This is a genomic window from Mammaliicoccus sp. Q-M61, from assembly GCF_022386055.1.
GTDB classification, from domain to species: Bacteria; Bacillota; Bacilli; order Staphylococcales; family Staphylococcaceae; genus Mammaliicoccus; species Mammaliicoccus sciuri_A.
Window position 1 is genome coordinate 1 of the sequence record NZ_JAJNJL010000010.1, and the last position, 57,671, is coordinate 57,671.

General features: G+C 31.7%; 48 protein-coding genes and 1 riboswitch (1 of these 49 running past the window's edge). Of the genes, 32 read left to right on the top strand and 16 right to left on the bottom strand.

Annotated features, from left to right (window positions below; genetic code table 11):
- Positions 1–285: 285 nt before the first annotated feature.
- Positions 286–1,692, bottom strand: coding sequence for a 6-phospho-beta-glucosidase (locus LQ677_RS11630; RefSeq protein ID WP_239748871.1), 1,407 nt, complete (start codon positions 1,690–1,692; stop codon positions 286–288).
- 157 nt (positions 1,693–1,849) lie between these two features.
- Here LQ677_RS11630 and LQ677_RS11635 point away from each other — a divergent pair, with 157 nt between their 5' ends.
- From LQ677_RS11635 to LQ677_RS11675, 9 genes are all read left to right on the top strand, one after another.
- Complete coding sequence (locus LQ677_RS11635; RefSeq protein WP_239748872.1) at positions 1,850–2,722, top strand: MurR/RpiR family transcriptional regulator; 873 nt, start codon at positions 1,850–1,852, stop codon at positions 2,720–2,722.
- 598 nt (positions 2,723–3,320) lie between these two features.
- Positions 3,321–6,077: a CDP-glycerol glycerophosphotransferase family protein gene (locus LQ677_RS11640; RefSeq protein ID WP_239748873.1), complete on the top strand. Its 2,757-nt coding sequence runs from the start codon at positions 3,321–3,323 to the stop codon at positions 6,075–6,077.
- An 11-nt stretch (positions 6,078–6,088) separates the two neighbouring features.
- Positions 6,089–6,955, top strand: a complete 867-nt coding sequence (gene galU, locus LQ677_RS11645; RefSeq protein WP_198051857.1) for a UTP--glucose-1-phosphate uridylyltransferase GalU — start codon at positions 6,089–6,091, stop codon at positions 6,953–6,955.
- Between the two features lie 17 nt (positions 6,956–6,972).
- Entirely contained in the window at positions 6,973–8,619 is a 1,647-nt protein-coding gene (locus LQ677_RS11650) for a phospho-sugar mutase (RefSeq protein ID WP_239748874.1), read from the top strand.
- 410 nt (positions 8,620–9,029) lie between these two features.
- Complete coding sequence (locus tag LQ677_RS11655) at positions 9,030–10,523, top strand: glycosyltransferase (protein ID WP_239748875.1); 1,494 nt, start codon at positions 9,030–9,032, stop codon at positions 10,521–10,523.
- A gap of 28 nt (positions 10,524–10,551) precedes the next feature.
- The gene (galU, locus tag LQ677_RS11660; protein ID WP_204170947.1) at positions 10,552–11,418 is read left to right on the top strand and encodes a UTP--glucose-1-phosphate uridylyltransferase GalU; all 867 of its coding nucleotides are present in this window, start codon (positions 10,552–10,554) and stop codon (positions 11,416–11,418) included.
- A 17-nt stretch (positions 11,419–11,435) separates the two neighbouring features.
- Positions 11,436–13,082 carry a phospho-sugar mutase gene (locus LQ677_RS11665; protein ID WP_239748876.1) on the top strand — a complete coding sequence of 549 codons (1,647 nt, stop codon included), beginning with the start codon at positions 11,436–11,438 and terminating at the stop codon, positions 13,080–13,082.
- A 281-nt stretch (positions 13,083–13,363) separates the two neighbouring features.
- On the top strand, positions 13,364–13,672 hold the full coding sequence (locus tag LQ677_RS11670; protein ID WP_239748877.1) for a hypothetical protein: 309 nt from the start codon (positions 13,364–13,366) through the stop codon (positions 13,670–13,672).
- Positions 13,673–13,745: 73 nt separating this feature from the next.
- Complete coding sequence (locus tag LQ677_RS11675) at positions 13,746–15,911, top strand: bifunctional glycosyltransferase/CDP-glycerol:glycerophosphate glycerophosphotransferase (RefSeq protein ID WP_126477281.1); 2,166 nt, start codon at positions 13,746–13,748, stop codon at positions 15,909–15,911.
- 236 nt (positions 15,912–16,147) lie between these two features.
- On the opposite strand, the gene LQ677_RS11680 is transcribed toward LQ677_RS11675, so the two are convergent.
- Complete coding sequence (locus LQ677_RS11680) at positions 16,148–16,945, bottom strand: glycerophosphodiester phosphodiesterase family protein (RefSeq protein WP_239748878.1); 798 nt, start codon at positions 16,943–16,945, stop codon at positions 16,148–16,150.
- A 227-nt stretch (positions 16,946–17,172) separates the two neighbouring features.
- On the opposite strand from LQ677_RS11680, the gene LQ677_RS11685 reads away from it, so the two are divergent.
- Positions 17,173–18,174, top strand: coding sequence for an accessory Sec system protein Asp2 (locus LQ677_RS11685; RefSeq protein ID WP_239748879.1), 1,002 nt, complete (start codon positions 17,173–17,175; stop codon positions 18,172–18,174).
- A 39-nt stretch (positions 18,175–18,213) separates the two neighbouring features.
- Here LQ677_RS11685 and LQ677_RS11690 read toward each other — a convergent pair whose 3' ends face one another.
- The gene (locus LQ677_RS11690) at positions 18,214–19,113 is read right to left on the bottom strand and encodes a macrolide 2'-phosphotransferase (RefSeq protein WP_239748880.1); all 900 of its coding nucleotides are present in this window, start codon (positions 19,111–19,113) and stop codon (positions 18,214–18,216) included.
- A 41-nt stretch (positions 19,114–19,154) separates the two neighbouring features.
- Complete coding sequence (locus LQ677_RS11695; protein WP_239748881.1) at positions 19,155–19,757, bottom strand: DJ-1/PfpI family protein; 603 nt, start codon at positions 19,755–19,757, stop codon at positions 19,155–19,157.
- A gap of 156 nt (positions 19,758–19,913) precedes the next feature.
- Here LQ677_RS11695 and LQ677_RS11700 point away from each other — a divergent pair, with 156 nt between their 5' ends.
- Together LQ677_RS11700 and LQ677_RS11705 are read left to right on the top strand one after the other, a co-directional pair.
- The gene (locus LQ677_RS11700; protein ID WP_239748882.1) at positions 19,914–20,615 is read left to right on the top strand and encodes an alpha/beta hydrolase; all 702 of its coding nucleotides are present in this window, start codon (positions 19,914–19,916) and stop codon (positions 20,613–20,615) included.
- A 139-nt stretch (positions 20,616–20,754) separates the two neighbouring features.
- Entirely contained in the window at positions 20,755–21,774 is a 1,020-nt protein-coding gene (locus LQ677_RS11705) for a DUF418 domain-containing protein (RefSeq protein ID WP_196307969.1), read from the top strand.
- A 43-nt stretch (positions 21,775–21,817) separates the two neighbouring features.
- On the opposite strand, the gene LQ677_RS11710 is transcribed toward LQ677_RS11705, so the two are convergent.
- Complete coding sequence (locus LQ677_RS11710; protein WP_239748883.1) at positions 21,818–22,633, bottom strand: MerR family transcriptional regulator; 816 nt, start codon at positions 22,631–22,633, stop codon at positions 21,818–21,820.
- 153 nt (positions 22,634–22,786) lie between these two features.
- Here LQ677_RS11710 and norA point away from each other — a divergent pair, with 153 nt between their 5' ends.
- From norA to LQ677_RS11730, 4 genes are all read left to right on the top strand, one after another.
- Entirely contained in the window at positions 22,787–23,932 is a 1,146-nt protein-coding gene (gene norA / locus LQ677_RS11715) for a multidrug efflux MFS transporter NorA (RefSeq protein ID WP_159316379.1), read from the top strand.
- Positions 23,933–25,018: 1,086 nt separating this feature from the next.
- Complete coding sequence (locus tag LQ677_RS11720) at positions 25,019–26,809, top strand: ABC transporter transmembrane domain-containing protein (RefSeq protein WP_191836373.1); 1,791 nt, start codon at positions 25,019–25,021, stop codon at positions 26,807–26,809.
- Positions 26,793–28,556 carry an ABC transporter ATP-binding protein gene (locus tag LQ677_RS11725; protein ID WP_239748884.1) on the top strand — a complete coding sequence of 588 codons (1,764 nt, stop codon included), beginning with the start codon at positions 26,793–26,795 and terminating at the stop codon, positions 28,554–28,556. The genes LQ677_RS11720 and LQ677_RS11725 overlap by 17 nt, the downstream gene beginning before the upstream one ends.
- 94 nt (positions 28,557–28,650) lie before the next feature.
- Positions 28,651–30,651, top strand: a complete 2,001-nt coding sequence (locus tag LQ677_RS11730) for a CocE/NonD family hydrolase (protein ID WP_239748885.1) — start codon at positions 28,651–28,653, stop codon at positions 30,649–30,651.
- A gap of 397 nt (positions 30,652–31,048) precedes the next feature.
- On the opposite strand, the gene LQ677_RS11735 is transcribed toward LQ677_RS11730, so the two are convergent.
- Entirely contained in the window at positions 31,049–33,004 is a 1,956-nt protein-coding gene (locus tag LQ677_RS11735) for a fructose-1,6-bisphosphatase (RefSeq protein WP_239748886.1), read from the bottom strand.
- Between the two features lie 149 nt (positions 33,005–33,153).
- On the opposite strand from LQ677_RS11735, the gene LQ677_RS11740 reads away from it, so the two are divergent.
- Complete coding sequence (locus LQ677_RS11740) at positions 33,154–33,507, top strand: DUF488 domain-containing protein (protein ID WP_239748887.1); 354 nt, start codon at positions 33,154–33,156, stop codon at positions 33,505–33,507.
- Between the two features lie 448 nt (positions 33,508–33,955).
- Here the strand turns inward: LQ677_RS11740 and LQ677_RS11745 are convergent, their stop codons facing one another.
- Genes LQ677_RS11745 through LQ677_RS11765 form a run of 5 tightly spaced genes read right to left on the bottom strand, consistent with a single transcriptional unit; the run spans position 33,956 to position 37,615 of the window.
- A complete protein-coding gene (locus LQ677_RS11745) occupies positions 33,956–34,954 on the bottom strand; it encodes a ThiF family adenylyltransferase (RefSeq protein ID WP_239748888.1) in 999 nt (332 codons plus the stop codon).
- Positions 34,954–35,721, bottom strand: coding sequence for a thiazole synthase (locus LQ677_RS11750; RefSeq protein ID WP_239748889.1), 768 nt, complete (start codon positions 35,719–35,721; stop codon positions 34,954–34,956). The genes LQ677_RS11745 and LQ677_RS11750 overlap by 1 nt, the downstream gene beginning before the upstream one ends.
- Position 35,722: 1 nt before the next feature.
- Positions 35,723–35,923, bottom strand: a complete 201-nt coding sequence (gene thiS / locus LQ677_RS11755; protein WP_025905802.1) for a sulfur carrier protein ThiS — start codon at positions 35,921–35,923, stop codon at positions 35,723–35,725.
- Entirely contained in the window at positions 35,920–37,029 is a 1,110-nt protein-coding gene (locus LQ677_RS11760; protein WP_239748890.1) for an NAD(P)/FAD-dependent oxidoreductase, read from the bottom strand. The genes thiS and LQ677_RS11760 overlap by 4 nt, the downstream gene beginning before the upstream one ends.
- A complete protein-coding gene (locus tag LQ677_RS11765) occupies positions 37,022–37,615 on the bottom strand; it encodes a thiamine phosphate synthase (protein ID WP_374199844.1) in 594 nt (197 codons plus the stop codon). Before LQ677_RS11765 ends, LQ677_RS11760 begins: the two co-directional genes overlap by 8 nt.
- A 67-nt stretch (positions 37,616–37,682) precedes the next feature.
- A riboswitch (TPP riboswitch) is annotated at positions 37,683–37,791 on the bottom strand.
- 230 nt (positions 37,792–38,021) lie between these two features.
- On the opposite strand from LQ677_RS11765, the gene isdC reads away from it, so the two are divergent.
- The 13 genes from isdC to LQ677_RS11830 all read left to right on the top strand — a co-directional run bounded on the left by isdC (position 38,022) and on the right by LQ677_RS11830 (position 52,793).
- The gene (gene isdC, locus LQ677_RS11770) at positions 38,022–38,711 is read left to right on the top strand and encodes a heme uptake protein IsdC (RefSeq protein WP_126477298.1); all 690 of its coding nucleotides are present in this window, start codon (positions 38,022–38,024) and stop codon (positions 38,709–38,711) included.
- Complete coding sequence (locus LQ677_RS11775; protein ID WP_239748891.1) at positions 38,711–40,315, top strand: NEAT domain-containing protein; 1,605 nt, start codon at positions 38,711–38,713, stop codon at positions 40,313–40,315. The genes isdC and LQ677_RS11775 overlap by 1 nt, the downstream gene beginning before the upstream one ends.
- Positions 40,312–41,196: a heme ABC transporter substrate-binding protein IsdE gene (gene isdE / locus LQ677_RS11780; protein WP_126477300.1), complete on the top strand. Its 885-nt coding sequence runs from the start codon at positions 40,312–40,314 to the stop codon at positions 41,194–41,196. The genes LQ677_RS11775 and isdE overlap by 4 nt, the downstream gene beginning before the upstream one ends.
- A 12-nt stretch (positions 41,197–41,208) precedes the next feature.
- Positions 41,209–42,183: a FecCD family ABC transporter permease gene (locus LQ677_RS11785; protein ID WP_239748892.1), complete on the top strand. Its 975-nt coding sequence runs from the start codon at positions 41,209–41,211 to the stop codon at positions 42,181–42,183.
- A complete protein-coding gene (locus LQ677_RS11790) occupies positions 42,164–42,949 on the top strand; it encodes an ABC transporter ATP-binding protein (protein WP_239748893.1) in 786 nt (261 codons plus the stop codon). Before LQ677_RS11785 ends, LQ677_RS11790 begins: the two co-directional genes overlap by 20 nt.
- A complete protein-coding gene (gene srtB, locus LQ677_RS11795; protein WP_126477303.1) occupies positions 42,933–43,652 on the top strand; it encodes a class B sortase in 720 nt (239 codons plus the stop codon). The genes LQ677_RS11790 and srtB overlap by 17 nt, the downstream gene beginning before the upstream one ends.
- Positions 43,653–43,672: 20 nt before the next feature.
- A complete protein-coding gene (locus LQ677_RS11800; RefSeq protein WP_126477304.1) occupies positions 43,673–44,023 on the top strand; it encodes an antibiotic biosynthesis monooxygenase in 351 nt (116 codons plus the stop codon).
- A gap of 243 nt (positions 44,024–44,266) precedes the next feature.
- Positions 44,267–47,344 (top strand): sigma factor-like helix-turn-helix DNA-binding protein, encoded by a 3,078-nt coding sequence (locus tag LQ677_RS11805; RefSeq protein WP_239748894.1) that lies wholly within the window; start codon positions 44,267–44,269, stop codon positions 47,342–47,344.
- A gap of 1 nt (position 47,345) precedes the next feature.
- Positions 47,346–49,409, top strand: a complete 2,064-nt coding sequence (locus LQ677_RS11810; RefSeq protein WP_204173428.1) for a DEAD/DEAH box helicase family protein — start codon at positions 47,346–47,348, stop codon at positions 49,407–49,409.
- On the top strand, positions 49,393–49,584 hold the full coding sequence (locus LQ677_RS11815; protein ID WP_107566179.1) for a hypothetical protein: 192 nt from the start codon (positions 49,393–49,395) through the stop codon (positions 49,582–49,584). The genes LQ677_RS11810 and LQ677_RS11815 overlap by 17 nt, the downstream gene beginning before the upstream one ends.
- A complete protein-coding gene (locus tag LQ677_RS11820) occupies positions 49,571–51,619 on the top strand; it encodes an AAA family ATPase (protein WP_204173427.1) in 2,049 nt (682 codons plus the stop codon). The genes LQ677_RS11815 and LQ677_RS11820 overlap by 14 nt, the downstream gene beginning before the upstream one ends.
- Positions 51,620–52,084, top strand: a complete 465-nt coding sequence (locus LQ677_RS11825; RefSeq protein ID WP_204173426.1) for a hypothetical protein — start codon at positions 51,620–51,622, stop codon at positions 52,082–52,084.
- 373 nt (positions 52,085–52,457) lie between these two features.
- Complete coding sequence (locus LQ677_RS11830; protein WP_037589869.1) at positions 52,458–52,793, top strand: hypothetical protein; 336 nt, start codon at positions 52,458–52,460, stop codon at positions 52,791–52,793.
- Positions 52,794–53,227: 434 nt separating this feature from the next.
- Here the strand turns inward: LQ677_RS11830 and LQ677_RS11835 are convergent, their stop codons facing one another.
- The 4 genes from LQ677_RS11835 to LQ677_RS11850 all read right to left on the bottom strand — a co-directional run bounded on the left by LQ677_RS11835 (position 53,228) and on the right by LQ677_RS11850 (position 55,207).
- The gene (locus LQ677_RS11835) at positions 53,228–53,611 is read right to left on the bottom strand and encodes a DUF3021 domain-containing protein (RefSeq protein WP_048539982.1); all 384 of its coding nucleotides are present in this window, start codon (positions 53,609–53,611) and stop codon (positions 53,228–53,230) included.
- Positions 53,612–53,624: 13 nt separating this feature from the next.
- Complete coding sequence (locus LQ677_RS11840) at positions 53,625–54,080, bottom strand: LytTR family DNA-binding domain-containing protein (protein ID WP_126476392.1); 456 nt, start codon at positions 54,078–54,080, stop codon at positions 53,625–53,627.
- A gap of 158 nt (positions 54,081–54,238) precedes the next feature.
- On the bottom strand, positions 54,239–54,793 hold the full coding sequence (locus LQ677_RS11845; RefSeq protein ID WP_239748895.1) for a DUF4256 domain-containing protein: 555 nt from the start codon (positions 54,791–54,793) through the stop codon (positions 54,239–54,241).
- A 60-nt stretch (positions 54,794–54,853) separates the two neighbouring features.
- Positions 54,854–55,207: a winged helix-turn-helix transcriptional regulator gene (locus LQ677_RS11850; protein ID WP_037589866.1), complete on the bottom strand. Its 354-nt coding sequence runs from the start codon at positions 55,205–55,207 to the stop codon at positions 54,854–54,856.
- Positions 55,208–55,319: 112 nt separating this feature from the next.
- Between LQ677_RS11850 and hxlA the strand changes: the two genes are divergently transcribed.
- Together hxlA and hxlB are read left to right on the top strand one after the other, a co-directional pair.
- The gene (gene hxlA / locus LQ677_RS11855) at positions 55,320–55,952 is read left to right on the top strand and encodes a 3-hexulose-6-phosphate synthase (protein WP_159316365.1); all 633 of its coding nucleotides are present in this window, start codon (positions 55,320–55,322) and stop codon (positions 55,950–55,952) included.
- Position 55,953: 1 nt separating this feature from the next.
- Entirely contained in the window at positions 55,954–56,493 is a 540-nt protein-coding gene (hxlB, locus tag LQ677_RS11860; protein ID WP_239748896.1) for a 6-phospho-3-hexuloisomerase, read from the top strand.
- A 509-nt stretch (positions 56,494–57,002) separates the two neighbouring features.
- On the opposite strand, the gene LQ677_RS11865 is transcribed toward hxlB, so the two are convergent.
- On the bottom strand, positions 57,003–57,671 hold the 3' portion of the coding sequence (locus LQ677_RS11865) for an LrgB family protein (RefSeq protein WP_058611381.1). The gene runs 15 nt beyond the window's last position; only the last 669 of its 684 coding nucleotides appear in the window; its start codon lies beyond the right edge, outside the window; its stop codon occupies positions 57,003–57,005.

The window sequence follows — 57,671 nt, forward strand, 5'->3', positions numbered from 1 at the left end:
AATGAGAGAAACCGAGGCGCTAACGATCAAGAGTGCAAAACAAGATCGTTAGAAATTCTAACGCTCAAGAAACAGAAACAAGATCGTTAGCCGGTAGAAAATTTCAAAAAATGAGAGAAACCGAGGCGCTAACGATCAAGAGTGCAAAACAAGATCGTTAGAAATTCTAACGCTCAAGAAACAGAAACAAGATCGTTAGCGCGCACTACATCCACATCCACACTCACACAAAAACGTGAGACATCATTCTGCCTCACGCTTCATCCAAGACTTCTATCTTCTTACTTATACTTCTTTCAATGATGCTTCGGCACTCAATGCTCTTGCTTTGTCATCTTTAATAGTGACACCTTGTGCTTCTAATTGAGCGATTGTTTCAGCGAATTGTGGTAAGTATGCTTTATGAGCAATGAGTAACTCATTCATCACTTGTTTCGCAGATTCTCCACTTTGAATTAATGGATTAATAATAAATGCTTGTAATAGTAATCCATAATCTCCTGTAACAGCTGCTTCTTCAACACATAATTCCATATTCTTCATTACTTGTAACCATCCGCGTTCTGCTGGATGTAAGGAACCGAATGCGATTGGTTGTGCGCCTGTCGCGTTGATATATGCTGACACTTCTACCACATCATCAGGTGCTAAATCTGGTACTGCTCCTTTATTAACAGTAGATACTACGACATGTGTATTCTTATTTGAAGCGATAGATGCAATTGTCTCACATGCGACATCTGAATAGTGTGTGCCGCCACGTTGGCTTAATTGCTCTGGTTTATGATCGAGATGTTCATCTTTATAGAGTTCAAATAATTCTTTTTCCGTTTGTCTAACTTGTTCAGCACGCGTACCGATTTCTGGATCATTATATTCTTTAAGTGCATGCTCAAGCATTTCTTCTGCACGGTAGTAATATCTATGGTAACCACATGGAATGAGCTGCATTTGTTGTAATTGCTCTTCGAAAAATGGCACATCAAAGATATTAGAAGGTAACGATGATGCATCTTCAACTAATTGTTTATTTAATTGATCAGTCACGTCATGACCATTTGCGTCTTTAACTCGATGCCAATGGAAATGGTTTAACCCTGCAAAATGATGCGTAAGTTCTCCTTCACCAACATTCAACATTTCCGGCTCATTAATCAAACTATTCACAGGTACATTGCATAGACCAAGTACTTTTTCCCATTTGCCGTATCGTACGATAGCATCTGTAACCATACCACTTGGATTTGTAAAATTAATTAACCATGCATTTGGACAAAGTTCTTTCATATCTTCGACAATATCTAATAAGACAGGAATTGTTCTTAACGCTTTGAAAATACCACCCGGACCATTCGTTTCTTGACCTAAGAAGCCATGCGATAAAGGAATGCGTTCATCTTTAATTCTAGCATCTAATAAACCCACTCTAAATTGTGTCGTAACGAAATCAGCATCTTTTAAAGCTTCACGTCTATCTAATGATAAATGTACTGTGACATCATATGGAGAAGAATCCCACATTCTTTGTGCCATTTTGCCGACAGTTTCTAATTTCTCTTTACCTTCAGGAATGTCCACCAACCAAATTTCACTTAAAGGTAACGATTCATAACGTTTAATAAAACCTTCCATCAATTCAGGCGTATAACTGCTGCCGCCACCGATAGTTACAATTTTTATCCCTTTTTCCATTATAATGACCTCCTAATATTTTCTTTCTTATACACGTTAAGTATAAAATAGAAGTAATCATTAAAAAGGCAAATCGGGCATTATCAAATGGCATTTACAAATTTCCTAAAAATAAACGGGATTTTTGTAATGACTTTTTACAAAAGGAGATATCAATATGCTTTTAACAGAAAGAATGAAAGAAGATATATTTTCACAAGCAGAACAAAGTATCATTCAATATTTGTTTGAAGAAAGAGAGAAGATTAAGTCTAAGACGTTAAATCAAATTTCTAAAGAAACATATACACATCCTTCTACTGGTATTCGCATAGCTAAAAAGTTAGGATACGACGGTTGGTTAGAGTTGAAAGATTATTATTTAGAAGAAGTAGAATACTTAAATCGACATTATGAATCAATAGATGCAAACTTTCCATTTGATGCATCAGATAATAACGTGTCCATTAGCCATAAATTAGCACGACTCAATCAAACAACGATTGACGACACTGTGCATTTAATCGATCATCAAGAATTGGATAAAGCAGTCACGTATTTAAAAGAAGCGGAAACAATTAAAATCTTTGGACTGTATCATAATTTGATGATATGCGAAGACTTTGAAATGAGAATGAACCAAATTGGCAAGACCGTTAAACTCTGTGCACTCGAACCCCATTTTGAAATAGAGAAGTCGTCGAAACATACATGTGCCATCTTTATTTCATATAGTGGTGAAAATCAAAGTATCTTGAAATTATTACCAATGTTAAAGAAAAAGCACATTCCAATTATCGGACTCACAAGTATTGGTGAAAATACAGTAACCAAATACGCAGACAGTACATTACGCATCTCAACAAGGGAAAAGTTGTATTCCAAAATAAGCAACTTCACAACTCGAGATTCCATCAGTTTCTTAATGGATATTTTGTATGCTTGCGTGTATGGAACAGATTATGACAAACATACAGATTATAAAATCAATATCGCTAAAAATTTCGATAACCGCGTGACGCATAATAAGATGATACAGGAGAATAAGTAGCTAAAAATATATGAGGATAATACTATTAAATCTTGGAGCACATACAATCAACTTATTATAAGTAGTTTGTATGAAATATATATTATTTTAGATTTGTTCGATATTTCTTGAATTATAACATTTTGGGAAAACAAATAAATAAATGTATATTATTTATGAATTGAACAGAGTAAGTTTTAATTTTGTAACTTTAAATAATTACCTTTTTCTTTTGAATTTTAATGATATAATCATAGTATGTAAAATGTATTATTTTTCCTATTTTTGAAAACGCTTTTAGTAATTTGTTGTTTTATAAATAGAAAAAGTAGTTAAGATTTCATAATATACACTTGATATTTTACATAATTATTAATAAAGAGATATGGGATAAGGGGATTGGGATATGAAGTTATTTTTCAAATTTATGAGTATGGCAACTGTATCAATATACATGTTAATTAAAATACAAAATATAGTTCAAGATTATTTGGAAATTAAAAATGGTGAATATAAAGAGGAATAGAATAATCGATAGACGATTCGATGTGTTGATCGAGTTTGACTGAATTTCCCGAAATTATAATAGATAACAATTTATTAGAAAGAAGAGGAAAAAATGAAAAATAGAGTTTTAAAGAAATATAATAATTATAAGAAAAATAAAGGTAAGTTAATATATGTAAATGCAAGACGTAATAAAAAAATTAAAAAAGGTAATATACTTTTTGAAGCGGTGCATGGTGATACATATAGTGGTCATATTTATTACATGATAAAAGAATTGTTAAATAATAGTAAACTAAATTTTAAAATTTATGTAGCTTTGAAAGAGACAGAAGATATTGAGTTATTTTTCGATAAGTCAGAACTAAAGAAAATTAATTTTGTAAAACATATGTCGAATCAATACTATGAATTAATGGCTACTTGTGAATATTTAATAAATGATACAACATTTTATCCATTCTTTAATAAGAGAGAAGGGCAGAAATATTATATCATTTGGCATGGAACGCCTTTAAAACATATGGGTAAAGATATTCCTAAAGTAGTAGATATTGCCAATGTGCAAAGAAACTTCTATATGGCTGATAGAATATATGTCAATAATCAAAAAACAATGGAAATATTGGCAAGAACGCATCATTTAAACAATGTTTATAACGGTAAATTTATAGTTGGTCCTTCTCCAAGAAACAGTGTCTTTTTTGAAGAAGAGAAAAGAAATCAGAATAGAAATGATTTGAATTTAAATAATAAAAAAATACTAACATATATGCCTACATGGAGAGGGAATATCGGTAGTGTACAGAATTCTCAACATGTTACAAAGTTAATTACATATTTTGAAGAAAATTTAGATGAAAATACAGTGCTATACGTAAAACTTCATCCATTTGAAAAAACGATTATTCCAGATTCATACGAGAAAGTTAAACCATTCCCGTCTAACATTGAGACATATGAATTTCTAGCTGTCACTGATTGTCTTATTACAGATTATTCATCAGTAATGTACGATTACGTGAATTTAGGTAAACCAGTTATACTTTATACTTATGATTATAAAGATTATAAAGAAAATAGAGGTTTATATGACGATTTATCATTATACCCATTTCTACAATCAAATAGCTTAGAAGGATTGTTAAAGCAAGTTGAACAAATTCCGCAACAAATCGATTATCAAGAATTTAAAAATGAATATAATAAGTATGACAAGATAGATGCGCCTAAAATTATTATTAATCATATGTTTCTAGATAAAGATGATTTAACGATTGAAGAACATAATCTTCATAATGGTAAAGAAACAGTAGTAATTGTTAGTGGAGGATTTTGGAGCAATGGTATTACGACTGCTTTAATCAACACATTAGAAAATATTGATACTACAGAAAAAAATTATATTTGTTTCTTTGAAAAAGATAAGGTTAAAAAAGAACATTATTATCGCTTGTTAGATTTACCTGAAAACGTTCATTTTTATCCAACAGTTGGAGAAATAAATGGTAGTATTAAAGATAGATTGCTGATGAAAAGATATTTATGGAACGAAAAATTCAAAATTAAAGGTATGGAAAAAGATTTAAGCAGAATTTTCAAAGAAGAATTTAGTAGACTATTTGGTGATTTAAAAATAGATTGGTTTATTCATTATACTGGCTTTGAAAGAAAAAGTGCTGAAATGATGCGACATATTGATACAAATACTGCTATTTGGGTTCATACTGATATGTTTGCTGAGTATGAAGCTAAAAAGAATTTTAGTAAAAAAATTATCTATGGTGCATATGAAAAAGCAAATAAAATCGTACTTGTTCATAGAAATCTAAAAGCAAATCTAATCAATCATTTACCTCAAGTTTCTAATAAAGTCGTCACTGTAAATAATTTCTTAGGAGAACAAAGAACAAGAAAACTAGCAAAAGAAAATTTATTAGAATCAATTGATAATGTACATGTTGATTATGCTTATAACGAAAATATGTATTTGGATTTTGCCAATTTAGATCAAGAACAGCTAGATGATAAAATAATACAGGATTATCCAGAACAAACAGTATTGACGGAAAATATAACTAATTCTATAAAGCAATTGGAAACTAAAGAAGAATATTCAAAATCAACATTAGTAACTCAAAAAGATAAAATAGAAAAAAGTATTGTAAACTCTATTACTGGACTTTATGAAGATTTCTTAAAAGATAGAGAGTTAACAGAAACGTTCAAACATTTATTTGTGAATAACCAAGATGTAATCGATGAATACTTTAATTTAAATGAGAAGGACCCTATTGTTCATTCTGTGGAATTATATAATCAAATGAGGGTTTCAAAATGTAGAATGCTCGATGCCTTGTATAATCCAGAAATTAAAGTATACATGAATATTGGAAGATATGATTATCAAAAAGGCCACGATAAGTTAATAGCTGCATTTGAAAAAGTATATATTGAAAATCCTAATGTATTTTTAATTATGGTATGTCCACATGGACCATTGAAATCTCAAACGATTCAATGGGTTCGAGATTCAGTTGCAAAAGAAAATATTGTAATTCTGGGTGGCATAAACAACCCATATCCTTTATTAGATCATGTGGATGCTTTCGTTCTATCTTCAAATTATGAAGGTTTAGGGTTAGTAGTATATGAAGCATTAGCTTTAAATACTGATGTAATAACAGTGAATTTAAAAGAAACAACTGAATATTTAAATGAAAATCAAGCGATAATTACAGAAAACAGTGTAGAAGGCCTTGTAGATGGCTTTATGATACATCTAGAAGGAAATAAATCGTTTGAAGAATTTGATTTCAATTACTATAAAGAAAAATCTAAACAAGAATTTATAAATGTATTTAAGTAAAGGAGATTATTATGACTAAAATAAAAAAAGCAATTATCCCTGCCGCTGGCTTAGGAACAAGATTTTTACCTGCTACAAAAGCGATGCCTAAAGAAATGTTACCAATATTAGATAAACCAACAATTCAATATATTGTAGAAGAAGCGTCACGTGCTGGAATTGAAGATATTATCATTGTAACTGGTAAACATAAACGTGCGATTGAAGATCATTTCGATATTCAAAAAGAACTTGAAACTACATTGTATGAAAAAGGGAAACTTGAATTACTCGATAAAGTTCAATATTCAACAGAATTAGCGAATATTTTCTATGTTAGACAGAAAGAACAAAAAGGATTAGGTCATGCGATTCACACAGCGAAGCAATTTATTGGAAATGAACCTTTCGCAGTATTGTTAGGTGATGACATTGTTGAATCGGATAATCCAGCTATTAAACAATTAATGGAACAATATGAAGCAACAGGCAAATCAGTTATTGGAGTACAAACGGTACCTGAATCAGAAACACATCGTTACGGCATCATTGACCCGAATTCACAAGATGGTCGTTTATATGAAGTGAATCGTTTTGTGGAGAAACCTGAACAAGGAACTGCGCCATCTAATCTAGCGATTATGGGTAGATACGTGTTATCTCCTGAAATCTTTGATTATCTTGAGAATCAAACTGAAGGTAGTGGCGGAGAAATTCAATTAACAGATGCGATTGAACGTTTAAATAAAGATGATAAAGTTTACGCGTATGATTTTGAAGGACAACGCTATGATGTCGGAGAAAAAATTGGATTTGTGAAGACGACGATAGAGTACGCATTGAAAGATGAAGAAATGCGTGATGAAATTAAACGCTATATTCAAACATTAGATATTTAAGTAAAGGAGCTAGAACTTTGAGAGCACAATGGGAAGAAAGAATATCTGAAAGCTTAGTTGAACAGTTTCATAATGTTCAAACAGAAGAAGAAGTAGCAGCTGGATTTACAGAAGTCTTATCATTTGGAACGGCTGGTATTAGAAGTACCTTCGGTATAGGACCAGGTAGATTGAATAAATTCACGATTCAAAAGTTTGCGCTAGGTTTAGCTAAATATTTAACGCATATTTCAAATACGCCTAAAATCGTGATTCATTTTGATACACGTCATTTATCTAAAGAATTTGCGAAAGAAATCGCGAAAGTATTAGGTACCAATGGTATTGAAGTTATCTTGCCAGAAACATACAAATCAACACCAGAACTATCATTCGCAGTACGACACTTGAAAACAACAGCGGGTATTATGATTACGGCAAGCCATAACCCTAAGAATTATAACGGAATTAAAGTATATGGTTCAGATGGTGGCCAGTTATTAACAGAGCCTTCATTAGAATTAAGTCGATATATTGATACAGTAGAAGACCCATTAAATATACAAGCAGACGACTTTGAAGCGTTACAAGAACGTGAACTGATCTTACCATTTAAAGAAGAAACAACTAAAGCTTATAAAGCAGCGGTTAAAAATCTTGTTGGTTCATTTGAATCGGCTGAAACAAAAACAATTTTAACAAGTTTACATGGCACAAGTCTGCCTTTATTGTCAGATGTACTTGAAGATTTGTCATATACAAACTATGTTGTTGAAGAAAAACAATCTACTCCTAACGGTGATTTTCCAACAGTGCGTATAGCCAATCCAGAGGAATCAGATACGTTTGATTTAAGTAAACAATTAGCTGAGAAAGAACAGGCTCAACTTATTATCGCAACTGATCCAGATGCCGACAGAATCGGTATTGTTGAACGTTATGAAGATGGAACAACAAGATATTTCAATGGAAATGAGATTGGACTATTACTCATTAAACTAAGGCATGCGCAATTAACAAGTGATGTACATAAATACATGATTAAATCTGTCGTAACAGGTGCTTTAAGTGAAAAACTAGCCCAATCATTGAACATTGAAGTCATCAATGTATTAACAGGTTTCAAATACATCTCAGAACAATTAAAGCAATTAGAAGATAAACAATCACAACTAGTCTTAGCTTTCGAAGAAAGCCATGGTTATTTAGTAGAAGACTTCTCAAGAGATAAAGATGCGATACAAACAGCAGCACTATTGATTAAATATAAAGAACAATTGTCACAAGATAATCAAACTTTCAAAGATGTTTTAGACAATATTTATCAAGAACTAGGACAGTATAAAGATAAGACACTCTCACCAACATTTGCAGGTGCAGAAGGACGAGAAAAAATCCAACAAATTATGAATGACTTTAAACAGTTAGAAACAATTGAGTTAGACAATTTAACACCATTGTATATAGAAAACTACATCACACAAGAATCTCATAATATACAAAGTGGTGAAACAAGTACTATTCAGTTACCGCAAACAGATCTTATCAAATTTATATTTGAAGAAGGATTTATAGCAGTTAGACCATCAGGAACAGAACCAAAAATGAAACTGTATTTCTCATTGAATATTGAGAAATTGGATGATGTGATTGAGGAATTTGAAAGAAAATTTAATTTAAAATAAGCAATATAGTGAAAAGCAACCTTTCGAGAAAAACGGAAGGTTGCTTTTTTGTGCACGATTAAATTTGGTGAAAGTTATAACCGGATATTTTATGCTATTAAAGTATTTTGAAAGTTAAATTAGTAAAATTACAATTCATTGTTATTTTATTTGAAATGAAGAAACAATGACAAAATTTAAATGTTTTTATTTTTATTTTTACTAAACATGATATAATCGTTGTATGAAAATTGTTCTTTTTTCAATACTTTTGGATCATGCAAAAAACAAAGGAACAAAGAAAATTAGTTGTTATTTGAAAGTAGGATTGACCACATATGCCACATTGGTCAATATCAATTTATATATTCATATTTAACTTTATATAATAACTATTTTCACAACATAAAAATGAAATGAGATGATTAATCATGATTTATACTGTTACATCTACATTACCTGAAATGCATGCAGGGAGAACCAAAGCATTACTACGTAGAATTGCTTTATACAATAACGAGCTAAATGTAAAACAAACAATCTTAACTACTAATTATAATCCGAATTATGAGTGTGTTTATTCAACGTTTATTAGAAAGAATACTTTAAATGAAGATACTCATATTGTGAATATATATGATTGGTTATCAAATTTTAAATTACATAATTTAAATAATGTTGAAGTTGATATTTCAGTGCATCAACCAGTTAGAGTAAAAAATTATTATGCTGTACCCAATTATGATAAAAATTGCGTAAGGTATTATGACAATGACAATGATAGGTATATCCTATACCGTCAATATTATCCTAATTCTGAAATTGTTAAGTTTGAGGATTATTTTGTTACAGGTACAAAGCATAAAACAGAAAGATGGGAGTACAATATAAATGGTATACTCCATAAGATTACCAATTATAGTCCTAAATTTAACAAAAAATTAGCGGAAAACTTTTATGACTTAGAAGGTAACATTTATTGTAAAAAATATTATGAAGATAATGAAGCTAATAAATTAGAATATATTTATACATATAAGGATGGAATTCTTAATAGTATTTACAAAACAGAAAAAGATTTATTTAAGTATTTCTTTAATTGTTTATTTAAAAATGGGGATATAGTTTTTAATGATGCAAGACTTTTAGATCGCCCTTTATTGGATTGTAAGGTGGACATAAAACCAATACTAGTCTTTCATAATGCTCATAAAGTGGATGGAGAAATTAAAAATTCTTATAAATATGCATTGAATAATTCTGATAAAGTAACTAAATATTATTTACTTACTCATTCTCAACAAAGAGATATTCAAGAAGAATTTAATATAGAAAATGAAAAATTTACAGTTATACCACATTTTATTGAGAAATCAAATGAAATTGCTGAAAAGAAAGACCAATTCGTTTATTTAGGTAGATTTAATGAACAAAAACAGATGCCTCATCTTATTAAAGGTTTTAAGAAATTTAATCAGCATGGGTTTGATACTAAACTTGTTTTATATGGTGGCACAGATATTAAAGAGAAAGATGAAATTAAAAAACTTGTTAAAGAAAATGAACTTGAAAATTATGTAGAAATACATGATTTTACTAGTAATCCTGGTTTAGCATTCAGGGAGTCCTTAGCATCGTTATTGACAAGTAAATTTGAAGGGTTTGCATTAACAGTTATGGAAAGTATCAATGAAAATTGTCCAACTATTTCTTATGATATTAAATATGGTCCAAGCGAAATAATTGTTGATGGTGAAAATGGTTATTTAATTGAGGCAAATAATATTGATGCATTTGCTGATGCAATGGTGAAAATTAAACAAAATCCATTAAATAATGTTGAAAATAAAAAAGAACTTAGTTATGAAAGTGCAGTAAATAATTTTAAAGAATTAATAAATGAAGTTAAGAAAATTAATATTTAAAATCAAGTTATTCAAGAGAGGAAGAAAAATAATGAAAATAAAAAAAGCAATTATCCCTGCCGCTGGCTTAGGAACAAGATTTTTACCTGCTACAAAAGCGATGCCTAAAGAAATGTTACCAATATTAGATAAACCAACAATTCAATATATTGTAGAAGAAGCATCACGTGCTGGAATTGAAGATATAATTATTGTAACTGGTAAACATAAACGCGCGATTGAAGATCATTTCGATATTCAAAAAGAACTTGAAACTACATTGTATGAAAAAGGGAAACTTGAATTACTCGATAAAGTTCAATATTCAACAGAATTAGCGAACATCTTCTATGTTAGACAGAAAGAACAAAAAGGATTAGGCCATGCGATTCACACAGCGAAGCAATTTATTGGAAATGAACCTTTCGCAGTATTGTTAGGTGATGACATTGTAGAGTCTGATAATCCAGCTATTAAACAATTAATGGAACAATACGAAGCAACAGGTAAATCAGTAATTGGTGTACAAACGGTACCTGAATCAGAAACACATCGTTACGGCATCATTGACCCGAATTCACAAGATGGTCGTTTATACGAAGTGAATCGTTTTGTGGAGAAACCAGAACAAGGAACTGCACCATCAAATCTAGCGATTATGGGTAGATACGTGTTATCTCCTGAAATCTTTGATTATCTTGAGAATCAAACTGAAGGTAGTGGCGGAGAAATTCAATTAACAGATGCGATTGAACGTTTAAATAAAGATGACAAAGTTTACGCGTATGATTTTGAAGGACAACGCTATGATGTCGGAGAAAAAATTGGATTTGTGAAGACGACGATAGAGTACGCATTGAAAGATGAAGAAATGCGTGATGAAATTAAACGCTATATTCAAACATTAGATATTTAAGTAAAGGAGCTAGAACTTTGAGAGCACAATGGGAAGAAAGAATATCTGAAAGCTTAGTTGAACAGTTTCATAATGTTCAAACAGAAGAAGAAGTAGCAGCTGGATTTACAGACGTCTTATCATTTGGAACGGCTGGTATTAGAAGTACCTTCGGTATAGGACCAGGTAGATTGAATAAATTCACGATTCAAAAGTTTGCGCTAGGCTTAGCTAAATATTTAACGCATATTTCAAATACGCCTAAAATCGTGATTCATTTTGATACACGTCATTTATCTAAAGAATTTGCGAAAGAAATCGCGAAAGTATTAGGTACCAATGGTATTGAAGTTATCTTGCCAGAAACATACAAATCAACACCAGAACTATCATTCGCAGTACGACACTTGAAAACTACAGCGGGTATTATGATTACGGCAAGCCATAACCCTAAGAATTATAATGGAATTAAAGTATATGGTTCAGATGGTGGCCAGTTATTAACAGAGCCTTCATTAGAATTAAGTCGATATATTGATACAGTAGAAGACCCATTAAATATACAAGCAGACGACTTTGAAGCATTACAAGAACGTGAACTGATCTTACCATTTAAAGATGAAACAACTAAAGCTTATAAAGCAGCGGTTAAAAATCTTGTTGGTTCATTTGAATCGGCTGAAACAAAAACAATTTTAACAAGTTTACATGGCACAAGTCTGCCTTTATTGTCAGATGTACTTGAAGATTTGTCATATACAAACTATGTTGTTGAAGAAAAACAATCTACACCTAACGGTGATTTTCCAACAGTGCGTATAGCCAATCCAGAGGAATCAGATACGTTTGATTTAAGTAAACAATTAGCTGAGAAAGAACAGGCTCAACTTATTATCGCAACTGATCCAGATGCCGACAGAATCGGTATTGTTGAACGTTATGAAGATGGAACAACAAGATATTTCAATGGTAATGAGATTGGACTATTACTCATTAAACTAAGGCATGCGCAATTAACAAACGATGCACATAAATATATGATTAAATCTGTCGTAACAGGTGCTTTAAGTGAAAAACTAGCACAATCATTGAACATTGAAGTCATCAATGTATTAACAGGTTTCAAATACATCTCAGAACAATTAAAGCAATTAGAAGATAAACAATCACAACTAGTCTTAGCTTTCGAAGAAAGCCATGGTTATTTAGTAGAAGACTTCTCAAGAGATAAAGATGCGATACAAACAGCAGCGTTATTGATTAAATATAAAGAACAACTGTCACAAGATAATCAGACTTTTAAAGATGTTTTAGACAATATTTATCAAGAACTAGGACAGTATAAAGATAAGACACTCTCACCAACATTTGAAGGTGCAGAAGGACGAGAAAAAATCCAACAAATTATGAATGACTTTAAACAGTTAGAAACAATTGAGTTAGACAATTTAACACCATTGTATATAGAAAACTACATCACACAAGAATCTCATGATATACAAAGTGGTGAAACAAGCACTATTCAGTTACCTCAAACAGATCTTATCAAATTTATTTTTGAAGAAGGATTTATAGCGGTTAGACCATCAGGAACAGAACCAAAAATGAAACTGTATTTCTCATTGAATGTAGAGAAGTTGAACGATGTGATAGAGTTATTTAGGGAAAAGTTTAATTTAAAATAATTCATTATGTAAAAAAGCAACCTTCAATAAGTAGGTTGTTTTTTGTATACTATTAAATTTTGCATAACTAGATTTGTAATTATTATACTTTTTTAGTAGTTAAGATGAATAGTTTAATTGATTTAAAAACGTTGAATTGTAATATTAAAAATAAAATGTTGAAAATCAAATTTACAAATGTAATATTTTGTAGTTTAATAATAATATTGATGTTTACAAAGGGGAGAGGTCGAGCATTGAAGAATATAGTTCTGGTAGTGGTTATTTTTTGTCTCACAATAATGTCTGCAGTCTTAATGATAACAACAGACAATGAAGCTAAAGATAGTAAAAAGACAAAACAAGAAAAAACAGAACAGACGACTAAGAAAAAAGAGCAACAATCGAAGAAACAAGATAAAGCAATCAATATAAAGAATCAAGAAGAACTAGCTGAAATTATTTACAGTAAACAAGATGAGCAAACAAAGATGAACGCATATAATGAAGCAATCAAAAAAGGGATATTACCACGAAGTCATAGTTATCAAGAAGCGATTTATGCATATGAAGAATCAGTATGGTTGAAGAAAAATTCTGGAGATAATTAGTACACTAAAATAGTTATTAGCTAATAGAAATAAATGTATTGTTGCGCAATTAGTATAGATAAGGAGATATATAATGAATGAATTAACAGTTATTGTCACATATTATAATGAGGAAGAGTATATTCGAGAATGTATTAGAAGTCTTAAAAATCAAAGAAACCAAGACTTTAATGTGATTATTGTTAATGATGGCTCAGAAGATAAAACGACTGAAATATTATTAGAAGAGTTAGAAACTTATGATAAAGAAGTACAAATTATTAATTTTGAAAAAAACCAAGGTCATGCAAAAGCAAGAAATAAAGCAATTGAGAATGTAAATACTGATTACTTTATGTTTTTAGATGCTGATGATCAACTTGCCTCTTATGCAATTGGTTATTACTTAAAGAATATTGATGGACTAGATGCTTTAATTGCACCAATTTATAAATTTACACTTCGAAAGCCACAATTCATTAACCAGAATATAGTTAAAGTGAGAAGACTGAATTATGAAACAAATGCTAATTCGTTCTTGAGAAAGAATTCAGCTTGTAACATTTTATTTAAAACAAGTATTGCTAAAAAATATAATGTCAAATTTAATGAAGAACTAGAAATTTATACTGATAATTCATTCCTTATCGACTACGCTTCTCATGTAGATGAATTCGTGAGAGTATTTAACTTCCCATTTTACTATCGTGGTGAAGTTTATGATCCGTTTAAAACACAAGTATTAACTGAACAAGAATTTGATAAATTATTTGTTGATTATGCGAAAAGTTTCTTTGATTCATTGAAGAGAAATAAAAATAAAATTCATAGAAAATTTTTATTAGATAAAATGAAAATAAAGATTATAAAAGAGTTTAATCCTGGTCAAAGGGACATTCAATCTCGATATCAAAAACATGGAGAACTTCTAAGTAGAATAGCAAAAGAATTGAAATCACCTAATTTAAATGAGGGTAAATACTTATTCCAAATAGAAATGTTCTTATTACGTATGAAAAAACCAGAACTTGCTTTGAAAGTTAATAAATTCAGAAAGTATTCAAGACATTTTAAAAGTATCCTTCTTAGAACAAAAAATAAAAATAAAGCTATTTATTCCTTATTTGATAATGAATCAAATGTTGATGATAATGTAGTTGTATTTGAAGCCTTTGGAGGTAAAAACTATAGTGATAGCCCGAAATATATCTATGAATATATGCTAGAAAATTATCCGGAAAATCAGTATGTTTGGATACTAAAAAAACCAAGTCAATCTGATATACCAGGAAACCCATTAAAAATTAAAAAGGGTTCTTTAGAATACTATAAAGCATATTCTAAAGCTAAAGTTTGGGTTAATAATGCGAGATTACCACTAACTTTAAATAAAAAAGAGAATCAAAAATATATTCAAACTTGGCATGGTACACCACTAAAAAAATTAGCTAACGATATGAAGGTTGTAAGAATGCCAAGTACAACAACACCACAATATAAAAGGAATTTCCATATGGAAACTTCTAGATGGGATTATTTAGTATCCCCTAACCGTTATTCTTCAGAAATCTTTGAATCAGCCTTTTGGATGGATGAAGAAAGAGTGCTTGAAATCGGTTATCCAAGAAATGACATTCTAGTTACACATGCAAATGATGAAGAATTCATTTCTAAAATAAGAGAAAATGTGAATATACCAGAAGGTAAGAAAGTCTTAATGTATGCACCAACTTGGAGAGATGATGAGTTTATTAAGAAAGGTCAATATTTATTTGAGTTAAAAATCAACTTGCAAAACCTTTATGAAAGTATTGGTGAAGAATATGTTATCTTGTTAAGAATGCATTACTTAATATCAAATGCTATAGATTTATCTGGATATGAAAACTTTGCTATAGATGTTTCAGATTATGATGATATTTCAGAATTATATCTTATTACGGATGCCTTAATAACAGATTATTCATCAGTAATGTTTGATTATGGCGTTTTAAAAAGACCACAATTCTTCTTTGCATATGATATTGAAAAATATGATAAAGATTTAAGAGGATTTTACTTAGATTATGTTAATGACTTGCCAGGACCGATTTTTGAGGATCCATTTGATTTAGCTGATAGTTTGAAAGATATAGATTTAATTAAAGAGTCTTATCAAGATAAAATTGATGAATTCTATGAACGATTCTGTAGCTTAGAACAAGGGGAATCATCTAAGTATATTGGTGAATTAATTAATAAAGAAATAAATAATAAATAATGATCTTATAATAAAGAATTTACAATTTTATTAACTATCCATCGTAAAGTTTGGATTAATATTATAATTACACAACCAGTAATAGCCCAACCACATATGTGATTGGGCTATTACTTTTCTTCCAATGTGAGATATGATTACATTTGGAAGAGGAAGTTAATCTATAAATATTAATAAATGAAGAAATCTAATAATTAAATTAGAATTAGTTCTTTATATATTTAAATCAAAACTTATTAAGGATTGTTATTAAAAGCACCGTCAACATTAATATCTTTCATTTCTTTAACTTCTTTTTCATTATTTAGAGTAAAAACATGAACTTTTAAGCCGTGTTTATGTACTTTTTCTACTAATTCTTCATTAACAATATCTTTATTGAAACCAAGTCCATATGTGAATTCAGATAGTCTTTCCAATTCTTTGTCGTTTAATTTTTTTACATCTTTATCATCTATCAGATGAATTAACGGTATATTTTCGTTTAATTTATGTATATTTTGTAGACTAGTCTCGGAGAAAGATTGAATAATTAAGTTGCCTTTTTTCAAACTTTCTTTTTTAAGCAAACCATTATTTTCTAAATCTTTTATTAGTTTTTTATCCATCCCTGGATACATATCTGGATGTTTAGTTTCAATATAGAAATTAGTTTTATCTTTATATTTATTTAAAATATCATTTAATTCTGGTACTTTTTCATTCTTATATTTTTTATCAAACCAGGATCCAGCATCTAAGCTTTTTATTTCTTTTAAAGTTTTATCTTTAACTAATCCAGTACCATTTGTAGTTCTATCTACTTTATTATCATGCATTGAGATTAACTTTTTATCTTTAGTCATTTGTAAATCTAACTCTGTATAATCTGCGTTTTGTTTTATGGCTTTATCATAAGATGCATATGTATGTTCTGGTTTTGAACCACTTGCGCCTCTGTGCGCTATGTTTAAATAGTCTTTATCTAAAGTGCTGTTCCCACACCCAACTAATAATATACAATTTAATATACTAATACCTATTAATTTCTTCATGTTCTTCACCTACAAGTTTATTTTCTATTTATTATAGTATCATTTATTTACATAAAGATACCTTGTTTATTAAGTATAGTCACTTATAATTATAGGGATAATTGCACGCTTTTTATATAATTCTTTCTATAAGAATTCCCCAATATGTTAAGCTATAACAAACATTTCTTTTTTAGTACGACGTGAGAGATATAAAGCTTAATACTAAAATGGGGGTTGGGATATTTATGGCTTATTTGTTTGATAAGGGGAGGTTTGTTTCGAAGGATCGTAATAAACCTAAAGAAATCTATGCGCTTCATGAGCCTATTGATTTTATGAATCAAAAGCGTATTCAAATTGATACGGGTAGTAGTTCGAATTTTATTCAGTTAGCTAGACAGGATCGTAAACTACATGAAATGTATAAAGAAATCTTGGCTAATGATTATATTTTGTATTTTCATCAAAAGACGATTTCTAAGTTCTATAAGCGTTCTGATGTTCAAGAATTATTTCAGAGAAAAGATTTAATTAGAAATAAGGATATTTTCTATACGTTAGATGAGCCGGTTGGTAGGAAGGTAAATGATGAGGTGCCTAAGAAGTTGCTTGTTATTTTTACTTGTATGCCAGATGCTAAGCGATATGATAGTTCGTTGATTCCGAACAGGATGTTTCCTAAGTTCTTTGATGGTATTGAGAGAAGTCTCGTGAAGAATGTTTATACTCTAAGAATAATGGATTTAAATGTATCACATGGTTCGCATTATATTAGTACGACGAATTATCCTGAATATGAGCAGGAAATTCAAAGTACGATTTTAAAGGTGATGGAAGAACTTAATATTGATAAAGAGCATGTTGTACTTTACGGTGGTTCTAAAGGCGGTACGGGTGCGATTTATCACGGTACGGCGCTGGATATGAATACTTTAGCAGTAGATCCAATTGTGAATATTGGTGGTGCGTTAGAGCAGAAGGATAGAAGGTTCTTAAAGGATTTGAGAAATGACGATTTAGTGCCTCAAATTAATCAACATTTAGATGATAGCAATGAACATACGAAATACGTGATATGTAGTGAAAATGTTGAACTGTATTATAAACAGACAGATCGTATTGATGCATCTAAGATTTACAAAATCAACTTACCAGATAAACATATTACGTCACATCCTGAAGTTTCAAGAAATAGCGTACCGGAACAATTAACCATCTTAAATAATTTCTTTGCAACACATATATAAAGGTTAGCTCATACGAGCTAACCTTTTTTTAATGTTATCTTACTCCTCAACGCCTAATTCTTTCTTTGCCATCTTCTCATATGCCGCTTCTCCTGAAGCAAGTGCAAATTCAGCGATAAACATTGGAAACACTGCATTCAATTCAATAATATGTTCTTTCATATGTGGCCATGTCGTTCCACCAGCTTTATCATAAGCTTCTATTAGCTCATCTAGCCCTTCATCGCAAAATACACGATGATGTCCCATGAAATCATTGGACGGGTCTGCATGACTGGCTTCTGTCCAATCTATCAGACCTGTCACATTTGCTTCTTTATCCACCATAATATGTCCTGGGTGTAAGTCTCCGTGTATCATCGTGACATGATTTGGCCAGAGCTCATCTCGCTCTAACCACGTTTGCCATCTATTCCATAAGTCAGGGGAGACACCGAACGTTTCTTTCACTTTATGCATACGTTCTTGATAATCTTCTTTAATTTGTTCAATCGTTGTCGTCTTAATATCACTTGAAGCGAGCTCTTCGTTTGTTATTCGATGTAAATCGACGAGTACTTCTGCCAATGTATCAATAAAATTCTGAGGTACGGGTTTATGTTCAATTTCCCATACGTATTGCTGTAATTCAGGATCAATTGTAGCTGCAGGTACGCCTGTTAGTTTAGGATATGCAATTAATGTTTCTTTATGAATTTGCCAGTTAGGTACTTCAAATGATACATGTTGTTGTACGAAGTCTACGGTTTCTTTTTCTGAGCCTGTTCGCGCATACACTTCTGGTCTTCTAGGTATACGTAATACCCATTCAACACCATGCCTATCTTCAGCAAATGCTACTTGAAAATCAAGACCTGATTCATTTATTGAAATTGATTCAGGTTGAATATCTAAACCACATTCTGAGGCAATCGTGACAATGTTTTCATGTTGTGTCATATTGAGCACTCCTTAAAGGTTATTTTTATATTTCTCGCTTCTTATCCAATTTCTCCGTATTTCATCTTATAAGATACATAACCTGATTTATAAAAGTATTTTTGTTTTTCCGCTTCTTTGTAATCAAGTAGACCTAATGCACGAATTACATTAAATGCAAAGTCTACTGCACTGGATCTGTTTGCTGTGACAAGGTTCTTATCAACGACACTATCTTCATTCATAAAGTCTAATGCGTTTGTATAGGCTTTGTAGTTCTTTTCAGTCGTCCATTGGTTTAAATCATTTCCTGTATGTTTATATCCCGTAAGTAATCCATTTCGTGCAAAGAAGTCAACGGCTGCACATATTGCGCCTACAACGATATTGTTATCTAAAGATATTTTAATAAGTTGCACGAGTTGTTCATTTTCAATTTGTGACCAATTGTTACCGCCAATGATAATTAAAGCATCATAAGGTTCTTTAATGTCATCTATTGTATAGTCAACGATTGTCTTTAATTGGCCGATAGATGTAACAGTTGATTCACCTAATGATACTGTATCGATTTCAAATCCGTGTGACATAGCGAGTTCAGCAGCAACGTAACTGACTTCCCAATCTGCATATGCTTCTGTAAGAACGATTAGCGCTTTTTTCATAAAAATAACACCCCTTGTTAAATTTATTTAAAGATTATTTTTATCATGATACAAAGCCATCTCATATGCAAATGATAACTAATAGTATTTATGGTATGATGTATTAAATGATAATGTTTCTCAATTAAAGAAGAGATATAACGGGAGTGAAAAGTTATGCAAGTTGTACAAAAATTTTTATGGAATGATCGATTCGTAACGGTTGCTATGCCAGTTGGTTATGATGAACAAAATCCTAAACCATTCAAGACAGTAATCGTTCAAGACGGGGATTATATATTTAATAAACTGATAGAAGATAAGCCACGAGATATTATGTATGTCGGTATTGAACCGGTTGATAGAAATAGGGAATATACACCATGGGAAGAGCAAGTCGATCAAGCACATTATGCGGGAGAAGCTGATCAATATTTAGATATGTTGGAATTTGAATTAATACCATTTCTTAAAGAACATTATCATATCTTTGATGAAGCGGAATATTTAGCAATCGGTGGTGGGTCATTCGGCGCGTTAGTTTCATTATATGCTTTATTAACAAGACCGCACTTATTCGGTAGTTATATCTTAATGTCTGCTTCTATGTGGTATCCGAACTTTTTAGATTTCATTAAAAATAGCAAACCGATAGAATATCCACGTCATATTTATTGGTATGTAGGAGAGCAAGAAGGAGTAGAATATCCTAATATATTAAAATGGATGGTACCGAATACGTATGAAGCGGTTGAATTGGTGAAAGAGAAGCAGGTCAATGATGCGTCGACTTTAACATTTATCACAGATAAAGAAGGCATTCATAGACATGAATACTTTGAAAAATATTTCGACAAAGCAATTCATACGTTGTTTTAGATGTAATTATTATAAGAGACTTAGACATGATGAGGTGTCTAAGTCTTTTTTAATGTGACAGGACATGTGACAATATTGTTCGTTGTATTTCTTTGTATAAATGGTAAATTATAACAAGGAATTAAAGGAGGCATAAGTCATGAACCCGACTGCATCGAATCATCGTATTTATGAATTAGATTATATTAGAGGATTTGCTTTATTAGGCATTATTTTTCTTAATGTTTCGAGCATTATACAAGTACCATTTGATTTTTCAATAGTAGAAGTTCGTTATCAGAAGTTTTTAGATATATTTATTGAATCAAAGTTTATGTCGATTTTTTCATTTTTATTTGGTGTTGGTTTTTATATTTTTATTAATCGTGCGAAAGCAAAAAGTGAACATCCTTATGTGATTTATTTGAGAAGAATTGTGATATTGGCGCTGTTAGGATTAGGGCATATGCAACTCCAACCGGGAGAGGTATTGCTCGTGTACGCCATATTTGGTTTAGTGCTATTACCACTGTTTAAAGTGAATAAGTGGGTGAACTTCATAATCGGTATCGTGCTCTTATGCGTAGCGATTGGCTTAGGCGGGAAAATATTAATGCCGCTTCCACTGTTTACTTTAGGTTTAACATTTGCTCAATTTGGACTACATCAAAAAATGTTCCAGCATAGAAAGTATTATGCCATTATTGCGGTAATTTCGATGATCATTTCGGTAATCGGCATCTATTACTTGAATCAAATCTACGTTGGCGCTTCTTATCAAGCGATTAAATATACAGGTATTTCTGAAGCACAATATTTGAAACAATACGCATTAACAAATCAATTTATTTTAATACTGAGTCCTATCATGACGATATGTTACTTTAGTATACTTGTCACGTTATTACAATTTAAAGTCGTGCAACAATTATTGAAACCGTTAAGAACGTATGGACAAATGGCACTTACGAATTATATCGGGCAAACATTATTGATACTATTATTTAGCTATGGATTAGGATTATCAGATTGTCGTTTAATACATACGGCGAATCTTTGTTTAATCATTCTTGTGATACAGTTAATATTCTCAAGTTTATGGTTAAGTTATTTTAAATATGGTCCGTTAGAATACTTATGGAAAATTGGTACGTATTTTAAAATGTTTCCAATAAAATAAAAGCATAGAGTCTGGGAGTTGATATCCCGGAGTCTATGCTTTTTTATATGATTTCAATCATAATTTTAGTGATATATTCATTCTCATTATTTTTAATAACTGAATCAAATACGTATTCTTCATATACATATTCACCCATTGTTAAATTCAATTCATCGATTTTATTTAGCATTTTGTTGTAAGCTTCTTCAACATGTTCATCAATGCCAATATAATAACCGACTAAATATTTACCTTTTAACGTAACGGTATTTTTGTAGTGCTTTTTAGAATTGGGGATATTCACGTAAAGGTAACTATAATGATAGTAATTACCACTTAAAATATCATTTTTATGCGTTACGACACCAATCGGCTGACTAGAAAAAATTTCGTGTGATTTCAGCTCATCAATAAACTGGTTAATCGATATTAAGAAATCGAGTTCTGAAGCATTCGCGATGTTGTCACTGATATAGAAAGTCATTTCATCATATTCTTGAATTTCAATTTGATCAAAGGATGTTTCCATAGCGTCTCTGATGAGTTGAATTTTACTATCAATGATCATTTCATTGTATTCTAAATGCTTCTTCTGTTCTTGAATTGTTTTCTTCTGTTGCGTCATCAAATTTAAAAAGTGCTCTGGTGATTTATTTTGTGTATATTCTTTAATTTCTTTCAATGGCATGCCGAGTTCTTTCAATAAAGTAATCACACTTATAAGTTCGATTTGTTTAATGGAGTAATATCGGTACCCAATTTCGTTCTTATAATCTGGTTTGAAAAGATTGATTTTATCGTAGTATATGAGTGTCTGTCGGCTAACATTTGTTAAGCTTGCAAACTCACTTATAGGTATTTGATTAATTTTTTGCATAAATTAAGTTCCTCCTATTGACTGTATAGTTACTATACACTATAAATTGTATATATTAAAGATTGCATTATGTTATGCAAATCAAAATAAATAGATTAGAATATAGTGAAAATCACTTAATGTTTGAAAAAGTAATGAAGAAGGAGGTCTAAAATGAATAATAAGTTAAACGTTTTATATTTTAATATATTTTTAATGTTTTTAGGTATTAGTATTGTCATACCAGTATTACCTACAATTTTGCACGATTTAGATTTAAATGGAAGTGATTTAGGCATGCTGGTTGCAGTATTTGCAATGTTCCAAATGATTGCTTCACCGTTTGGAGGAAGATTTGCAGATAAGTTTGGTAAAAAAATTATTATCATTATCGGCCTACTGTTATTCTCCATTTCAGAATTTATTTTTGCGATGGGTAATACATTTTCAATACTTTTAGTTTCAAGAGTATTAGGTGGCATTAGTGCAGCGTTTGTCATGCCTGGTGTAAATGGTATGATTGGAGATTTATCAACTTCAGAAAATAGAGCAAAGAACTTTAGTTATATGTCAGCCGTTATTAATACAGGGTTCATAGTTGGACCGGGTGTAGGAGGATTCTTAGCAGAAATTTCGCATAGAATGCCTTTTTATTTTGCTGGTGCACTTGGCATCATCGCTTTGTTATTCTCAGTATTCCTTTTAAAAGAAGCAAGTGACGATGATTCAAATGAAACAGCACGTCCTAAAGTCAAAGAGCCATTTCCATATAAATTGTTTATCGTACCAGTCATTATTATGTTGATATTGTCATACGGTTTAGCATCTACAGAAACAATGTTCTCACTATATACAGCAGAGAAAGTAGGCTTTGAACCGAAAGATATTTCTATCGCGATTACAGGTGGCGCTATAGTAGGGGTTATATTCCAATTATTCTTATTCGAGAAACTTGTCGGTAAGATCGGTGAAATTAAATTAACGCTATTCTCATTAATTTACTCAGTGTTAATTCTAGGAGCCTTTGTATATGCTTCTCACTACATTACTGTGATGTTAGTCAGTTTCGTAATATTTATAGGATTTGATTTGATCAGACCATCTATGACAAACTACTTCTCTAAATTAGCAGGTAATAACCAAGGTACTGCAGGTGGTTTGAACTCAGCAGCCACAAGTGTTGGTAACTTGATAGGGCCATTAGTAGCCGGAGCAGCATTCGATATTAAAATCGACTTCCCGTTATTTATAGCCATGGCATTCTTTATCATCGCTTCAATTATCATCGCATTTTATAGACCAGATAAATTAAAATTCTAATAAAAAGTCAGGGACACCTCGCGTGATGTCCCTGACTTTCTTTTTGGGGAGAAGTATATGGGGTGAGGAGGATGTTGGGGATGGTGAGGAGGATGGAGCGGTTTGTAATTATAGAAATGGGGTCGACAAGAAAATTAGGAGCGTTGTATTTATCAAGAATGACTAAACAAGATAAATAGAGGCGTTGTATTTATCAAGAATGACTAAACAAGATAAATAGAGGCGTTGTATTTATCAAGACTGACGAAACAAGATAAATAGAGGCGTTGTATTTATCAAGACTGCCCAAACAAGATAAATAGGGGCTTTGTATTTATCAAGACTGGTAAAACAAGATAAATAGAGGCGCTGTATTTATCAAGACTGGCAAAACAAGATAAATAGAGGCGCTGTATTTATCAAGACTGGCAAAACAAGATAAATAGGGACGCTGTATTTATCAAGACAGGTAAAACAAGATAAATAGAGGCGCTGTATTTATCAAGAATGACTAAACAAGATAAATAGAGGCGTTGTATTTATCAAGACTGACGAAACAAGATAAATAGGGACGCTGTATTTATCAAGACTGACTAAACAAGATAAATAGAGGCGTTGTATTTATCAAGACTGGTAAAACAAGATAAATATGAATCTTTAACATGGCAAGTGGAACGTGACTAGCAACATTGGAGGTCTGAATATTGCAAGTGGGACATGACTAGCAACATTGGAGCCCTGAATGTTGCAAGTGGAACGTGACTAGCAACATTGGAGCCCTGAATATTGCAAGACAGCCTAAACAAGCAACATAGCACGCCCGTAAGTTGCAAGACTGCCCAAACAAGCAACATAGCACGCCCGTAAGTTGCAAGACCCACCAAACTAGCAACATACATCCTCCAATCCGCCGAACCCCCGAACCTCAGAACTCCCTCGGAACCTCATACATCCACACCTCCCAATCTCCCTCATCTACAATATTCCCGTATACGCCATTTGGATGATTTTTATATAAATGTATGAAAATTATGAACTTTCAATTTTCAGATGATTGTTTTGTGCTAAAATTTTAATTGTGTAGATATAAGGGGAGTGTGGACGATTATGAAGGTATTTGCAAAATTGGGCTGGTTTATTAAACAAGAAAGGAAAAATTATATTTTTGGCATTCTCATTTTATTACTCGTTGCGCTGATTGATTTGTTGCCTCCACAAATTATCGGTCGAGTGATTGATGGTATTAGCTTTAATACTTTAACGGGAAAGACGCTTCTTATTTATCTCATCATTTTATTTCTTGCTGCTGTATTAACATATGTATTTCGTTACTACTGGCGCATTATGATATTCGGGGCGAGTATGAGGTTAGGGAAGATATTAAGAGAGCGACTGTATCATAAATATACGTCGATGAGTCCTTCTTTTTTCCAAGAAAGACGTACTGGAGATTTAATGGCACATGCTACAAATGATATTAGAGCTGTTCAGAATACTGCAGGTGGCGGCGTTCTGACAATTGCGGATTCACTGATGTCAGGTGGGGCTGTTCTGATTACTATGGCAATTACTGTTGATTGGCGTTTAACTTTAATTGTGATGATTCCACTTCCTATTATGATTATATTAACGAGTTATTATGGTAAATTGCTTAACCGCGGTTTCAAAAAAGCACAAGCTGCGTTTAGTCAGTTGAATGATAAGACTCAAGAGAGTATTGCTGGGATAAAAGTTACAAAGACATTTGGTTATGAAAAAGACGATCAAGCAGATTTTAAGCAACTAAGTGATGATGTCGTATACAAAAATTTAAAAGTTTCTAAAATTGATGCATTGTTTGATCCAACGATTATGTCAGTAATTGGTGTGAGTTATTTTTTAGCGATATTCTTTGGCGCAAGAATGGTGATTCAAGATGATATTACAATTGGACAACTTGTTACATTTACAACTTATTTAGGGATGATGGTTTGGCCACTGCTCGCACTTGGATTATTCTTTAATATTGTTCAAAGAGGTCATGCTTCATATGAAAGAATTAATGAAATTACCAATGTTCCAAACGATGTCGATACAGAAGTTAAGACGGATATGATTCCTGAAGGGGATATTCACGTCGACATTAAATCCTTTAAATTTCCAAATGATGATAATGTGGCATTACATGACATTCATTTCACGATTGAAAAAGGGACAACATTAGGTATTGTTGGTCGAACAGGTTCAGGTAAAAGTGCAATCATTCGACTATTATTACGCGAATTTGATACGAAAGAAGCGGATGAAATTATATATGGTCATCATCCATTAAGTTATTTTGATATTCGTCATTTAAGAGCGCAATTTGGTTATGTACCTCAAGACCACTTTTTATTCTCGACTTCAATAAGAAATAATATTGCCTTTAGCGATCCGACTATCGATGATGATATTATTCATAACGCGAGTAATATTAGTTATATTCACCAAGATATATTAAGCTTTCCTGAAGGCTACAATACAGTTGTTGGTGAGAGAGGTGTATCATTATCAGGCGGTCAGAAACAAAGGATTTCTATCGCAAGGGCATTAATCATGAATCCACCTGTACTGATATTAGATGATTCATTATCAGCTGTAGATGCAGAAACTGAAGAACATATACTAGAAAATATGCAGAACGTCAGACAAGGTAAGACGAATATTATTACAGCTCATAGAATGAGTGCTGTCAGTCATGCGGATATGATTATCGTGATGGATGAAGGCACAATCATTGAACGCGGTACACATCAAGAGTTGATGAATCTTAAAGGTTGGTATTATGACACATATCAATCACAAGCCTTACATGAAAAACTTGCGAGTAGTCTAGATGAATTGGCAAAGGGGGATGACAACGATGGCACAAAATCATAATTTAACTGCCAAAGATCAGTTTGATGTACTCAAAAGATTAATTAAATATACGTTCCCCTTTAAAGGTATCATTGCACTTGCTTTCTTAATGCTGACGATTTCGACAGTTGCAAGTGTTGCAACACCTTATTTAGTAAAAGTATTTATCGATGATTATTTAACGCCACGTGTATTTCCAGAATCAGATATGACATTACTGATTGTCATATTCTTTGTCGTTCAAATCATTGGCGCTGTAACAACATATTGGAATGTATACTTATTTCAATATTTAGCTTTTAAAGTGATTCAACAATTAAGAATTGATGCTTTTGATAAAATTGGCCAATTGGGCATGCGCTATTTTGATAAAGAGCCTGGTGGCAGTATAGTATCAAGGTTAACGAATGATACTGAAGCCATTGTAGAAATGTTTATCGGTGTATTTTCTTCATTTTTAATGGCATTATTTATGGTTATTTCAAGTTATGTCATGATGTTTATTTTAGATTTTAAATTAGCTTTAATGGCACTTGTATTTGTACCTATTATAGTTGTCATATTAGCACTTTATAGAAAATATTCTGCGATATACTTTTCTCAAGCGAGACAGCTTTTGTCAGATTTAAATGCGAAGTTAGCTGAATCTATCGAAGGTATGAGAATTATACAAGTATTTAATCAAGAAAAGAGATTGCAAAAAGAATTTAATGACATTAACGATGAGCACTATGAGTTTAATATGAAGACAGTCAAAATTGATGGCTTACTTCTGAGACCGGCAATCAGTATGATTTCAGTATTTGCTGTCATTATGATATTAAGCTACTTCGGTATATTGAGCTTTTCAGGTGGTATTACAGCAGGTGTTGTATTTGCATTTGTACAATATATGGAACGCTTCTTTGAACCGATTAACCAAGTCAGTCAAAATTTAAACGTACTTCAACAAGCACTCGTATCAGCGAGTCGTGTATTTAAACTTATCGATAATGATATGCTTGAACCCGCGCAACAAGAGCGTCAAGATTTTCAAATTACTGACGGAAAAATTGAATTTAAAGATGTAACGTTTAGTTACGATGGCAAAACAGATGTATTAAAAAATATATCATTTACCGCAAATCCAGGTGAAACAGTTGCACTTGTTGGGCATACAGGTTCTGGTAAAAGTTCAATCATTAACTTGTTTATGAGATTTTATGAATTTGAACAAGGTGAAATACTAATCGATCAACAATCGATTAAGCAAATACCGAAAAAAGAACTGAAATCTAATATTGGGCTTGTGCTTCAAGATGCATTTATTTTTTACGGAACGATTACATCGAATATAAAATTGTATCACCCGACGATGACTTTTGAAAAAGTGCAAGAAGCGGCTGAATTTGTAAATTCAGATCAATTTATCAATAAATTACCTGGGAAATATGAACATAAAGTAATCGAAAAAGGTAGTGCATTCTCAAGTGGAGAAAGACAATTGTTAGCATTTGCAAGAACAATCGCAAGTGATCCCAAAATATTAATACTGGATGAAGCGACTGCTAATATCGATTCAGAAACAGAAGCGCAAATTCAAGCATCTTTAAAAAAAATGAGAAAAGGCAGAACAACATTAGCGATTGCACATAGACTTTCAACTATTCAAGATGCTGATCAAATACTCGTATTGAATAAAGGCGAAATCGTTGAAAGAGGTACACATGACGAATTGATTAAACAAGACGGCATTTATCACAAAATGTATTTACTTCAAAATGGATAATAGTACGAACTGATCAGACGAAAGTGTCTGGTCAGTTTTTATATATGTAATTATGTATAATAAGCAGTAATAGATAAATAGAGGAGGATTTTACATGGGTGTTTTTGATGTAGACTATAATAAAATAACTGAGCGAACACAATTTCCATATGAAATCGAAGTGATTCATCATACTTGGATAACGATGCAAGATGGTACGAAATTATCAGCTAAAATCTGGCAACCTAAGACCGACTCAAAGACTAAAGGTGCGGTATTAGAATATTTACCATATAGAAAAGATGAATTTACTGCTTTACGGGATGAAATTAGACATAAATATTTTGCAGGGTTTGGGTATACTGCTATTCGAGTTGATATAAGGGGAACTGGGGATTCTGAAGGTATTATCGAAGACGAGTATCCATTACAGGAACAAGACGATGCATTGGACATTATAGATTGGATAACAAACCAAGAATGGTCAAACGGTTCAGTAGCAATGATCGGTAAATCGTGGGGAGGATTTAACGGATTACAAGTTGCTGCGAGACAACCAGAAGCATTGAAGACCATTATCTCATTATGTTCAACGGATGATCGATACGCGGATGACGTTCATTATAAAGGCGGAACGCTTATGGCTTCTGATATGCTTTGGTGGGCTTCTACGATGTTTGCATATAATGCACGACCAGCTTTTCCGAAATATTTCGGTGATAAATGGTATGAAAATTGGCTTGAACGTTTAGAACATACACCACCGTTTGTGGAAGAATGGGTTAGTCATCAAACAAGAGATGATTATTGGAAGCACGGTTCTATCAATGAAGATTATTCAAACATTACCATTCCGGTATTAACGATGAGTGGTTGGGCTGACGGCTACACAAATGCTGTGTTTCGTTTAATGCGTCATTTGAATGTTCCGAAGAAAGGTATTATAGGACCTTGGGCACATGAATTTCCAGACGTCGCAATTCCTGGACCTCAATTTGGATATTTACAAGAAGTTGTCGCATGGTTAGACAAATGGATGGAACCGAATGAGCATGTTAACCATAAAGATGAATTTCTTGTTTATGTTCAAGATAGTGTGGAACCACAAACTTCATACGAATATCGAGAAGGCAAATGGCTAGATTTATTGAAAGAAGACATTAAGTCGAAAGATATTTTTAGTAGTATGACGCAAGAAATCACTTTGAAAAATAATCAACAACATGGTCTTTATTCAGGCGTGTTCTGTCCTTTTGGCCAAGAAGGGGACTTACCAGATGACCAAACAATTGATAATGCTTTAGCATGCTCATTTATGGTTGAAACGTATGGTGAAACGATGAATATCATTGGACAACCTGTTGCAAAGCTCCATGTTAAATCTGATCGTGAATATGGCAATATTCATGTGCGTATTTCCGACGTGCATCCTAACGGCAAGAAGACATTGATTACGAAAGGTCAGTTGAATCTAAATCACTACAAGAGTCATGAAACGCCAGAGACATTACCGATTAACGAGTATATCAATGCAGAAGTACCTCTAGATGTCATAGGCTATCAAATACCAGCAGGACATAAAATAGAAGTGTCTATCTCACCTACATATTGGCCACAAATTTGGCCGAGCAAAGAGATAGCAAATATAAAAGTGGATTTAGAGTATTCACAATTGATATTACCTTTAGTTGAGCATTTTGAAGAAATTCAATTAGACTATCCTTTATCAGAAACTGCAAAGCCTCTAGAAAAAGTCATTCATAGAGAAGGGTCTCGAACGAGAGATATCACGAAGCGGTTAACGACCAATGAATGGGAATTAAGAGATTATTCAGATGAAGGATTAAGAACATTAAAAGATAGTCATATCACATATGGAACAGAGAACTTAAATGTCTATACAATTAAAGAAGATGATCCATTATCAGCCAAAGTTCAATGTGATTGGAAAGTGATTGTTAAAGATGATGATATAGATACGGAAGTAGAGACATTTAGTACAATGACATGTGATGCAGACTATTATTACTTATATAATAAAGTTGTAGCTTATAACGAAGGCGAACAATGCTTCTCAAAAACATGGAAAAAGAAAATAGAGCGAGACTTTACTTGAAGATGAAATTTGAATTGGAGAATCACGCACGAAGACTGTAAGATATCGTGCGCTAGGGTGCAAAATCAGGTCGTATCGCACGAAGACTGCGAGATATCGTGCGCTATGGTATAAAAAAGGGGCATAACGCACGAAGACTGTAAGATATCGTGCGCTAGGGTGCAAAAAAGGGGCATATCGCACGAAGACTGTAAGATATCGTGCGCTAAGGTATAAAAAAGGGGCATAACGCACGAAGACTGTAAGATATCGTGCGCTAAGGTGCAAAATCAGGTCGTATCGCACGAAGACTGCGAGATATCGTGCGCTAATATTTGAAAAGTCACATGTTCTTTTTCAAATAACATATAAGAAAAACCGCGAAAACTAACAGCTCACGTTAGTTTTCGCGGTTCTTTTAGTCTATATAACGATATGACATCAATTCTTGTAACATTTGAATTTCTTCTTGCAGTTTGGCACCGATGTTTGTATCTCGAACTTTCTTTCTTTCGAGTTCTTCATCTACAACGCGTCTAACGGATAGTTCATCAGCCCCGTTGAGTAGTACGTTTTCTTTTGTACCGAAGTGTTTGTGGGCAACGAGTTGCATACCGAATGAGTTATACAGCAATGTATAGCCTGCGATACCTGTTGTAGATTGATAAGCTTTTGAAAATCCACCGTCGATAACGATCATTTTACCATTTGCTTTAATTGGATTTTCACCATCAATTTCTTTAACAGGTGTATGACCGTTGATAATACGACCTTGTTCAGGGTCTAAATCAAACTCTTCTAACATTTTACGACACATATCGCTATCTTCTCTTAAGTAATAATAAGGATTTTTTTCTTCTTTATGTGATGCTTTATCTTTTATAAAATATCTTTCGAATGTTGTCATGGCACGTTTACCGAATAATGAAGAATATTTACCTGTCCATAAATACCAAATTAAATCTGTAGATAAGTCATCTGTTTCATGTTTACGACTAAATGAATTTCTAATATGATATTCGAATTGGTCTAATAATTCTCGCCCATTATACACTTTACCGTCAATTTCCATTTCTTCCATATTACCTTGTTCATCTACGGGTATACAGCCATGGATAAGTAAATTACCATTATATTTTAAATACAAGTTACCTTTTTTCATTAAAAAGTTCATATGACGTTTCAGTTTTTCAGATTCTTGTACTGAAAGTAGAAGTTTATTAATGACTTCCTCTTCTTCTTCGTTTAGTTGTGCTGGATTTGCTCGGTCAACGGTTTCAAAGCATGTATTTTCTAATTGATACGTTTGACCGTAAATAGTAATTTCATTTTTATCGTAATCTACTTTTTCTAGTACGAGTCTTTCTTCCATATCAAATGAAGGACGACGTTTAATAATTGGGCTTTCTAGTTTAAATTGAATGATGGCGATTGCTTGATGAATCTTAGTGATTTGAAGTTTTTCTTCTTCTGATAGTTCTTTGTCGGCATGTTTTTTTGGATGAAATGCAGTATTATCGCCGTAATATTTTTCAGCTAAATTAACTAAAGGTCGCAAATTAATGCCATATGCATCTTCAATAATATCTAAATTATCATAACGCGCGCATATTCTTAAAATGTTCGCTAAACATACTTTTGAACCGGCATAAGCGCCAATCCACAATACGTCATGGTTACCCCATTGGATATCAACAGAATGATAATTAATTAACGTTTCCATAATTTTATCAGGTTCAGGACCACGGTCATAAATATCTCCTACAACATGTAAATGGTCAACGACTAATCTTTGAATCGTGTATGCTAAACCAATAATCAGTTTATCCGATTGACCAAGTGAAATGATTTTTTGAACAATTGTTTCGTAGTAAGTCGTTTTATTGTTATAGACATTGCTTTTATATAATAACTCTTCGATTATGTATACGAATTGTTTTGGTAAAGCTTTACGTAACTTAGAACGTGTATACTTACTTGAAGCGTATGAAATAAGATGTATCATCTGTTGAATTGTTTCAATATACCATTCATTTAATTCTGATTTCGATGCAAATTGATTTTTAACAAGTTTCAATTTTTCTTCTGGATAATAAACGAGTGCAGCAAGGTCACTAATATGTTCTTCAGAATGTGTCTCTTTAAAAATATCATTAATTTTAGCTCTCACATTACCAGAACCATTTCTTAAAACATGTTGGAATGCATGATATTCACCATGTAAGTCACTTACGAAATGTTCTGTTCCTTTAGGTAAGTCTAAAATAGATTGTAAATTAATAATTTCAGTTGCTACTTTTTCTTCTTCATCAAACTTTTCTGCTAATAAATTTAAGTATTTTTCTTTTAAAATCTGGCTGTCGTATTGAGTCATAAAAAAATTCACTCCGTTCATCATTTCGAGATTTTTTATTTAGAAATTAAACCTACCATTTGAGATATAGTATAACACATTAAGCGTTTTCTTTTATGGTTTAAGATTCACTTCTGTAGGCTAAATATATATAAAGGAGTCGATTATTCATGGCATGTAAAATAGATAGAATTTATAATAATCTTGATGAAAAAGGTGTAAGAGTATTAGTGGACCGAGTATGGCCGAGAGGGATATCTAAAGACAAAGCAAATTTAGATCATTGGTTAAAAGACATCGCACCCTCTAGTGAATTAAGAAAATGGTTCAATCACGAACCAAGCAAATTTGAAACATTCAAAGAAAAATATAAACAAGAACTCGAATCCGGAGATCAACAAGAAGCTTTAAATAAGCTAAAAGAAATTTATAAAGACAATAAACAAACACTCATCATACTGTATGGCGCCAAAGACGAAAAACACAATCAAGCAATTGTTTTGAAAGAGATATTGGATAGGTGAGTCATGGCTTAACGCCTGAATAAAGCCAAGAGAAGAGGCAAGTCATGGCTTAAGTACCAAATAAAGCCAAGAGATAGGTCAAGTCATGGCTTAAGTACCGAATAAAGCCAAGAGACGCTCCAAGTCATGGCTTAAGTACCGAATAAAGCCAAGAGAAGAGGCAAGTCTTGGCTTAACGCCTGAATAAAGCCAAGAGATGGTCCAAGTCATGGCTTAAGTATCGAATAAAGCCAAGAGATGGTCCAAGTCATGGCTTAAGTACCGAGTAAAGCCAAGAGATAGGTCAAGTCTTGGCTTAAGTACCAAATAAAGCCAAGAGATCACCCAAGTCATGGCTTAAGTACCAAATAAAGCCAAGAGATGGTCCAAGTTATGGCTTAAGTACTGAATAAAGCCAAGACTTCACCCGCAACTGCCTCCAAGACTTGGTCCAATCCTATCCCGATCCCTACCTTATACACCTATTAAACTGTTGATATATATCTTCTGCGATTTCTTGTGATGCTATGCCTCGTACGTTCATGCGACCGTCTTTAAATAAGGTCATGGTCATATCGTCATATGCTATAAATTTTACATATGCGTTTTCTTTAGCGATACGTCCTGGGAAGTGATGCGCTAATTCAAATGCGTGTTGTTTAAATCTAAACATGAACGTATCTCCACATAATGCTTCTATTGATGAAAGGGGTGGTGTGTTTAATGTTTGATAAATCCCTTGTTCACAGACAACGCAGTCATCATCTTTTAATAAATTAATATTGGTTGCGCGTATGTTCATTTCAAATGTATCGATTGTTATGAGCTTTTTGGAAAAAGATTTTCCTGCAACATATCTGAGTAATTCTGACACTTCGTAACTGGCTACTTGTTGAACGACTGGTGGTAGCACGCCGTTTATCGCACAACTTTCTCCAGTTTGAGGTACGCTTTGCAGGATACATCTTAAGCAAGGCCCGCTATAATCAATTGCATAAACAGTTCCTTTACTTCCGACTGCTGCGCCATATATCCAAGGAATGTTTAATTTATGGCAGACTTCATTGATTAAAAAGCGCATATCAAATTGATCCATGCCATCGATTACTATGTCTGGTTGGACATTTTGAATAATGGTTTCAATGTTTTGAGCCGTTAATTCTTGATGGATAGCATTTAATTCAACATGCTGATTAATCTGTTTGATTTTCCTTTTTAAAGCAACAACTTTAGGAAGCATTTCCTGTGCATCACGTTCATCATAGAGTGCTTGACGATGTAAATTAGAAAGCTCAACGATATCCATGTCGATTATCGTTAATTGATGAGCGCCCATGCGAGCGAGTAGTTCTGCAACATGACTGCCTAATGCACCTGCACCCATTATCAATATACGTGTATTCTGCAATGCTTCTTGACTATGCGCGCCGAATTGTTGAAACTTCATTTGTCGCTCGTATCGTTCCATTACAAGAATCCTAATCCTTCAGTTGGGCTTGAAGCTTGTGCTGTATATTTAACAGGAATTCTACCTGCCTCATAACTTAATTGTCCGGCTTCAATACCTAATTTCATCGCTTCAGCCATTTTGACAGGGTCTTTCGCACCAGAAATGGCAGTATTTAATAAAATTGCATCTGCACCAAGTTCCATCGCGAAACAAGCATCTTTCGGTGAACCAATACCAGCATCCACGATAACGGGTATGTTAGCTTGTTCAATGATATATCTTAAATTGAGTGGGTTATTAAGACCTCTACCTGTTCCAATTGGAGAAGCTAGTGGCATAATCGCGTGAACACCTAATGCTTCAAGTCGTTTAGCTAATACAACATCACACGAAATATATGGACAGACAATAAAGCCTTTATCTAATAATATTTCACATGCTTTATAAGTTTCGATTGGGTCTGGCAGTAAAGTCTTATCGTCACCAATGACTTCTACTTTAATTAAGTTGCAAAGCCCAGCATGATTGGCAATTTCTGCAATACGTACAGCTTCTTCTGCAGTATGTGCACCAGCAGTATTAGGAAAAGTAATAAATCGATTTAAATCAACATTTGCTAATGGGTTGGGTAATGATTTGTCATATAGATTCATTCTTCTTACAGCAAAAGTGAGCACTTCTGCACCTGATGCTTGGATTGCTTTAGATTGTGTTTCTTCATCTTTAAATTTACCAGTACCTAATAATAATCTTGAGTTGAGTTCATATGGTCCTATTTTTAACATTTTATCCGCCTCCAACAAATTCTAGTAGTTCTAATCTATCTGATTCTCTAACAGTAATATCATTAAATTGTTCACTTTTAATGAGTGTATCGTTCCATTCAACGATGATTCTATCTTTATCTAATTCCAGCGAGTCTAGTAAATCTGACAACGTTAATGCATCTTCAAAATTAAATTCATCACCATTAATAATACATTTCATAAATGGACACACCTCCTCACTTTAAATGCTTCTAATAACGTAGGTCTTTCTTCATAAACAATCCATTCAGCCATTAATTTACCGATGATAGGTGATAGTAATATGCCATTACGATAATGACCCGTAACAATATATAAATCTTTATCGATTTCATCCATAATCGGCCATTCATTATCAGTGTATGGTCTGATTCCCGACCATTTATGAATGAGTCGACTACTTGATAATAATGGAATGTATTTACACGCTTGACGCATTAACCAATTTTCTCCTTCAACTGATGTGCCTACAGTATAGTCATCTACATAACTCGTCGCACCCACTAAAAATCGATTGCCACGTTTCGGGACAATGTAACAGCCATTCGTCATAAAAAGTGTTTGTTCTAATTTTAAATCTGGATGTTCCAACAGTAGAACTTCGCCTTTAACACCTGTTACTTTAGGCTCAATTTCATAGTCTGCTAATAACTGATGACTCCATGCACCGCCAGCAACAATGACTTTTTTGGAAAGTAAAATTTGGTTTGCAGTGAGCACTTTAAACGCATCATTTAAGCGATGTATGGATTTAACTTCAGTATGATAAATGCGCTCAATTCCTTTATACTCAATAGATTTCAATAAAGCTTTAGCATATTGATTGGCATTAATTTGCCCATCAAATGGAATATAAATCGCTTTATGATTATAAGCAATCGTATGATTTGAAAGATGACGAAGTGATGAGCTATCTAACGTCTTAACGGAACGATCGCGTTTATTCAAAAAACGATATTGCGCTGTTAAACTGTCGATATCTTCTTGTGAAGCGGCCATTTTAATTAAACCGTGCGCTTGATAATCAATATTGATATTCGTCTCTTTATATAACGTATGACTAAGTGATTCGAAATAATCTCTCGAACGTAATGCAAGTTGATAAAGGGGTGTATCTTCAATAAATTCATTCTGTGCACCTAACATGCCACCAGCTTTATAAGATGCATGTAATCCAGGAACATCTCGATCTATCACAGCGATAGACAATGAATCATTCTTAAGTGCTAATTCACGTGCAATAGACATGCCCATGACGCCTGAACCAACAATTAACACGTCATACATATGCAAGCCACTCCTCTCTTAATAACTGAATTTCACGCAAACTTCGATCTCTGAAAAATGAAATTGCACAAACACCTTCAAAACCATGAGGCAACGACTTAATAGAATACGTATCTATACCACCAATTGCATAAACAGGAATATCTATAGATACTGCATTTGTTATTTCTTTAGAAGACCTTGGTTTAAGACCATGTTTAGAACGTGTGTCAAACACGTGACCAAAGAATACGAAATCTAAAGACCACTCACGTGCACGTTTCACACTTTCAACTGAATGTGTAGACATACTGACTGATATATGAGGATGAAGCTTTTTATATTCAAATGCGTGCACGTCATCTTCACGAAAATGAATAAAATTTAAATCATATTTTTCAAGTATGGTCCTATCAGAATGAATCATTAATTTCGTTTGAGGAAAGCCATTTGCTAATAAATAATCAAGCACCCAGCATAGATCATCACGTGTCATAGGTACTCTCAGTAATAACAAATCAATCTCTTCTGCAATCTCTAAATAATGTTCTAAATCAGCAACATCTAAGTCTTTATACGGTGTAACAGCAATAAACAATGAAATCACTCCAAATAAAAAACGCTATTTTTCTGGATAGAAAAATAGCGTAAAAATTTAATTATAAGTATAAGTAAGCTTATATACGCCACTTTCCTACGCCAGTATGAACTGGATCAGGTTCAAGGAATCCCGAAGTCACTACTTCAGTCTCAGCCTATAATAAGGCACTTCCAGTGGACATTTATTCAGTTATTACATCCATTGTACATATAAAAGTAAGAATGTTCAAATTTATATGTTATTGAGTTACATCCTAAATTATTCCATTAATCTATTTTTTAAATTCCATGAAATAAAATTTTAAAGACCAATTATTTATTAAAACAGAAAATAATATTGACATTGATAACTATTATCAATTAAATTATAAGATGGAAGGAGAATTTCAATAAATTTACAAAGGAGGTATATTATGCAAAGGTTTAAACAAGTTTTAAATATTGGGTTATTAGTACTTATTTTATTATCAGTAGGTGTAGGTAAGGTGGCTTCTGCTGATGTGAAGGATGGTACTTATGACGTTGATTACACAGTATTGAAACATGGTACTTCAGATGTTTCGATTGCAAATGATTATTTTAATAAACCAGGTAAGTTAGTTGTTAAGAATGGTGAAAAGCAACTTCAATTAACGATGAATCACAGTCATTGGATCAAAGGAATTACAGTTGATGGTTCTGCTGAAAGTATCGTAAGTGAAGATAAAGGTTCAGACGTTAGAACGTCTAGCTTTAAAGTGAATTCTACATCTGGACAACTTGCTGGAACAATTGATGTTTATATCAATGAAAAAGTCGATGGTAAACCGTTCTTATACGATAACAAATATAAAATCACATTTGACGTGAAAGAACCTTCTGGACAGGCTGCAGCAGATTCATCTAGTGATGCTTCAAAAGATTCAACAACAGCAGCATCAACTAGTTCAGATAGTAGTACACCATCTAGTGGTTCTACTACTTCTACAACTTCACAAGATGTGAAAAATCCTCAAACGAGCGCAGGCACACCAGTAATGATCACAGTCCTTCCAATTGTTGCGGGTATGTTATTAATCGTTACGTTTATGTTCAATAAAAAATTGAAAAGAGGTCATAATTAATGAAGAAAAATGTTAAGTCACTATTAGCGTTTTCTTTATTATTCTCAACTCTTTCATTCAACACTTATGAACCGCTTAGTCATACAACAATGAAAAAAGTTGAAGCAGCAGAAGAACAAGCATCAGCAGTGGAAAGTAAGACAATTGATTTTGTTGTAAATAAAGATAAATCAAATGAAGTCTCATATATGGATCAATATATGGTGAAACCAGCAAAGGTATATTTTGAGAATGGGGAAACGTATGTTGAGATGACTTTGAAAAGTGCTTCTTATTGGAAGTCATTTGAACTGTATGATGAATCAGGCGCAATAGCCATTCAAACAGTTAAAGAAGATCATCAAGCTGATACTAAAGTCATTAAGTTTAAAGTTAAACCAGGTAGCCAATCGCTTACTTCAAAAGTTCATATTGTTGTACCGGCAATCAATTATGACAACAAATATACAACTCATGTAAATTTTAAAGAAGTTATTCCTAGTGCACCGACAACTCAGAATTCAAATCAACAAGATACAGGAAAAGTAGATTCAAACGATAAAGCAAAAGATGATTCAAACCAATCAACGACTGACCAAAAGCAGGATAATACAACGCAGAATAATGAAGATACACAACAAGCACCTGCCAAGGATACGAATCATGAGAAACCACAAACAGAACTTCCAAAGCAAGATACATCAAAGAATGAATCACCTAAGAAGGATACATCAAAGAACGAAACACCTAAGAATGATAATAAGCCGATAACAAAAAAAGAAGTGCCAATTCCTGATAAAGTTAAAAATCCGTCTGGCTCCAACCAAGGATCAACTCAACAAGAAAAAGCAACTTCAACGTTAGGTTACATGGTCTATAAAAATGGTTCAAGTGAAATATCTTATATGGACCAATATATGGTGAAACCTGCACGTATTGTTGAAGAAAATGGTAAACAATATGTTGAATTAACATTGAAATCAGCTTCATATTGGAAGTCGTTTGAATTATTCGATCATGATAAAAAATTAAATGTCACAACCGTGTCAGAAGATCAATCTGCAGATACAAAAATCATTCGCTTTGAAAAGCCGAAAGATTTAAAAGTATTAACATCTAAAGTGCACATTGTTGTACCAGCAATTAATTACGACAATCATTACACAACACGAATTGAATTTGATAAAGAAGCGGCATCTGGCAACGGAAATACAGACACAAGTGATGAACAACAACAACCTGTCAGCACACCAAGTAAAGATGATGACACTAAAGGTCATGATTCTAATAATGTTCAAAACAATCAGACAACACAATCAGATGACCAAAAAGCCGAATCTTCGAATGCTTCATCTGGAGCAAATAGTTCAACAAGTCATAGTTCATCACCTGCCACACCTGCAAATCAAGCTGTGACAAGTGGTAACAATGCAACAAGTTCTACAACTGCAGATAAAGCTAATCCAAGTTTCGATCGTAACGCAGATGGTTCAACAAACATGAAACTCGTTAATCCTTCAACAAGTAGCAGTGGAGATGCGATGACATATGCACTTATCTTCAGTGGTGCAGTATTGTTATTAGCTGGTTCATTCTTCTTAGGTAAGAAGCGAGCATCTAAATGAAGATCAAATCGCTATTAAGTTTAATACTTATATGTAGCTGTCTGCTTGCGGCTTGTAACATCAACTTTAGTAAATCATCAGAACCTGCAAGTAAACAGAAGAAAGAAGAATTCAGAATCGTACCAACTACTGTAGCTTTAACGGAAACTTTAGATGCATTAGATTTAGATATCGTAGGTAAACCGACAACTTATAAAGATTTACCGAAACGATATAAAGATGTACCTGAAATTGGTCAGCCTAAAAAACCAAATGTTGAAGTTGTGAAATCACTTAATCCAACACATGTATTAACGGTTACAACAATTAAATCTGAGATGGATCCTGTGTTTGAACAACTTAAAATGAAAGGTACTTATTATGATTACGACAGTTTAAATGGTTTGAAGAAATCTATCACTGAAATGGGTAATACGTTCAACCGTAAAGAACAGGCTAAAAAACTTAATAAAAAGTTTGAAAATGCCGAAGCTGAAATTAAAGCTAAGATTCAAGGCAAAGAACGCCCTAAAGTACTAATTCTTATGGGTGTACCTGGTAGTTATCTTGTAGCAACAGAACACTCTTATATAGGTGATTTAGTGAAAATTGCTGGAGGAGAGAATGTTATACAAAATGAATCAAGAGCTTATTTATCTTCTAATACTGAAGAACTTTATAAAGTTAATCCTGATATTATTTTAAGATTGCCACATGGTTTTCCAGATCAAGTAAAAGAAATGTTTAAGAAAGAGTTTAGTACAAATGATATATGGAAACACTTTGACGCAGTTAAAAATAATAGAGTTTATGATTTAGAAGAAATACCATTTGGCATAACAGCAAGTATTAAAGCTGACGATGCGTTAGTACAGCTTTATGACATTTTATATAATAAGTAAAGAGGTTAAAACATGAAAAAATATTCGCGACTCACGTTCTGGATCATGTTATGTATGCTTGTCATAACAATTTATATATCGCTTGTAAGTGGGAAGTTACCTTTAAGTATAGAACAAATCATCACGAAACTCACAACAGGTACTGAACCTCAAGTAGATGCAGTTATTGATTTACGCATGCCAAGAATATTCATCGCGTTATTTGTTGGAGCTGCTCTGAGTGTATCAGGGGCTTTGCTACAAGCGGTATTACAAAATCCTCTAGCTGAAGCGAATATTATTGGTGTGACATCTGGTGCACTTGTTGCACGAGGTGTCATACTTATATTTTTACCTACCTTGTATTTCTATTTACCGATATTCGTCTTTATTGGTGGGGTTATACCGTTTCTTATATTATTCCTATTAGTATCACGTTATCACATAACACCGATTAGACTCATATTAGTAGGTGTTGCGATATACGCCATGTTAAATGGTGTAATAGAACTTTTATCTATGAGTCCTGTTATGCAGTTACCAACAGGTTTAACGATGAAAGTATGGCAAGATGTTTATATAATCGCCGTCACTTCAACAATAGGGATTATATTCGCACTCATGTTAGTAAACAAAGTGAACTTGTTATCATTCGAAGATAAACAAGCGCATAATATTGGTTTTAATATTACGAAATACCGCCTCATCGTCGGTTTAGTTGCTGTATTTTTAGCAAGTAGTGCAACAGCTATCGTTGGTCAATTAGCTTTTGTAGGCTTAATCGTGCCACATATTATAAGACGTATCGTTGGAACGAATTATAAAAAGGTCATACCTTATTCCATTATATTTGGCGCCTGGCTCGTATTATTAGCAGACACAGCAGGTCGAACAATAGCGCCACCTTTAGAAATACCAGCGAGTACGATAACAACTGTAGTAGGTGGGCCATTCTTGATTTACCTTATTTGTAAAGGAGCGTATGTCCATGCGAACAGAGAACGTTAGTTTCAAATATCAGCGAAAGCATATTTTTAAATCGTTAAACATACAACTCAAAAAGCACGCCGTTACAACTATCATCGGACCTAATGGATCAGGTAAATCAACATTGTTACAAATATTATCACGTAATTTAGAACCGAGTGAAGGTATTGTTTACATAGATAATCAAGCTATTTCATCATTAAATAGAAAGACGTTAGCAAGGCAGTTAGCAACCGTACATCAAACTAACCGTGCGCCAGAAGATTTTACAGTAAAAGAAGTCGTACAATGTGGAAGATATAGTTACCAATCCATATTGAAGAAAGATATCAAACAAGAAGAAGTCATTCAGCATGTGTTACATCAACTAGAATTAGAAGACTTTCAAGATAAACCCATTAGTGAATTGTCAGGCGGAGAATTACAACGTGTGTATATCGCAATGTCACTTGCGCAAGAACCACAATATATGTTGCTAGATGAACCAACGACTTACTTAGATTTAAACTATCAATATCAAGTGTTGGACATTATCCGATCGCTTAAAGAGAACTTTAATATCACCATTATTATGGTGTTACATGATATTAACCAAGCGATAGAATATAGCGATGAAATCGTATGTATACATAACAATCAAGTCATCCAAGGACCTCCAGAAGAAGTCGTAACAGAATCCTTTATTTCACGCGTATATAATATCGATGCGAAAATCATCCATGACCCAGAATGTGGCATGTTGATTTGTAAGAGAAAGGGTAGGACGCCTCATGAAAATCATCATTAAAATCATTCAAATAGCATTAGTCGCTGTCATCATATGGTCTGGATATGTCATGTTTCACAATAAGCAAGAAGATAAAGAAGCGGAAGAACGCTACATTCATTTACAACAAAATTATACACAAATGACAAACACCAATACCGTGCGACCACAATTCAAACAACTCAGTAACATCAACAAAGATATCATAGGATGGATACATCTAGAAGGCACATCATTGAACTATCCGATACTACAATCTAAAGACAACAAAGACTACTTAAAGAAAGACTTTGAACAACAAGAAAGTAGAAAAGGTAGTATCTTTATGGATTATCGTAATACACCAAAGCACGATAAAATGAATACCGTCATATATGGACATCACGTAGGAGATAACACCATGTTTGACGTCGTAGAAAAATATTTAGATCAATCATTTTATAATCAACACAAAACAATCCAGTACGATACACAATACGGTAAATATCAATTAGAAGTCATTAGCGCATATGAAACGACAACAAAAGATAATTACATACAAACAGACTTTAAAGACAAAGCAACATATGAACAATTTCTAGAACAAACATTAAAAAAATCACAAATCTCAACAACAACAGAAATTAATAAAGACGACAAGATCGTCACACTTTCAACATGTGAAGACCCATACTCACTCACATCAGGACGAATCGTCGTCGTAGCCAAACTCGTAAAAGTATAAAATAGAAAAGAGGAAATAACATGTTTATGGCAGAAAATAAATTACAACTCTATAAAGGAACAGCAGACGAAACAATAGAAAGATTCTATATGAGACAAGGTATCGAAACAATCGAAGGATTCAAGAAAATGTATGTAACAAAAACAAACAACCTCGAAGAATACGACGAAGTAAAAATACTTACAATCTGGGAATCAGAACAAAGCTTCAAAAACTGGTTAAAATCAGACGTATTCAAAGAAGCACATAAGAACGTACGACATAACAGAGAAGATAGCGAAAGCCCTATATTAGAAAACACAGTCACAACATATACAATCGGTTATCACTTTGATAATGAGGTAGAAGCGGAAGTTATAAACCCAGCATGACATTAAAGTCATGTTGGGTTTTTTTGTGTATGGGGGGGATAAGGATAAATTAAAAATATAACACAGTAAAAATAAAGTATTAATAAGCAAAAAAAATTATAAGTCTAATAAAATAAAGAAATATATTTAATATGAAATTATTAACGTAATATTTCAAAACATTTTCTTGTAAATGTAGTATAATTGTATAAAATGTAGATAAAGATTATTTTAATTTATTTATATAGATCTAAGGAGGATTAAATGTCTCAGATTGTCGATATACCTCATTATACAGATTTAAAGAAAGTAGAAACGCACAGCCAACTTATGAAAAAATATTATTGTGATGATTTGATCGTTAACTTAAGAAAATTATACATAGATGATCAACGTGATTTTAATTTGTTTTTGAAAGAGCTTTATATTAGGGGAATCAGTTTTAAAGGGGAATGGAATACTAATTTATTTCATAAAATTGAATATAATTTATATCCATATATATATGTTGAAGACGATAAGAAAAGGTTTGAATCGCTATCGTTGAATATGTTCTCATTATCTAATCTTATTTCGGACCATAATATTAATTCAGATCTTTTTTTTAACTATATGCCGTTAGAAGGCTTTTATAAATATATTCCCAAAGAAAAAAGAGAATATTTTAAAAGAGAGCTTTTAAGTAGTGGATTTGAGTTAGTGTATAGTTCAAATATAAAATCCAAGAAAAAGGTTTTAACCTATGTAAATGGATTTGGATATGATATGGATAAATTAATTTTTGGAGATGAGTTCGATCACTTTAAAAATTTTTGTAAATATCAAAAAAACAAAAATTATAGATCATTTAAGATGCTCATAGAAGATTATAAGAAAAGAGAGAAAGTAAGTAAGACTTATATAAAAAAGCTATATGAATACTTTGAACTAAATAACATGATAAAACCAGGCGGACAAGACTATCGTGATATTTTCAATAATGAGCTTAGATATACTTTAGAAGAAAATAATATTAATTATGCTGATTTTATAAATATTTACTTTAGTGAAGAAAACTTACAAAAAGATGAACCATATAAATATGGATTAAATTTGATTGAACGTTTAAGTAGTAATAGTAAAGATAATAATGTTAATTTGGATAATTACTATAAAAAAATGAATGAAAGCTTGACAAATTTAAAAAATCATATGAATTATAAGTTGATAAGTCACTATAGAATTAATGAATTTGTAAAAATAACTAAAATTTCTAATCTTTTTCGTGATGATAAAAGGTATATATATGAACTTGGTAATCAGTTAGAGGATTATACATTGATAGAAATAATTATAGATTATATAGAAAAAGTCTTTAAAGTTTCAGAAATAAAAACATTTATTGACCAATCTTTAAATGATAATCAGAAAAAAGTTATAAGTGGTAGAGCGCGTGGGGAAACGTTAGGTGAAATAGGAATTAACATTGGAGTAACTAGAGAAAGAGTTAGACAAATTCAAGAAAAAGTACGAAAGAATATCATCTCTAACGGAATACACAATACAATTGAAACTTTATTATTATTATTATTCACAAAGAATAATCAAGTACATATAGATGAATTGGAAAATGTTTTAAATATAAAAGAATCTAATTATTTAATAAAGCTAATATTAGAGAAAAGTGAAAAATTTATTATTATAGATGAACTAGATATTATTTTATTAAAGACGCATTACAGTAGAATAAAAGATTATGTGAGTTCAAAACTGAATGATGACACACTCGTTATTAAAATAAATGAAATTCCATTTATTGATAAAACTGAGTTCGAAATACTTAAATTTATATTTAATGAATTTAACTATATCTTTGCAGAAGATAAATTTGTGCAGAATAGTATAAGTATTGTTAGAGCGATTGAATATATTTTTGATAATAACAGAAATGAAATTATTACTAATAACGAAGATGGATTTATTAAAGTAAAAAATTTAATAAAGTCCATGTTAGGAATGGAGATAACTTCTAATCAAAGGAGTTTATTTAGTAGGGTAGCAAGTGCAGAAAATGTAATTTTAGTGGATAGAAACACTTATAAGTATGATGATTTTAGTGAAGTAGATAAGCAGTTTATTAGTCAACTTAAAGAGATTATCGATGAAGGATTAACTAATTATCCATACGTTGATCCAAGAGATATTTTTAATAATAATCATACATTAATGATTGATAATAAGGTTAATTCATATACACATCTTTATTCTATTATTAAGAACTTTTATGAAGATGAATATAAAATTGGTTATCAAAATACATTATATATTTATGAAAAAGACGCAAAGTCACTATCTTCCGAAGAAATTTTAATGAAATATATAGAAAAAAATAGCCCAGCGAATGTAAAAACTTTATTAAATGATTTGAAATGGAGTAATACAAAATTAGAGCAATTAATTGCGAGGATGAATGATATTCTTATTAATGGATTTAATGATGTCGTATCAGTCAAAGGAATTGAAGATGAACCATTTTTTGAAGAAGTCATCGATTTAATTAAAAATGAATTTAACAAAGAATATATCTATACAGTAGATCTATTTATGGATATGTCATTAGATGATAAATATAAACCTTTACTTGAGAAATATCATATAGATAATTTATATGGTTTTTCACAGTTTATAAAGTCTAAATTAGACAATATCAGAGGTCAAAAACAATTTTTATATGTTAAAGATAGTAAAATTAGAAAAATCGAAGATGTAATTACGAATGAATTACCAAATATATTCTCAAATAAAGAATTAGAAGAGTGTATCGTTTACAAAGGATATTCAAGGCAAAAATATTATCAGACTAGAGATAATCTAATAGAAGACAATAAAATAGCACCATACGATAATGATCTATTTTTAAATCTGAAAGATACTGTATTTGATGAAGATATTTTACAAGAGGTTAAGAAAAAAGCAGATAAACTTCTCCAAGATAAGATATATCTTAATAAAAACGATTTAGAACAAATTGATATAAACTATGAAGAATTAAATCGATTAACACCTAATTTAATTGCATACCTTCTTGAAATTAATGGTTATTCACTAATCGAAGCATATCAAGGTTCAAAATACGAGTTGCCTATTGTGTCGAAAGAATTTAAAACATATGAAGATGTTATCTATTACGAGCTTGAAAATAATTATAGAGATGCTTATGAAAGTAATGTGTTTTTAAATTATTTAAAAAGCAAATTACTAGTTAATATAAAAGCTGATAGATTATATTACGTTATTTTAAATTTAGGTAGATTAAATTTTGATGACATTGGTTATTTTACCTTTGAAAGAGGAGAAATTTAATATGTTAAATAATTTAGACTTTAAATTACAATATAGGTCGAGTGATAGTAATATATATGAAGATTTTTATTATCCTTGTTTAAAAAATTCAGTTTCATATGATCGTGCATCAGGTTATTTTACGAGTGAAAGCTTTAAATTATTAGCTAGAGGATTAGAAGTATTTTTAGAAAATGGAGGGAAAATACGAATAGTTGCTAATCCTAAATTATCGGAAGATGATATAGAAGCTATTGAAAAAGGCCATATAGCAAAAGAAGAAATAATTGAAGAGAATTTATTAAAAGAAATTAAATTAGGTTATAAAACAATTGAAGACGATACATTGAATGTTATTTCGTGGTTAATATTTAAAGAGCAATTAGAATTTAAGATAGCTTTTACTAAAGGAAATGCTATTTATCATGAAAAATTTGGTGTTTTTACAGATGAAACTGGTTATTCGATAGCCTTTTCTGGATCTGCAAATGAAACATATTATGGTTTACGTGAAAATTTTGAAAAAATTGATGTATACTCTGACATCAGAGATATACATAGAATTGAAAATTCAAAAAGTGACTTTGATAATCTTTGGCATAACAGAACAAGAGAATTAGAAGTTATGGATATGCCTGATTCAATTAATAGGGAGTTAATTTCCTATAGAAAAGATATTGAAAAATATAATTTATACACATCGAAGAGCGAGAAACAAAAAACTGATAAAGTTGAAGAAAGAGACTATCAAAAAATAGCAATAAATAATTGGATTAATAATCAGAATATTGGAATTTTAGAAATGGCAACAGGCACCGGAAAAACAATAACAAGTTTATTAGCCGCAAAAAGGTTTAAAAAGAACCAACAACGCGCTCTCATAATAATTATTGTTCCATTTCAACATCTTATAGAACAATGGTCAAAAGATGTTGAAAGTATTTTAGATATAGATGTTCTAAAATGTATGAATTCTAAACAAACATGGTTTAATAAAGCTAAAAAAATTGTACAAGAATATAATCTAGGTTTAATTGATGAACAAGTTTTTTTAACGACTTATAAAACTGCATCATCAGTTGGTTTTAAAAATATATTCAACCGCATGATAGGACCATCTTTATTGATATGTGACGAATGTCATTCTTTAACATATAACGGATATAGAGATTTTCCTTTCGATAAATTTAATGGAAGATTAGGTTTGTCGGCAACACCGGATAGATGGTGGGATGAAGAAGGTACATTTTTTATAAAAAATTCAGTTGGTGATGTTGTATATCAATATGATCTTGATCAAGCAATTGAAAATGATAAACTCACACCTTATGAATATTATCCTCATATCGTTAATTTTAGTGAAAAAGAGATGTCGGAGTACAACAAAATTAGTATGCAAATATTTAACTTATTAAAAAAGGATTCCGATGAGGAAAAAGAAAAATTGGAGAGGCTTTATTCAAAACGTGCAAATTTAATTTATAAAGCAGAAAATAAAATTCCTCAGTTTATACAAGATATTAAAGAAGAGGATTTACCTAATTTAAAGCATACACTTGTATATTGTGCTCCTGGAGAAATAGATATTATAGTAAAAAAATTATATGAATTAGGGTTAAAAGTTAGTAAATTTAATTCTGAAATAAAAAATAAAGAACGAGAAAAATTACTAAAAATGTTTGATGAAGGACAGATTCAAGTATTAGTAGCTATTAGATGTTTAGATGAGGGTGTTGATATACCAGCAACTAGAAGTGCATACTTTTTAGCTAGTACTTCGAATCCAAAAGAATTTATTCAAAGAAGAGGTAGAATTCTAAGAAAGCATACTGGTAAAAGGTATGCAAAATTACATGATTATATTGTTCTTCCATTAGGCTTACCTTTTGATGACTTTAATAAAATTGCTTCTAAAGAATTACCTAGATTTACTGAATTTAGTAACAGTGCATTAAATTATAGTAAAACAAAACTTTATATGGGGAATATTTTGAATGACTATAATTTGTCGCATTTAATGTATAAAAAACCTTGGGAAGTATATAAAGAAATGAAGGAGATGTTTGAAAATGGCAACATTAAATAATGAATTGAGCAAGCATTTGGCAGAATTAGACAAAGAGTATGAAGATTTATTAAGACCATTCTTAGAGGATTTAGCAAATTCTGATACAGTTTCAGAAGAAAAATCAGCAATTAATAGGTTTGAAAACAATATAAATAAATATGTTAAAGGGGAACATAAAGATGAAGTTAATTAGATTAGAACTTAATAATTTTAGACAATATTATGGTAAACAAACTGTTGATTTCGCTTATGAAGGTACTCGTAATACAACAATTTTATTTGGGGAAAATGGTAAAGGTAAGACAGGTATATATAGGGCAATTATGTTTGTGCTATTTGGGTCTACTAAAATTTCTCAAGATACTGGTAATGATAAGATCCATTTAACTAATTTTAAATATTTGAATGAGAATAGTTCAGGGACTGGTGAAGCAACAGTTACTTTAAGGTTTGAACATGAAAATATTGTATATGAAATAAGTAGAAAAATTAGTGCTTTTAAACAATCACCTTCAATTATAACAGAACGGGAAAAATCAGTATCTTTAACGCAAATAGATCCAGAAACAGGAAATGTTATGCCTGATTATTTAAAAGATAAGCAAGAGATAAGTTTGAAAATCAATAAAATTATGAATGAAAAAATTAAAGACTTCTTTCTCTTTGATGCAGAAAAAATTGATACATTAGCTAAATCTGATAACAAGGTAAGGTCAGAAGTAAAAAATGCTATATTTAATCTCTTACAAATAGACAAAATAAATTTTGCTAAAAAGGTATTAAAAGATGAAAGTAAGATATTAAACTATAAATTAACTAGTTCTTCTTCTGATGGTAATGTAACAGTTTTATCTAAAAAAATTAATGATATAGATTTAGAAATCGAAGAACTAAACCAAACAAATAATAAAATTAATGAAGAAATATCTTCAATTGATGAGTCAATTGCAAATCATAATATAACATTAGATAAAAATAAAAATATTATAGAAAAAAGAGATAGAATTGAAGACAAAAAATCGGTTCTATTAACTTTAAATCAACAGCTTGAAAGTTTGAAATCTCAGTTGTTTAATTTGTCATTTTCTAGTATGCCTTATTTACTAGCAAGAGATATTTTTAAAACTAACAAATTATTTTTAGAGAATTTTTTAGGTGATAGAAAAATTAGTATTCCAAGAGAAATACTTGAAAAATCCATTACAGATAATGAATGTATAATTTGTGCAAATAACTTAAGTGATAATCATACTGCTCGAGATCATATTGAAATATTAATACAAGAACAGAATAATTCAGAAACATATGATGTTGCTAGAAGATTATTAAGCTTAATTGAAGATAAAGAGCCACAATTTGAAGGTGATACAAAAGATTTAGAGAGTCTAATCAAGAAATATAAAGAAACAATTGAAAAAATTGATAAAACAAATATTCAAATTAAAGATTTAGAAAATGATATTGCTGAACAAGCAAGAAATACTGTAGATTTATCAACTATTCAAACAATGATAGATCAAGATACTAATAAGAAAATTGATATGACAGTCCAATTAGAAAAAAATAAAGATAAACTTAATAACTTAGAAATGGAATTGAAGGAAATAAAAGATCAGTACCAAGAACTTATTGATAAAGAAAGTAAATATACAATTGAAAAACAAAAATTAAAATTAATGTATAAACTTGAAGAAGAACTGAAAAAGATATCTGATACTTTTAGTAATGATGTACGTTCCTTAATTGGTACTTATACTACAGAAATCTTTAAAACTTTAATAGATCCTAAAGATATAAACATTATTGATAAAGTTACAATAGATAAAAACTTTGAAATTGGTGCTATTAATAGAAATGAATATAAGATTACTCAAGATATATCACAAGGTCAGAGACAAATTTTAGCATTATCATTTATTACTGCCTTAGCTAAGATTGCAGCAAGAGAAAATTCTGGTGAAAAAATAGATTATCCTTTATTCATGGATTCGCCATTTAACAGACTTAGTGGTATGAACAGAGATAATTTAATTGAGAAGATTCCAGATTTAACAGGACAATGGATATTATTAGTCACAGATACAGAATTAACACCAAGTGAAGAGAGAGTATTTAAGCGTACAAATAGACTAGGAAGTTGGTACAGAATTAATCAAATTGATGTACATCATTCTGAAATTGAATATGTTTCAATTGATGAAAAAATGGCTACAAGAGGAGGATACTAGATGGGGATTTTAAGAGATAATCAATTACTGTTTTATGCTGATGAAAAGTATTCAAGCGTGTACGAAACTTTTGCTAAATTAAAACAAGAAAAGAAATTTGAAACTAAGCATTTATTTATTTTAGCAGCATCAATTGGATTTAAAAATGCTTCAAGAGTACAGCTTGAAAAGAAAGGTAAAGAAACACGAAGTACATATTTAACACCAATGGAAGAAAATTTATTATTAAATCTAGCATTTACTGATCCAGAATTATCAAACGAGTTAGAATCACTAATAGATGATGATAATAAGGGTAAAATAAAAACAATTATAGAAGAGTATTCAAATGGTGGTATGAAACTTATTGTTGAAGAATCATTTTATGAAAATTGGGATGGATATGAATTAAATCAAAAATATGAGGATTATTATTATGATCTGAATAAGTTTATATTGTCCCAATTAAAGATGGTGCCATTTTAAAATTATTCTAATCCAAGACACGACTTTTTACGTCGTGTCTTTTTTTGTCGATTTTTTGCAGATTTTTTTGTTTTTCTTTCACTTTTTTTGAGAAAAATTTAATTTTTATATTACATTTTTTGAAGTTTAAAGTGTCTTAAATATTACTATTACTTAAATTATGTCTAATAAATTTTTTTGAAAATTTTACGATTTTGAACTACTTATTTTGAGACATTTTTAAAATTTATGGCTTATAAAACGTTGATTTAACGGCGTTTCATTGTATTTTAAAGAATTTGTATAAAAAAAGAATAGAAAATAGTTGACATTAAATGAGTCCTGAATATAATAAGAGTATAACCTATAACAACCCCAAGGAAAGGAGGTTAAGATGTGCAATATCATTAAATTTGAATTTTACGACATTCAAGGTTTTATTACTGAAGGTAAGATTGGTATGCATAGAGTGGAGGAACTGGCGATTCCGAAAGATATAAGTTTGGATGATATTTTGGATGATTTGGACGAGAGATATGGAGAGTCTCTTACTGATCAGACTGAATTTTTCAATTCAATTTTTATATTTGCATGCGTGAGGCTGGAGGAAGACCAAAAGCACTTTAAGGTTCTCAAACGAAGTTCTGCTTTGTTTGGTGAGACGATTGATACGATAAATGAAATTTGTTTATATTTGAATCGTCACTTTGAAGATGCGATTGGCACATAGGTAGTACATTTTGTTTAAAGCATTACACATATTTGTTCATAGCACAGTTTATTAATTGATTATAATTGTAGTTAAGCTTAATTTTAATGTGATATTGTACGTTTTCTCTTTTTGAAAGGGTTATTATAGGTTATAAAGAATTTTAGAGGGATTTAAATGATTCAAAGAATGTTTTGGGGAGTTTTAGGTTTATAAATTTTTCATGGCGCTAAAATTATACTTTATAAGATTTTAAGCACTAAATAAGAGAAGTTTTCATAATCAATGGGGAAATCGATTATGAGTTTAGAAGATATGAATAGATAATATATTTTAGTATTGATTACACGCTTTGTGTGATAAGGAATTTATATCGTGTGAATTTCAGATATTTCAGTAAAACATGTAAAAACGGAAAATAAGGCCCTTAAGGTGAGAACCTTAAGGGTCTTTGTTTACATTTTTTTAAGTTTTGTATTTATTTTTTTACTTTGTTGAATATTAAGATACATAAATACAAACCAGATAACGAGGAATATCAGTGCGAAGGTTGTGAGTCCGCCAATGAGTGGTGCTGGTTGTAATGGTATCCAGTTATTAATTGTTGATACGATAAAGAACGTAATGATACTGCCGCCTAAATGAATGATGAGTTTGAATAAAAGTGGTATTTGATCGATTTCATAAACTATTGGTAGAAATCCACAAATTGCACCGAATATATAAACGCTGAATACTGCTTGGAAGTCAATTGTTACTTCAAATATTGCGATAAATATGAGCATAATGCTGCTTCCTATACCGATACCTTGTAGAATAGATTTAAAGATTTTGTTCATAATGTTTTCCTCCTTATATACCTAATATTTCAGTTAAATTTTTAACATACCTTCTTGAAATGGTTACTTTTTTATTATTGGATAAAGTTGCATATAAATTCCCTGAGAATGACGGTGATACTTTGGTGATTTGTTCTATGTTGACGATAGACGATTTACTAATTTGTACGAACTTCTGCTTAGGCAAAGTTTGTTGTAAGGCAGTGAGTGACATTCGAGTTGTAAGTGTTTCACTGAGTGTTATAATGTTCAGTTGTTTATCAAAAACTTCTGCAAAAATGATATCTTCTTTTAAAATAAGTGACGTTCCTTGTGAAGTTTTAATACCTATTTTATGGTTGGATGTTTCAAATTGTTGAATATACGTTAATAGGTTATGACCAAGTTCTTGTTCAAAGGTTCTGATTGAAATATCCGTCGTCGTTTGTGAAGTGTCGATGTTTAGTTGAACGTTGAATGGCTCTGTCATAGCATAACCTCCTTTGGTTATATAGTATGTTGTATCACATTATTTGTCAGTAGTTATGTCATAACCGGTTGAATATACGGTGTAAGTGGTTAGGTAATGATTGTACAGAAAAAGCTTCCTGAACTTGTCTTCTTGAGACAAATTGAGGAAGCTTTATTTTATATTTTTAACATGCTTCGGAAACCTCTTGCGCCATAATAAGAATCAGCGCCATTATGGTAAGTGAATACTGTGTCATAACGTAAATCACAGAATAATGCACCGCCAAGGTCTCTAATTTTTGCAGGTGTTTCAATCCAACTAGATGTTTTCTTATCAAATTCACCGAGTGTTTGTAAATGTCTATATTGTTCTTCATTAAGTAATGTAACGTTCATTTCATGAACCATGTCCATTACACTTGTTTCTGGTTTATGTTTCTTTCTAGATTCTAATGCTGCTCTATCGTAACAAACACTTCTACGACCTTTAGGACTTTCTTTCGAACAGTCTACGAATATATAAGCATCGTCTTCAAATCCTATTACATCAGGCTCTCCTTCAGTTTGTTCCATTTGATTAAGGGACCATAATTTTTCTGGATGTTTATTTAGTCGCTGTTCTACATCTGACCATTCTATATTTTTATGACGTTCTGGAAATTTTTCGAATCGCTTTTGTAAAGTTGTAAGCAGTTCAGCTTGTTCTTCTTGTGAAAGTTTTTGAGTTGTCATAAAATACCCCTTTTTTATTTTATTGTAGCAAACTATGAAGCGATTAAAAGCAATATGTGATTAGGCTTTATCTTTTGTATTTAAAAAGTCTAAAAATTCGTCTCCCCAGTCACAAATGCCATTAACAACAGGTTCTAAATCTTTGCCTATTTGTGTCAGACTATATTCAACTTTAGGTGGTACGACCGGATATACAGTACGATTTACGATATGATCATCTTCAAGTTCTCTCAACTGTCTAATAAGCATACGCTGATTAATATCTGGTAGTTTCTTTTCTAATTCGTTCAGTCTAAGAGGTGACGCTTGTAATAAATGCCAGATGATTGGTATTTTCCAACGTCCTCCAATAACAGATAATGCTAAGTCTTTAGAATTATAATATTCCGTTTCTTTATAGTTAATTAATACCATGATACAACCCCATTTCTTCACTAAGTGACATATTTGTCAGTATTGCATAATTTTATACATTGTATCACAATTATTAGTGTAAAGTAATATGGATAAAGGAGATAAGATTAATATGAAATTACAATTAGCAATTGATTTATTAAATAAAGAAGAAGCAGCTCAATTAGCGCAACGAGTTGAGGAATATGTAGATATAGTAGAAATCGGTACACCTATCGTTATTAATGAAGGATTAGGTGCAGTAGAAAAATTAAGTCAATCTGTTAAAGATGTTCAAGTATTAGCTGACTTAAAAATTATGGATGCTGCTAGTTATGAAGTAAGCCAAGCTGTTAAATTTGGTGCAGATATTGTAACAATTTTAGGTGTAGCAGAAGATGCTTCTATTAAAGGTGCAGTTGAAGAAGCACATAAACATGGTAAAGAATTATTAGTAGATATGATCGCAGTTCAAGATTTAGAAAAACGTGCGAAAGAATTAGACGCATTAGGTGCAGATTATATCGCTGTGCATACTGGATATGACTTACAAGCTGAAGGCGTATCACCATTAGAAAGCTTACGTACAGTTAAATCAGTTATCAAAAATTCAAAAGTAGCAGTAGCAGGTGGTATTACACCAGAAACAATTCAATCAGTTGCTGATGAAAATCCAGATTTAATTATTGTTGGTGGAGGAATTGCTAACGCAGACGATCCAAAAGCAGCCGCAAAATTATGTAGAGAAATTATTGAAGGTAAATAATATGAGCCGTTATCAATTAATATTGGATGAAATTACGCAAACATTAAATCAAGTAGACTTGAAGGATACTGAGCAATTCGTAAATAGCTTGTTGTCAGAAGATCCAGTGTTTGTAGCAGCTAAAGGACGCTCTGCATTTGTTGCGAACAGTTTTGCTATGAGATTGAACCAATTAGGTAAGAAAAGTTATGTAGTAGGTGAGACAAGTACACCTTCTATTCAAGAAGGAGATAAATTATTGATTGTCTCCGGTTCAGGATCAACAGCTCACTTGAAATTACTCGCACAAACAGCAAAAGATATCGGAGCGAATGTCATATTAATTTCTACAAAAGAACAATCACCAATCGCTGAAATAGCAGATGACGTGATCGTTTTACCAGCAGGTACTAAATATGATGAAAAAGGGTCAGAACAACCACTAGGAAGTCTATTCGAACAAAGCACTCAATTATATTTAGATAGTATCGTAATGGATTTAATGGAACAATTAAACGTAAGTGAAACATTTATGCAAAATAAACACGCGAATTTAGAATAATAAAGGAAACCGTCTGAAACACTCAGACGGTTTCTTACTTTTTATTTATCAAGATTGCCCAAACAAGATAAATAGGCGCCTCGTATTTATCAAGACTGGTGAAACAAGATAAATAGGAGCTCTGTATTTATCAAGACTGCCTAAACAAGATAAATAGAGGCTCTGTATTTATCAAGACAGGCCAAACAAGATAAATAGGCGCGTTGTATTTATCAAGACTGGCGAAACAAGATAAATAGGAGCACTGTATTTATCAAGACAGGTGAAACAAGATAAATAGAGGCTCTGTATTTATCAAGACTGGCCAAACAAGATAAATAGGCGCCTTGTATTTATCAAGACAGGCCAAACAAGATAAATAGGCGCCTTGTATTTATCAAGACAGGCCAAACAAGCAACATAGAGCCTCCGTATGTTGCAAGACACCCCAAACAAGCAACATAGCACCTCATACAGACCTACAAACTCATTCCAACCTCTATCTTTTTATACTCTTCATCTCTAAATTCTCAATATACTAATATAACAAACAATGGTATTACGACTGAGCTGATTAAGGCTGTTAGAATCATGCCGATTGAACTGAAAGCTGCTGATTCGATATCGGTTTCTAATATTTTGGCTGTTCCAATAGCATGTGATGCATTGCCATAAGTGAGCCCTTTGGCAATGGATGTTTGGAATTTGGCTATTTTGATAAGATATGATCCCAACATACTTCCTATTAATCCTGTACCTATAATGAACAACACGGCCAAGCTATCTATTCCGCCTATTTGTTGTGATACTTGTACACCGACTGCTGCTGTTATAGATCTAGGCAACAGTGATGCGATCATTTCTTTTGAATAACCGAATATATTTAAAATCGTAAACATTAAAATAATATTAATCGTTATCCCAACTAATACACTTGTGATAATGACTTTGAAATGTTGAACAATCATTTTTCTATATAAATATAGTGGATATGCTAAACATACAACTGTGCAATTTAAAAAGTCATAAATCCATTGTCCGCCGACCATATAGTCGTTGTAATTATATCCAAATAACACAAGTACACATATAATCGCAATGGATGAAACGAGTGCAGGGTGTAAGATGGCAATCTTGAATTTTTTCTGTATAAATAATGCAAATATGTACATGACAATTGTTAAAAGAATCATTAAAAG

What these genes read in the sequence shown, in the direction of transcription:
- LQ677_RS11690 (WP_239748880.1), bottom strand. Translation starts at nt 19,113, where the DNA reads ATGACACAACATGAAAACATTGTCACGATTGCCTCAGAATGTGGTTTA.
- LQ677_RS11695 (WP_239748881.1), bottom strand. Translation starts at nt 19,757, where the DNA reads ATGAAAAAAGCGCTAATCGTTCTTACAGAAGCATATGCAGATTGGGAA.
- LQ677_RS11760 (WP_239748890.1), bottom strand. Translation starts at nt 37,029, where the DNA reads ATGTATGACGTGTTAATTGTTGGTTCAGGCGTCATGGGCATGTCTATT.
- LQ677_RS11720 (WP_191836373.1), top strand. Translation starts at nt 25,019, where the DNA reads ATGAAGGTATTTGCAAAATTGGGCTGGTTTATTAAACAAGAAAGGAAA.
- LQ677_RS11655 (WP_239748875.1), top strand. Translation starts at nt 9,030, where the DNA reads ATGATTTATACTGTTACATCTACATTACCTGAAATGCATGCAGGGAGA.
- LQ677_RS11675 (WP_126477281.1), top strand. Translation starts at nt 13,746, where the DNA reads ATGAATGAATTAACAGTTATTGTCACATATTATAATGAGGAAGAGTAT.
- LQ677_RS11630 (WP_239748871.1), bottom strand. Translation starts at nt 1,692, where the DNA reads ATGGAAAAAGGGATAAAAATTGTAACTATCGGTGGCGGCAGCAGTTAT.
- LQ677_RS11825 (WP_204173426.1), top strand. Translation starts at nt 51,620, where the DNA reads ATGGGGATTTTAAGAGATAATCAATTACTGTTTTATGCTGATGAAAAG.
- LQ677_RS11750 (WP_239748889.1), bottom strand. Translation starts at nt 35,721, where the DNA reads ATGTTAAAAATAGGACCATATGAACTCAACTCAAGATTATTATTAGGT.
- norA (WP_159316379.1), top strand. Translation starts at nt 22,787, where the DNA reads ATGAATAATAAGTTAAACGTTTTATATTTTAATATATTTTTAATGTTT.
- LQ677_RS11725 (WP_239748884.1), top strand. Translation starts at nt 26,793, where the DNA reads ATGGCACAAAATCATAATTTAACTGCCAAAGATCAGTTTGATGTACTC.
- LQ677_RS11635 (WP_239748872.1), top strand. Translation starts at nt 1,850, where the DNA reads ATGCTTTTAACAGAAAGAATGAAAGAAGATATATTTTCACAAGCAGAA.
- LQ677_RS11835 (WP_048539982.1), bottom strand. Translation starts at nt 53,611, where the DNA reads ATGAACAAAATCTTTAAATCTATTCTACAAGGTATCGGTATAGGAAGC.
- LQ677_RS11785 (WP_239748892.1), top strand. Translation starts at nt 41,209, where the DNA reads ATGAAAAAATATTCGCGACTCACGTTCTGGATCATGTTATGTATGCTT.
- LQ677_RS11840 (WP_126476392.1), bottom strand. Translation starts at nt 54,080, where the DNA reads ATGACAGAGCCATTCAACGTTCAACTAAACATCGACACTTCACAAACG.
- LQ677_RS11800 (WP_126477304.1), top strand. Translation starts at nt 43,673, where the DNA reads ATGTTTATGGCAGAAAATAAATTACAACTCTATAAAGGAACAGCAGAC.
- LQ677_RS11705 (WP_196307969.1), top strand. Translation starts at nt 20,755, where the DNA reads ATGAACCCGACTGCATCGAATCATCGTATTTATGAATTAGATTATATT.
- LQ677_RS11775 (WP_239748891.1), top strand. Translation starts at nt 38,711, where the DNA reads ATGAAGAAAAATGTTAAGTCACTATTAGCGTTTTCTTTATTATTCTCA.
- galU (WP_198051857.1), top strand. Translation starts at nt 6,089, where the DNA reads ATGACTAAAATAAAAAAAGCAATTATCCCTGCCGCTGGCTTAGGAACA.
- LQ677_RS11670 (WP_239748877.1), top strand. Translation starts at nt 13,364, where the DNA reads ATGTCTGCAGTCTTAATGATAACAACAGACAATGAAGCTAAAGATAGT.
- LQ677_RS11850 (WP_037589866.1), bottom strand. Translation starts at nt 55,207, where the DNA reads ATGGTATTAATTAACTATAAAGAAACGGAATATTATAATTCTAAAGAC.
- LQ677_RS11810 (WP_204173428.1), top strand. Translation starts at nt 47,346, where the DNA reads ATGTTAAATAATTTAGACTTTAAATTACAATATAGGTCGAGTGATAGT.
- isdE (WP_126477300.1), top strand. Translation starts at nt 40,312, where the DNA reads ATGAAGATCAAATCGCTATTAAGTTTAATACTTATATGTAGCTGTCTG.
- LQ677_RS11845 (WP_239748895.1), bottom strand. Translation starts at nt 54,793, where the DNA reads ATGACAACTCAAAAACTTTCACAAGAAGAACAAGCTGAACTGCTTACA.
- thiS (WP_025905802.1), bottom strand. Translation starts at nt 35,923, where the DNA reads ATGAAATGTATTATTAATGGTGATGAATTTAATTTTGAAGATGCATTA.
- LQ677_RS11790 (WP_239748893.1), top strand. Translation starts at nt 42,164, where the DNA reads ATGCGAACAGAGAACGTTAGTTTCAAATATCAGCGAAAGCATATTTTT.
- hxlA (WP_159316365.1), top strand. Translation starts at nt 55,320, where the DNA reads ATGAAATTACAATTAGCAATTGATTTATTAAATAAAGAAGAAGCAGCT.
- LQ677_RS11680 (WP_239748878.1), bottom strand. Translation starts at nt 16,945, where the DNA reads ATGAAGAAATTAATAGGTATTAGTATATTAAATTGTATATTATTAGTT.
- LQ677_RS11710 (WP_239748883.1), bottom strand. Translation starts at nt 22,633, where the DNA reads ATGCAAAAAATTAATCAAATACCTATAAGTGAGTTTGCAAGCTTAACA.
- LQ677_RS11640 (WP_239748873.1), top strand. Translation starts at nt 3,321, where the DNA reads ATGAAAAATAGAGTTTTAAAGAAATATAATAATTATAAGAAAAATAAA.
- LQ677_RS11745 (WP_239748888.1), bottom strand. Translation starts at nt 34,954, where the DNA reads ATGGAACGATACGAGCGACAAATGAAGTTTCAACAATTCGGCGCGCAT.
- LQ677_RS11700 (WP_239748882.1), top strand. Translation starts at nt 19,914, where the DNA reads ATGCAAGTTGTACAAAAATTTTTATGGAATGATCGATTCGTAACGGTT.
- LQ677_RS11830 (WP_037589869.1), top strand. Translation starts at nt 52,458, where the DNA reads ATGTGCAATATCATTAAATTTGAATTTTACGACATTCAAGGTTTTATT.
- srtB (WP_126477303.1), top strand. Translation starts at nt 42,933, where the DNA reads ATGAAAATCATCATTAAAATCATTCAAATAGCATTAGTCGCTGTCATC.
- LQ677_RS11735 (WP_239748886.1), bottom strand. Translation starts at nt 33,004, where the DNA reads ATGACTCAATACGACAGCCAGATTTTAAAAGAAAAATACTTAAATTTA.
- LQ677_RS11805 (WP_239748894.1), top strand. Translation starts at nt 44,267, where the DNA reads ATGTCTCAGATTGTCGATATACCTCATTATACAGATTTAAAGAAAGTA.
- isdC (WP_126477298.1), top strand. Translation starts at nt 38,022, where the DNA reads ATGCAAAGGTTTAAACAAGTTTTAAATATTGGGTTATTAGTACTTATT.
- LQ677_RS11685 (WP_239748879.1), top strand. Translation starts at nt 17,173, where the DNA reads ATGGCTTATTTGTTTGATAAGGGGAGGTTTGTTTCGAAGGATCGTAAT.
- LQ677_RS11815 (WP_107566179.1), top strand. Translation starts at nt 49,393, where the DNA reads ATGGCAACATTAAATAATGAATTGAGCAAGCATTTGGCAGAATTAGAC.
- LQ677_RS11740 (WP_239748887.1), top strand. Translation starts at nt 33,154, where the DNA reads ATGGCATGTAAAATAGATAGAATTTATAATAATCTTGATGAAAAAGGT.
- hxlB (WP_239748896.1), top strand. Translation starts at nt 55,954, where the DNA reads ATGAGCCGTTATCAATTAATATTGGATGAAATTACGCAAACATTAAAT.
- LQ677_RS11820 (WP_204173427.1), top strand. Translation starts at nt 49,571, where the DNA reads ATGAAGTTAATTAGATTAGAACTTAATAATTTTAGACAATATTATGGT.
- LQ677_RS11730 (WP_239748885.1), top strand. Translation starts at nt 28,651, where the DNA reads ATGGGTGTTTTTGATGTAGACTATAATAAAATAACTGAGCGAACACAA.